This window comes from Desulfofalx alkaliphila DSM 12257 (genome assembly GCF_000711975.1).
Lineage (GTDB): Bacteria > Bacillota > Desulfotomaculia > Desulfotomaculales > Desulfohalotomaculaceae > Desulfofalx > Desulfofalx alkaliphila.
In genome coordinates this window covers 103,308-157,361 of the sequence record NZ_KL544001.1, presented here as the reverse complement: position 1 = coordinate 157,361, position 54,054 = coordinate 103,308, and the positions used below count along the sequence as shown (strand labels likewise).

General features: G+C 47.9%; 65 protein-coding genes and 1 pseudogene (1 of these 66 cut by a window edge). 9 read left to right on the top strand and 57 right to left on the bottom strand.

What is annotated here, in order from left to right; genetic code table 11:
• Positions 1-239 (bottom strand): annotated as a pseudogene (locus BR02_RS0114070) (ISLre2 family transposase); the annotation flags it as partial.
• Between the two features lie 132 nt (positions 240-371).
• Entirely contained in the window at positions 372-1,100 is a 729-nt protein-coding gene (locus tag BR02_RS0114065; RefSeq protein WP_157834990.1) for a hypothetical protein, read from the bottom strand.
• A gap of 171 nt (positions 1,101-1,271) precedes the next feature.
• On the opposite strand from BR02_RS0114065, the gene BR02_RS0114060 reads away from it, so the two are divergent.
• The gene (locus BR02_RS0114060; RefSeq protein ID WP_031518137.1) at positions 1,272-1,592 is read left to right on the top strand and encodes a nucleotide pyrophosphohydrolase; all 321 of its coding nucleotides are present in this window, start codon (positions 1,272-1,274) and stop codon (positions 1,590-1,592) included.
• 89 nt (positions 1,593-1,681) lie between these two features.
• Positions 1,682-3,031 (top strand): DUF1015 domain-containing protein, encoded by a 1,350-nt coding sequence (locus tag BR02_RS0114055; protein WP_031518135.1) that lies wholly within the window; start codon positions 1,682-1,684, stop codon positions 3,029-3,031.
• Positions 3,032-3,059: 28 nt separating this feature from the next.
• On the opposite strand, the gene fliY is transcribed toward BR02_RS0114055, so the two are convergent.
• The 33 genes from fliY to BR02_RS0113885 all read right to left on the bottom strand — a co-directional run bounded on the left by fliY (position 3,060) and on the right by BR02_RS0113885 (position 29,722).
• Positions 3,060-4,268: a flagellar motor switch phosphatase FliY gene (fliY, locus tag BR02_RS0114050; protein WP_031518133.1), complete on the bottom strand. Its 1,209-nt coding sequence runs from the start codon at positions 4,266-4,268 to the stop codon at positions 3,060-3,062.
• On the bottom strand, positions 4,258-5,256 hold the full coding sequence (fliM, locus tag BR02_RS0114045) for a flagellar motor switch protein FliM (protein WP_031518131.1): 999 nt from the start codon (positions 5,254-5,256) through the stop codon (positions 4,258-4,260). Before fliM ends, fliY begins: the two co-directional genes overlap by 11 nt.
• Positions 5,257-5,288: 32 nt before the next feature.
• Positions 5,289-5,654 (bottom strand): response regulator, encoded by a 366-nt coding sequence (locus BR02_RS0114040; RefSeq protein ID WP_031518129.1) that lies wholly within the window; start codon positions 5,652-5,654, stop codon positions 5,289-5,291.
• 13 nt (positions 5,655-5,667) lie between these two features.
• Positions 5,668-6,297 (bottom strand): chemotaxis protein CheC, encoded by a 630-nt coding sequence (locus tag BR02_RS0114035; RefSeq protein ID WP_031518126.1) that lies wholly within the window; start codon positions 6,295-6,297, stop codon positions 5,668-5,670.
• A gap of 26 nt (positions 6,298-6,323) precedes the next feature.
• Complete coding sequence (locus BR02_RS0114030; RefSeq protein WP_031518125.1) at positions 6,324-7,091, bottom strand: CheR family methyltransferase; 768 nt, start codon at positions 7,089-7,091, stop codon at positions 6,324-6,326.
• Between the two features lies 1 nt (position 7,092).
• Positions 7,093-7,593 (bottom strand): chemotaxis protein CheD, encoded by a 501-nt coding sequence (locus BR02_RS0114025; protein WP_031518123.1) that lies wholly within the window; start codon positions 7,591-7,593, stop codon positions 7,093-7,095.
• A gap of 30 nt (positions 7,594-7,623) precedes the next feature.
• Entirely contained in the window at positions 7,624-8,382 is a 759-nt protein-coding gene (gene flgG, locus BR02_RS0114020; protein ID WP_031518122.1) for a flagellar basal-body rod protein FlgG, read from the bottom strand.
• A 24-nt stretch (positions 8,383-8,406) separates the two neighbouring features.
• The gene (locus BR02_RS0114015; RefSeq protein ID WP_031518120.1) at positions 8,407-9,165 is read right to left on the bottom strand and encodes a flagellar hook-basal body protein; all 759 of its coding nucleotides are present in this window, start codon (positions 9,163-9,165) and stop codon (positions 8,407-8,409) included.
• Between the two features lie 4 nt (positions 9,166-9,169).
• A complete protein-coding gene (locus BR02_RS0114010) occupies positions 9,170-9,952 on the bottom strand; it encodes a sigma-70 family RNA polymerase sigma factor (protein WP_031518118.1) in 783 nt (260 codons plus the stop codon).
• A 15-nt stretch (positions 9,953-9,967) separates the two neighbouring features.
• Complete coding sequence (locus BR02_RS0114005) at positions 9,968-10,621, bottom strand: flagellar brake protein (protein WP_031518116.1); 654 nt, start codon at positions 10,619-10,621, stop codon at positions 9,968-9,970.
• Positions 10,622-10,643: 22 nt separating this feature from the next.
• A complete protein-coding gene (locus tag BR02_RS0114000; RefSeq protein WP_051688351.1) occupies positions 10,644-11,498 on the bottom strand; it encodes a MinD/ParA family protein in 855 nt (284 codons plus the stop codon).
• On the bottom strand, positions 11,479-12,711 hold the full coding sequence (gene flhF, locus BR02_RS0113995) for a flagellar biosynthesis GTPase FlhF (protein ID WP_031518112.1): 1,233 nt from the start codon (positions 12,709-12,711) through the stop codon (positions 11,479-11,481). The genes BR02_RS0114000 and flhF overlap by 20 nt, the downstream gene beginning before the upstream one ends.
• Positions 12,711-14,780: a flagellar biosynthesis protein FlhA gene (flhA, locus tag BR02_RS0113990; RefSeq protein ID WP_031518110.1), complete on the bottom strand. Its 2,070-nt coding sequence runs from the start codon at positions 14,778-14,780 to the stop codon at positions 12,711-12,713. The genes flhF and flhA overlap by 1 nt, the downstream gene beginning before the upstream one ends.
• Before the next feature lie 37 nt (positions 14,781-14,817).
• Positions 14,818-15,885, bottom strand: coding sequence for a flagellar biosynthesis protein FlhB (flhB, locus tag BR02_RS0113985; RefSeq protein ID WP_031518108.1), 1,068 nt, complete (start codon positions 15,883-15,885; stop codon positions 14,818-14,820).
• Positions 15,885-16,655: a flagellar biosynthetic protein FliR gene (gene fliR, locus BR02_RS0113980; RefSeq protein WP_238442481.1), complete on the bottom strand. Its 771-nt coding sequence runs from the start codon at positions 16,653-16,655 to the stop codon at positions 15,885-15,887. Before fliR ends, flhB begins: the two co-directional genes overlap by 1 nt.
• A gap of 13 nt (positions 16,656-16,668) precedes the next feature.
• Positions 16,669-16,938: a flagellar biosynthesis protein FliQ gene (gene fliQ / locus BR02_RS0113975; protein WP_031518104.1), complete on the bottom strand. Its 270-nt coding sequence runs from the start codon at positions 16,936-16,938 to the stop codon at positions 16,669-16,671.
• Between the two features lie 32 nt (positions 16,939-16,970).
• On the bottom strand, positions 16,971-17,690 hold the full coding sequence (gene fliP, locus BR02_RS0113970) for a flagellar type III secretion system pore protein FliP (protein ID WP_051688355.1): 720 nt from the start codon (positions 17,688-17,690) through the stop codon (positions 16,971-16,973).
• A 19-nt stretch (positions 17,691-17,709) separates the two neighbouring features.
• Positions 17,710-18,090 carry a FliO/MopB family protein gene (locus tag BR02_RS0113965; protein WP_051688350.1) on the bottom strand — a complete coding sequence of 127 codons (381 nt, stop codon included), beginning with the start codon at positions 18,088-18,090 and terminating at the stop codon, positions 17,710-17,712.
• Positions 18,091-18,110: 20 nt separating this feature from the next.
• The gene (gene fliN / locus BR02_RS14590; protein ID WP_051688349.1) at positions 18,111-18,380 is read right to left on the bottom strand and encodes a flagellar motor switch protein FliN; all 270 of its coding nucleotides are present in this window, start codon (positions 18,378-18,380) and stop codon (positions 18,111-18,113) included.
• Positions 18,381-18,507: 127 nt separating this feature from the next.
• Entirely contained in the window at positions 18,508-18,969 is a 462-nt protein-coding gene (locus BR02_RS0113950) for a flagellar basal body-associated FliL family protein (RefSeq protein ID WP_051688348.1), read from the bottom strand.
• 29 nt (positions 18,970-18,998) lie between these two features.
• On the bottom strand, positions 18,999-19,865 hold the full coding sequence (locus BR02_RS0113945) for a flagellar hook-basal body protein (RefSeq protein WP_031518095.1): 867 nt from the start codon (positions 19,863-19,865) through the stop codon (positions 18,999-19,001).
• 82 nt (positions 19,866-19,947) lie between these two features.
• Positions 19,948-20,340 (bottom strand): TIGR02530 family flagellar biosynthesis protein, encoded by a 393-nt coding sequence (locus BR02_RS0113940; protein ID WP_031518094.1) that lies wholly within the window; start codon positions 20,338-20,340, stop codon positions 19,948-19,950.
• Entirely contained in the window at positions 20,333-20,815 is a 483-nt protein-coding gene (locus BR02_RS0113935) for a flagellar hook capping FlgD N-terminal domain-containing protein (protein WP_031518092.1), read from the bottom strand. The genes BR02_RS0113940 and BR02_RS0113935 overlap by 8 nt, the downstream gene beginning before the upstream one ends.
• A gap of 25 nt (positions 20,816-20,840) precedes the next feature.
• Positions 20,841-22,166, bottom strand: a complete 1,326-nt coding sequence (locus BR02_RS0113930; RefSeq protein ID WP_031518090.1) for a flagellar hook-length control protein FliK — start codon at positions 22,164-22,166, stop codon at positions 20,841-20,843.
• A 40-nt stretch (positions 22,167-22,206) separates the two neighbouring features.
• The gene (fliJ, locus tag BR02_RS0113925) at positions 22,207-22,644 is read right to left on the bottom strand and encodes a flagellar export protein FliJ (protein WP_031518088.1); all 438 of its coding nucleotides are present in this window, start codon (positions 22,642-22,644) and stop codon (positions 22,207-22,209) included.
• Complete coding sequence (gene fliI, locus BR02_RS0113920; RefSeq protein WP_031518086.1) at positions 22,644-23,975, bottom strand: flagellar protein export ATPase FliI; 1,332 nt, start codon at positions 23,973-23,975, stop codon at positions 22,644-22,646. The genes fliJ and fliI overlap by 1 nt, the downstream gene beginning before the upstream one ends.
• Positions 23,976-23,998: 23 nt before the next feature.
• Positions 23,999-24,700, bottom strand: coding sequence for a FliH/SctL family protein (locus BR02_RS0113915; RefSeq protein ID WP_031518085.1), 702 nt, complete (start codon positions 24,698-24,700; stop codon positions 23,999-24,001).
• Positions 24,693-25,700: a flagellar motor switch protein FliG gene (fliG, locus tag BR02_RS0113910; RefSeq protein ID WP_031518084.1), complete on the bottom strand. Its 1,008-nt coding sequence runs from the start codon at positions 25,698-25,700 to the stop codon at positions 24,693-24,695. The genes BR02_RS0113915 and fliG overlap by 8 nt, the downstream gene beginning before the upstream one ends.
• Before the next feature lie 6 nt (positions 25,701-25,706).
• Complete coding sequence (gene fliF, locus BR02_RS0113905) at positions 25,707-27,230, bottom strand: flagellar basal-body MS-ring/collar protein FliF (RefSeq protein WP_031518082.1); 1,524 nt, start codon at positions 27,228-27,230, stop codon at positions 25,707-25,709.
• A gap of 31 nt (positions 27,231-27,261) precedes the next feature.
• Positions 27,262-27,558 carry a flagellar hook-basal body complex protein FliE gene (gene fliE / locus BR02_RS0113900; RefSeq protein ID WP_031518080.1) on the bottom strand — a complete coding sequence of 99 codons (297 nt, stop codon included), beginning with the start codon at positions 27,556-27,558 and terminating at the stop codon, positions 27,262-27,264.
• Between the two features lie 12 nt (positions 27,559-27,570).
• Positions 27,571-28,014: a flagellar basal body rod protein FlgC gene (flgC, locus tag BR02_RS0113895; RefSeq protein ID WP_031518078.1), complete on the bottom strand. Its 444-nt coding sequence runs from the start codon at positions 28,012-28,014 to the stop codon at positions 27,571-27,573.
• A gap of 7 nt (positions 28,015-28,021) precedes the next feature.
• Complete coding sequence (gene flgB / locus BR02_RS0113890; protein ID WP_238442480.1) at positions 28,022-28,429, bottom strand: flagellar basal body rod protein FlgB; 408 nt, start codon at positions 28,427-28,429, stop codon at positions 28,022-28,024.
• A 156-nt stretch (positions 28,430-28,585) separates the two neighbouring features.
• A complete protein-coding gene (locus BR02_RS0113885; protein WP_051688347.1) occupies positions 28,586-29,722 on the bottom strand; it encodes a DegT/DnrJ/EryC1/StrS family aminotransferase in 1,137 nt (378 codons plus the stop codon).
• A gap of 193 nt (positions 29,723-29,915) precedes the next feature.
• Here BR02_RS0113885 and BR02_RS14985 point away from each other — a divergent pair, with 193 nt between their 5' ends.
• Positions 29,916-31,136, top strand: coding sequence for a DUF2225 domain-containing protein (locus BR02_RS14985; protein ID WP_051688346.1), 1,221 nt, complete (start codon positions 29,916-29,918; stop codon positions 31,134-31,136).
• 23 nt (positions 31,137-31,159) lie between these two features.
• On the opposite strand, the gene BR02_RS0113875 is transcribed toward BR02_RS14985, so the two are convergent.
• From BR02_RS0113875 to BR02_RS0113775, 21 genes are all read right to left on the bottom strand, one after another.
• Complete coding sequence (locus BR02_RS0113875; RefSeq protein ID WP_031518070.1) at positions 31,160-32,596, bottom strand: RsiV family protein; 1,437 nt, start codon at positions 32,594-32,596, stop codon at positions 31,160-31,162.
• Positions 32,580-33,467 (bottom strand): PstS family phosphate ABC transporter substrate-binding protein, encoded by an 888-nt coding sequence (locus BR02_RS0113870; RefSeq protein WP_051688345.1) that lies wholly within the window; start codon positions 33,465-33,467, stop codon positions 32,580-32,582. Before BR02_RS0113870 ends, BR02_RS0113875 begins: the two co-directional genes overlap by 17 nt.
• Positions 33,468-33,517: 50 nt before the next feature.
• Entirely contained in the window at positions 33,518-33,892 is a 375-nt protein-coding gene (locus BR02_RS14980; protein WP_051688344.1) for a flagellar protein FlaG, read from the bottom strand.
• A 13-nt stretch (positions 33,893-33,905) separates the two neighbouring features.
• Complete coding sequence (gene flgN / locus BR02_RS0113860; RefSeq protein WP_031518064.1) at positions 33,906-34,379, bottom strand: flagellar export chaperone FlgN; 474 nt, start codon at positions 34,377-34,379, stop codon at positions 33,906-33,908.
• Complete coding sequence (gene fliS / locus BR02_RS0113855; protein ID WP_031518062.1) at positions 34,380-34,772, bottom strand: flagellar export chaperone FliS; 393 nt, start codon at positions 34,770-34,772, stop codon at positions 34,380-34,382.
• Positions 34,773-34,805: 33 nt separating this feature from the next.
• A complete protein-coding gene (gene fliD, locus BR02_RS0113850) occupies positions 34,806-36,365 on the bottom strand; it encodes a flagellar filament capping protein FliD (RefSeq protein WP_031518060.1) in 1,560 nt (519 codons plus the stop codon).
• A gap of 116 nt (positions 36,366-36,481) precedes the next feature.
• Complete coding sequence (locus BR02_RS0113845; RefSeq protein ID WP_031518058.1) at positions 36,482-36,889, bottom strand: nucleotidyltransferase domain-containing protein; 408 nt, start codon at positions 36,887-36,889, stop codon at positions 36,482-36,484.
• Positions 36,890-37,321, bottom strand: a complete 432-nt coding sequence (gene hepT / locus BR02_RS0113840; RefSeq protein WP_031518056.1) for a type VII toxin-antitoxin system HepT family RNase toxin — start codon at positions 37,319-37,321, stop codon at positions 36,890-36,892.
• Positions 37,322-37,981: 660 nt separating this feature from the next.
• Positions 37,982-39,136 carry a flagellin N-terminal helical domain-containing protein gene (locus tag BR02_RS0113835; protein ID WP_031518054.1) on the bottom strand — a complete coding sequence of 385 codons (1,155 nt, stop codon included), beginning with the start codon at positions 39,134-39,136 and terminating at the stop codon, positions 37,982-37,984.
• A gap of 140 nt (positions 39,137-39,276) precedes the next feature.
• Positions 39,277-39,483 carry a carbon storage regulator CsrA gene (gene csrA, locus BR02_RS0113830; protein ID WP_031518052.1) on the bottom strand — a complete coding sequence of 69 codons (207 nt, stop codon included), beginning with the start codon at positions 39,481-39,483 and terminating at the stop codon, positions 39,277-39,279.
• A gap of 3 nt (positions 39,484-39,486) precedes the next feature.
• Complete coding sequence (fliW, locus tag BR02_RS0113825; protein ID WP_238442479.1) at positions 39,487-39,924, bottom strand: flagellar assembly protein FliW; 438 nt, start codon at positions 39,922-39,924, stop codon at positions 39,487-39,489.
• Positions 39,925-40,062: 138 nt separating this feature from the next.
• Positions 40,063-40,425: a flagellar protein FlaG gene (locus BR02_RS0113820; protein ID WP_031518047.1), complete on the bottom strand. Its 363-nt coding sequence runs from the start codon at positions 40,423-40,425 to the stop codon at positions 40,063-40,065.
• Between the two features lie 57 nt (positions 40,426-40,482).
• Positions 40,483-41,463 (bottom strand): flagellar hook-associated protein FlgL, encoded by a 981-nt coding sequence (gene flgL / locus BR02_RS0113815; protein ID WP_031518045.1) that lies wholly within the window; start codon positions 41,461-41,463, stop codon positions 40,483-40,485.
• Positions 41,464-41,482: 19 nt separating this feature from the next.
• Positions 41,483-42,916 carry a flagellar hook-associated protein FlgK gene (gene flgK, locus BR02_RS0113810; RefSeq protein ID WP_031518044.1) on the bottom strand — a complete coding sequence of 478 codons (1,434 nt, stop codon included), beginning with the start codon at positions 42,914-42,916 and terminating at the stop codon, positions 41,483-41,485.
• 191 nt (positions 42,917-43,107) lie between these two features.
• Positions 43,108-43,599: a flagellar protein FlgN gene (locus BR02_RS0113805; RefSeq protein WP_031518043.1), complete on the bottom strand. Its 492-nt coding sequence runs from the start codon at positions 43,597-43,599 to the stop codon at positions 43,108-43,110.
• A gap of 11 nt (positions 43,600-43,610) precedes the next feature.
• Positions 43,611-43,895 (bottom strand): flagellar biosynthesis anti-sigma factor FlgM, encoded by a 285-nt coding sequence (gene flgM, locus BR02_RS0113800; protein WP_051688343.1) that lies wholly within the window; start codon positions 43,893-43,895, stop codon positions 43,611-43,613.
• Between the two features lie 204 nt (positions 43,896-44,099).
• Positions 44,100-45,170 carry a protein-glutamate methylesterase/protein-glutamine glutaminase gene (locus tag BR02_RS0113795; RefSeq protein WP_031518041.1) on the bottom strand — a complete coding sequence of 357 codons (1,071 nt, stop codon included), beginning with the start codon at positions 45,168-45,170 and terminating at the stop codon, positions 44,100-44,102.
• A complete protein-coding gene (locus tag BR02_RS0113790; RefSeq protein WP_031518039.1) occupies positions 45,160-47,241 on the bottom strand; it encodes a chemotaxis protein CheA in 2,082 nt (693 codons plus the stop codon). The genes BR02_RS0113795 and BR02_RS0113790 overlap by 11 nt, the downstream gene beginning before the upstream one ends.
• A gap of 16 nt (positions 47,242-47,257) precedes the next feature.
• Entirely contained in the window at positions 47,258-47,731 is a 474-nt protein-coding gene (locus BR02_RS0113785; RefSeq protein WP_031518037.1) for a chemotaxis protein CheW, read from the bottom strand.
• Positions 47,715-48,518 (bottom strand): OmpA/MotB family protein, encoded by an 804-nt coding sequence (locus tag BR02_RS0113780; protein WP_114638912.1) that lies wholly within the window; start codon positions 48,516-48,518, stop codon positions 47,715-47,717. The genes BR02_RS0113785 and BR02_RS0113780 overlap by 17 nt, the downstream gene beginning before the upstream one ends.
• A 2-nt stretch (positions 48,519-48,520) precedes the next feature.
• Positions 48,521-49,300, bottom strand: coding sequence for a flagellar motor protein (locus BR02_RS0113775; RefSeq protein ID WP_031518033.1), 780 nt, complete (start codon positions 49,298-49,300; stop codon positions 48,521-48,523).
• A 165-nt stretch (positions 49,301-49,465) separates the two neighbouring features.
• On the opposite strand from BR02_RS0113775, the gene BR02_RS0113770 reads away from it, so the two are divergent.
• From BR02_RS0113770 to BR02_RS0113760, 3 genes are all read left to right on the top strand, one after another.
• Positions 49,466-50,275 carry a 2-phosphosulfolactate phosphatase gene (locus BR02_RS0113770; protein ID WP_031518030.1) on the top strand — a complete coding sequence of 270 codons (810 nt, stop codon included), beginning with the start codon at positions 49,466-49,468 and terminating at the stop codon, positions 50,273-50,275.
• Between the two features lie 103 nt (positions 50,276-50,378).
• Entirely contained in the window at positions 50,379-50,678 is a 300-nt protein-coding gene (locus BR02_RS0113765; protein WP_051688342.1) for a hypothetical protein, read from the top strand.
• Between the two features lie 106 nt (positions 50,679-50,784).
• A complete protein-coding gene (locus BR02_RS0113760) occupies positions 50,785-51,630 on the top strand; it encodes a hypothetical protein (RefSeq protein ID WP_031518026.1) in 846 nt (281 codons plus the stop codon).
• 83 nt (positions 51,631-51,713) lie between these two features.
• On the opposite strand, the gene BR02_RS0113755 is transcribed toward BR02_RS0113760, so the two are convergent.
• Positions 51,714-52,382 carry a YczE/YyaS/YitT family protein gene (locus BR02_RS0113755; RefSeq protein WP_051688341.1) on the bottom strand — a complete coding sequence of 223 codons (669 nt, stop codon included), beginning with the start codon at positions 52,380-52,382 and terminating at the stop codon, positions 51,714-51,716.
• A 93-nt stretch (positions 52,383-52,475) separates the two neighbouring features.
• Between BR02_RS0113755 and BR02_RS0113750 the strand changes: the two genes are divergently transcribed.
• The 3 genes in view from BR02_RS0113750 to BR02_RS0113740 are tightly spaced (at most 17 nt apart) and all read left to right on the top strand, a layout consistent with a single transcriptional unit that may run on beyond the window.
• Positions 52,476-53,063, top strand: a complete 588-nt coding sequence (locus BR02_RS0113750; RefSeq protein WP_031518022.1) for a non-canonical purine NTP pyrophosphatase — start codon at positions 52,476-52,478, stop codon at positions 53,061-53,063.
• Positions 53,060-53,857 carry an SIR2 family protein gene (locus tag BR02_RS0113745; protein ID WP_051688340.1) on the top strand — a complete coding sequence of 266 codons (798 nt, stop codon included), beginning with the start codon at positions 53,060-53,062 and terminating at the stop codon, positions 53,855-53,857. The genes BR02_RS0113750 and BR02_RS0113745 overlap by 4 nt, the downstream gene beginning before the upstream one ends.
• A 17-nt stretch (positions 53,858-53,874) precedes the next feature.
• Positions 53,875-54,054: the 5' end (the start) of an HAD-IA family hydrolase gene (locus tag BR02_RS0113740; RefSeq protein ID WP_031518019.1), read on the top strand. Its footprint extends 444 nt past the window's final position; the window shows 180 of its 624 coding nt (coding positions 1-180); its start codon is at positions 53,875-53,877; its stop codon lies beyond the right edge, outside the window.

Below are 54,054 nucleotides of genomic sequence, written 5' to 3'. Positions count from 1 at the left end.
TCTCGTTTATCATTTTTTCTTTGTATTACCAGACCTTTGTTTTTACGGCCGGTTTTGTCTTCTACTATAGATTTATCAAGGGCTTCAAGATATGCACTCATCATATCCACAATAAAATTGTCCGTGTATTCTTTTAAGGTGGTTTCCATCTCTTCAATGGCCTTAATTCTATCTGAAGCAAAAAAATTTAATAATTGCTCAATGAATTTTTCGCATTTTTGTAGTAGAATAGTATTCACAAGAGACACTCCTTTGGTAATTTGGGTTTTGGTCGACTTTATTTTACCAAAAAGAGTGGTCTCTTGTTTCTTTTTTTCCTACAACAATTTTACACTATGTGGTCCCTTCTTTCCTTTTTTCTGCACCGGAGCCTAATCTCTTTTATCGTCAAGGGGGGGCTGAATTACTATTTCATGGTCATAGTCATACAGTCTTAAATCTAAATTCATTAATGCCCTGGGGTTGCCTGTGTGGCCGGCGTCAATTACTGCCCTTTTTATACGCTGATCCTTGGGGTCAATCCACAGCTTGTAATTGAAGGTGTTAAATTGGTTTTCTAAAAAAGGAATGTGCACATTGGGCTGTAATTCCAACACCTGCATTTCCTGGCCGTCCAATTCTTCCCGGCCTGCATAATTTAACACCGGCACATCTTTAAAATTAAAATTAGCCAGCGGGTTTAATTCAATTATAAAGGATTCTGCCTGGGCCAGCTGATTGCCCTGCAGGGTCAGCCATTGCTCTGTAAAGGGGTCCTTCATATAGGTGTTGTCATAATACTGCACAAACTCCACCGGAGAATTAATTAAAGAGCCCTTAATATGCACCTGCTCATTTCCTACCCTTTCACCCTGAACCTTACTGATGAGGTCTTTGTTTTCCCCCAACCGGCACTCAATATCAAAGCGGTAGCTCTTACTGTTCAGGGTATTATGTAAACTTTTGTTTAAAAGTTCATCGGCATTTACCTTCTCACTGCCTGCCTTAAAGACTGAAGCCGCCAGCCACAGCAGCAGCAAAGCCACCAAGACCAGCCCCACCGGCAGTACAAGTTTTCGATACCGGTAAGGAATATTAAAATTTAACTGCGGAATCCTCACACCCCATTCCCCCCATTTAAACAATTTAATTACAGACATGACCGGTTAATTAATATTACTAAGGGACCCCCCGCTTTATGACAAGTAAAGGCCCAATTGCAAAATATGCTAATCTTTGATATTTTATACATTATTACCAAGAGCATTGGATATATAGGGGGAAGGGCAAAGATGGAACTTAAAGATATGCAAAAAGAGGTACATAAATGGATTAGTCAATTTGAAGAGGGCTACTGGCACCCGCTTTCCATGATGGCCAGGATGTCAGAGGAGGTGGGTGAACTGGCAAGGGAGATCAATCACCGCTATGGTCAAAAACCCAAAAAGCCCACCGAAGAACCGGGGGATCTGGCCCTAGAGCTCGGTGACATTATGTTTATAGTTGCCTGTATGGCAAACAGCATGAACATAGATTTAGAAGACGCCTTTAAGCGCACCATGGAAAAATATTACAAAAGGGACCTCAACCGCTGGACAAGAATAAGTGACTAGCGGCTTGTCCACAAGCTGTACTTGTAACTTATGGGCAACTATACTAAAATGGAATATATTTCTCAAACAGCGAAAGGAGCGAAATAACATTGGCAACAATCGTGCCTATTAGGGGGCTGCGTTATAATTTGGATTTAGTAGGCGACATGTCCCAGGTGGTTACGCCGCCCTACGACGTAATTAGCCCGGCTGCCCAACAGCAGTATTACGACAAAAACCCCTATAACATCATCCGGTTAGAATACGGAAAAATCAATGCCACCGATACCGATACAGACAACCGTTACACCCGGGCGGCAAAAACCTTTAATGAATGGATAGAAAAAAAGGTGCTGCTGCAGGAAGAAAAACCGGCCCTGTACCGCTACCAGCAGCAATATGTGGTTAACGGAACAGAGAAAACACGTACCGGCTTTATCTGTGGAGTTAAAATTGAACCCTACGAAAAGGGAGTTGTTCTTCCCCACGAAGAAACACTGCCTAAACATAAGGCTGACCGCCTGGCGCTAATGAAAGCCTGCAAGGCCAACTTCAGCCCTATCTTTGGTCTTTATGCAGACCATTCCTTAACCATAGACAAGATAATCGAAGAGGCGGCAGGGAATGACCTTGACTTGGAGTTCACCGATGAAGAAGGCATCACCCACCGTTTAACCGTCATTAAGGATGAAGAGGCAATTAAAAAGGTGCAGGAGGCCATGGAAAAGCAGCGCATCTTTATTGCCGACGGGCACCATCGCTATGAAACTTCATTAAATTACCGCAATTACCGCAGGGAAGAAGAAGGTCTGACGGGCGAGCCCGGTGACCAGGCCTATGATTACGTCATGATGACCCTGGTCAATTTATATGACCCGGGACTGATAATCCTGCCCACCCACCGCTTGGTCAAAAATGTAGCAAACTTCAACTTGTCTAGGCTGCTTGAACAATTGAAGGAAGAGTTTGTCGTGGACCCTGTGCCGGTGAACCCGGACGGCAGTAATATTGCTGAGTTTTTAGACCAGGTTTACCGTAAGGGCGGTTTTGACAGGGGAATGGGAATTAACCACCGCCGGGCCTTTGGCCTGTATGCCGGGGGCAATACGGGCTATGTGGTCACTTTAGAAAGCGAAGCCGCCATGGACAGGCTGATGCCCAGGGAAAAATCCTTGGCCTGGCAGGGGCTCGACGTATCAGTTTTGCACACCGCAATTTTAGAAAGGCTTTTGGGAATTGGCAGTGAACAGCGGGCTAAGGAATCAAATCTAACCTACACCCAGGAAGAGGCCGGGGCATTGAAACTGGTAGACAGCGGCCAGTACCAATGTGTCTTTTTCATGAACCCCACCCTGGTGGAAGAAGTAACCGCTGTGGCGGTGGGCGGAGAAAAAATGCCCCAAAAGAGCACCTATTTTTATCCCAAATTAAATACCGGCTTAGTGATCAGAAAGCTGTAAAAGGCGCCCCATGGGGCGCCTTTCATAATTAGGTGGCCAATCTCTTTACCCTTTCCTCCGGGCTGATGATATTGGTTATTTTTACGCCGAAGTTTTCGTTTACCACCACAACTTCACCTTCGGCCACCAGTGTACCGTTGACTAAGATCTCCACCGGCTCGTCCGCAATTGATTCCAATTCCACCACTGAGCCCGGCCCAATATTTAACACTTCTTTAATGGGCCTTTTGGCTCGTCCTAATACAACCGAAACCTGCAGGGGAATATCTAATATTAAGTCAAGGTTGCGGGGGGCCGGTCCAACGGCGCCGTTGCCGTTTGAGGGCAGCCCGCCGCCAAAGGGCGTTGTGGTTGGCGCCGGTGCCGGTGTCGGTGTCGGCGCCGGCGGTGGCCCGGCATCTTTTTCAGCACTGAGCACCGCATCAATCATTTCTTGGCTCAGGGTATCATTCCCCCCTGTTTGTGCTGCCGGTGCCGGTTCCGGTGCAGGGGCCGGTTCAGGCTCCTCTTCAATCATGCTGGTTAAATCCTGCAGCAATAGCATGGCCTTTTCCCGGGCAGTCTCAACACCCATAATTTGCATCAGTTCGGTGTCCACTATCTTATCACCAATGGACATCTTAAAGGAAACTACCACCAAAGCATCATTGGTACCCACTTCCGGCAAAGCATCCTTGGTCTCTACTTCACCCGCATCCTCCAACACTACGGTGGTGGGAGGTGATATGTTTATCGGTTTACTGAACATCTGCGACAGGGCGGTGGAAGCTGTTCCAATCATCATATTCATGGCCTCTGATGCGGCACTGATTTCCATATCCCCCAATTGGACATGTTGAGGGGTTCCTTCCCCACCCATCATCAGATCGGCAACCACCAGGGCATCTTGCACCCTCATCACCAGAACATTAAAGCCATTTAACCCGTCAATAAAATCCACCTTAATTATCAAATAGGGTACGGAAAAACTGTCAAAAAGTTCCTGCTTAGTTGTTATCCTCACCTTGGGATGGGTAATATTTACCTTTTGACTCAATATTTCTGATAGGGTGGTGGAGGCAGAACCCATAGAAATATTGCCTACCTCACCCAGGGCATCCCTTTCATCAGGGTTTAGCAACTGTTCCGGTTCAGCGTTTACGGTGTCGGAGGTATCCCCGGACGGCTGCTGTTCTGTTTGCGGATTATTCATTAATAAGTCTATTTCTTCTTGATCTAACAATTTATTATTTGTCAAACTCCCACGCCTCCTCCGTCAGAGATAGTACTTGCACCGCCAACTTTTGTCCTATGGTTCCGGCTTGAACCTTAAATTTTAATTGGTCCTGCACAAATAAGTCCAAATCCTGCCCCTGTTGCCTGTCCAAGGTGAGCACATCCCCAATTTGAAGCCCTAAAAAGTCTTTAACGGTAATTTTTCCGTTGCCTACCATTACCCTCAACTCAACCTCTGATGTTCTAAGCCAGTGTTCCACAGCAATAACGTCTTCCTGTTCTTGCTCGTGGTATGTTTGGCTAATGTGGTTGACCGAGAATTTAGACAGCACAGGCTCTAGAAAATTATAGGGCAGGCAAAGGTTCAGTAAACCCCGGTTCTCGTCACCCACAATGGTGGAAAAGGTTATCACCATAACAATATCGCTGGGTGATAACAGTTGATGTAAATGCGGGTTGGTCTCCATAGAAGTCACACTTGGTTCACCGGGAATTATATCCTTCCAAATTACCCCCAATTGGGATAGTATTCTATCTATTAGCTTTCGGGCCACCGATAGTTCAATATCCGTTAAATCGCGCACCTTTGCGGGCATCTCACCGGTTCCGCCCAGTTGCAGATCTATCAGCGGCATTATAAAATGCGGACTGGTTTCCAACACTGCGCTTCCCTTATGAGAATCAAATTTAAAGACGGTTAACAGGGTGGGCGTTACCACCGAGCGGGTAAATTCCTCGTAAGTAAACTGTCCCACCGTGGCCACCTCAATGTCAATGTGCGAATGCAATAGACCCGAAAAGAAGTTTGTAATTAGGCGAGCAAAACTCTCATGCAAAACTTGGAAGGTGCGCAGGTGCTCTTTAGAGAACTTATTAGGCCGCCGAAAGTCGTAGTTTTTCAGCTTCAGTTGCTCTGAATCCTCTACTATTTGTTCAGCTGTTACTTCTCCTGAGACAATACTCTGCAGTAGAGAGTCTATTTCCGACTGCGAGAGTACATCCTTTCCCACTGAGCCTCACCCCTTTCATGCGGCGCCCCCCATTACCTGTTTAGCACCCTTTCTATTGCTTGAATAATACGATCCTGCTGAAAAGGCTTAACAATGAAATCCTTTGCCCCGGCTTGAATTGCTTCCATCACCATGGCCTGCTGGCCCATGGCACTGCACATAATGATATTGGCATTGGCATCTACCCCGCGGATGGCCTTAACCGCTTCAATGCCATCCATTTCCGGCATGGTGATGTCCATGGTCACCAGGTCGGGTTTGAGCTGTTTGTACAGCTCCAATGCCACATTGCCGTTTTCCGCCTCGCCAACCACTTCATAGCCTGCTTTAGTTACTATGTTCTTAATCATCATTCTCATAAAAGCAGCATCATCTACAATCAGTATTTTTTTGCTCATAACTTCCTCCCGACTATTTCAAAGTTAATCCTAGGGCCTGAAAAAGTGTATTTAAAGATTTATCCTCGGTGATAAGAAAGAAGTGCCCCTTAATATGCTCCTTTTCTTCAAATAAGACAGTTTCAATCATCAAAATGTGGTCTTCAATGTAGCCTCCGGCCACCAGCGAGGTGCTTACCACCGCACCCAGCATGTCATAGGCAAACATGGGCACCTGGGGCAACATTTTCATCTGGGTCATGGTGCCAATGGCACTTAAGAAAGACCCTGTTAACACATTGGAAATTTCCTTAACCACCGATTCACCCATTTCATCCAGGTCTTGGGTGGTTCCCTTATCCAAGCCCAGCAGCATATCCACCAAATACAGGGTGCTTGCCTGGTTAAAAACAAAAAGTATTTGTGACGGCACATCCCCCTCTACCCTAAGTGTTACACAGGCAGCAACTTCCTCCAGTCCCCCCACAACTTCCATTGCTTCTTCCATTGTTACAAACTTTGTCTTCGGCACTTCCATGTTTATTCTTTTATTTAACATCTCGGCCAGTGAGGTGGCAGCATTGCCTAGGCCAATATTACCAATTTCCCTCAACACGTCCAGGTGGGTATCTGTCAACTTACTATTATCAACGGTGTTTGCCATTACATCAACTCCTTTTTATTTAAACCTTAGATTTTTTTATAAAAACAAGGAGCGAGTTTCTTTAAGCCCAGTTCAGCATAATTAAAAATTGTTTCGCTACCGCCGATAAATAAATACCCATTGGTTTTTAATGATTTAATAAAATTTCTATTAACTCTTTCCTGGGCTTCCCGGGTAAAATAAATGGTAACATTGCGGCAAAGTATTAAGTCATAACCCTGGGGATAAGCGTCACTAAGCAGGTCATGCTGCCTATATTTTACCTTGTCTTTTATCTTTTGATTAATTAAATACTTACCGTTTTGTTTTGTAAAATACTTGTTCAGGCGCTCCTTGCTCACATTTTTTAATGTTTCGGCATTATACAGCCCCTCCTTGGCTTTAATTAAAATGCCTTGATCCAGGTCTGTGGCCTCGATAACATGCCTTTTACCGGGGCTTTGTTCATCCAGTATAATACCAACCGAGTAAGGTTCTGCACCTAGGGAACAGGCAGCGCTCCAAATTTTTAAGCTTCTGCCGTCCGCAAGCAATTCGGGAATAACCTTTTTTTCCAGTATCTCAAACATTTTAATATCGCGAAAGAACTCCGATACATTTATGGTCAGATAATCTAAAAATTTAAGGTATTCCTGCCTATCGGCGGACATCATTGTAAAAAACTCATGGTAGCCGGTTATCTTACGCCTATTTAACAGGTTGTCCAATCTGCGCCTTAACTGATTTTCTTTATAACTGTTTAGGTCCAAGCCAAAGGTTTTATGTACGCGGTTTTTAAACTGTACAAACTCCATATCATATCACCTTTAAAGGGGTGCCTATGGTACGTATGGTCACCTGACCGTTGTTTAAATCTATAATCATTGTGCGACCGCGGTTTCCTCCCAACTCTTCGGCTATCACCCTAATACCTAACTGTTTTAATATTTTTTTCGTCATTTCAGCATTTCTTTGTCCGATATTTAAAACAAACTTTCGGTCCAGACCGGAAAACATTTGCGCCCCCCCAGCCAGTTTAGCCTGCAACCGGCTTTTTAGGGCACCCTTGCGCTCTAAATCTCTAATCATCAGGGGTATACCCAAATCTGCATATTTTGTCGGTTTAGTAACATTCTTAAACTGGGTGCTGTCAGGCAGCATAATGTGCAGCAGCCCCCCCACCTTGGCCCTGGGATCATATAATGTCACGCCCACACAGGAGCCTAGACCCAAGGTGATAATCTTATTGGGGGAAGCAGATACCTTGTACTCTGCTATGCCAACCTGAATCTCCTTTATTAACTTTGCTGGCTCCATTAAAGACTCCCTTCAGTCACTGACTAGTTATTATTTTCGTATATTATTTGCTATACCCCACATCTCATCGGCGGTTCTTATTGACCGCGAATTTAAGGAATAGGCCCTTTGGGCCTCAATCATTTTTACCATCTCTTCCACAATATCCACATTTGATCTTTCCAAGTAGCCCTGTTTTATTTCCCCTGTATTATCGTTATATATTGCTCCGGCAGCTTCACCTGCCTGGTACATGTTTTCACCCCTGGGTATTAAACCGCCGGTGTTTTCAAATCTGTAAAGGGTAATTGTTCCCAAGGAGGTGGTTTTACCTTCTTCGTCGGTGGCAGTAACACTGCCGTCATCCCCTATATTAATCTCTTGGGTCCCTTGGGGAACAGTTAGTTGCGGCAGTTGGTATCCCGCCGGGTTTATAATCCTGCCGTCGGCAGTGAGCGAAAACTGGCCTGCCCTGGTGTAGAGGGTCTCTCCGTCCTTTACCAGCCGGAAAAAACCGTCACCGCTTATGGCTAAATCAAGGGGCCTGCCGGTGGGCTGTAATTCACCCTGGCTAAAGACCTTAGCCACCTGGGTGGGCCGCACGCCGCCCCCCACCTCCGGCACCTTTTCAGTGTCGGCCAGCACCGGTGTCCCCCTATGACCAAGTCTTTGGCGCACCAGTTCGGCAAATTCCACCTTTTCTTTTTTATAGCCGGTGGTATTTATGTTAGCGATGTTATTACCCAGGGCATCCATCTGCAGCTGTTGCGCGTAAAGGCCCGAACGGGCGGATTGTATTGTTTTTAACACTACACCTTCACCCCATTAATAAAATTACCTTAAACTACCTACCTGGTTTACTGCCTTACCCAACAGCTCATCATGGGTTTGTAGTAATCGCTGTCCCGCCTCGTAAGACCGCATCACTTCAATAAGGTTTGTCATCTCCTTCACCAGATCCACATTGGATCTTTCCACATAGCCTTGCCTGGTACCGGTATTGTCCGCAGCCAAGGCCTGGGCCTGTCCCTGGGCAAAGTAGTTATTGCCTACCTTCTGCAGCCGGTTGATGTCATCAAACTCCACTATTCGCAGTTGATATTGCTGACCGTCACCGGCGGTAAGGGTGCCTTTATCATCCACAGTAAACTCATCGTTGCCCACCAATACCGGTCCCCGCAGGCTTAGCACCCGGTCACCCTGGGAATTCACAAGGTAGCCCTCACTGTCTACGCCAAAGGAGCTGTCCCGGGTGTATAACTCCCGGCCGCCCTGGCCACCTGCCTCAACCACATAATAGCCCGGTCCCACCAGGGCAAGGTCTCTAAAATTGCCGGTGTTAACCAGCTGGCCCTGTTGGGCATTGATCTCCACCCTGGACACCACACTGCCCAAATTTGTGGTGCCCACAGGGTTAATTCCTTTAACGGTGGGGCTTTGGTGCCCTAAAAGCACCTCTCCAAAGGGTTTGCTTATCACTTGCTCTCCTTTGAAACCGCTGGTGCTGATATTGGCCAGGTTGTTGGTGGTAACATCCAGTCTGGCCTGCTGAACACCCATGCCGCTTAGCGCAGTGTATATTCCCCTAAACAAGGTATCACCGTCCTAAACTTAATTTATCCCTTAATTTTTGGCGCAAACTCTTAATGGCCTTGCTATGTAACTGGCACACCCTTGATTCAGAAACTTCCAGCACCACACCAATTTCCTTCAGGGTCAGCTTCTCTTGGTAATAGAGCGCCAGCAACAACTTTTCCCGCTTATTTAACTCCTCAATGGATTCCACCAATAGGCGTTTATCTTCTAATTCATCTATAATAATCAACGGATCCGGGCTGTCGGTGTCTTCAATCATGTCACCGCGGCGCACCACGCTGCCCTCACCGTTGCTGATTTCGTCATCTAAAGAGTACAGCTGTCCTATATTGGTTTCGCTCAACAGGCGCCTAACCTCAGCCGCTGACAGTCCGGTCAGTTCTGCCAGTGCCCTCTCGGTTACCGGTTGCCCCTCTTGCTCCAATTTTTCCCTGGCCCTTTTAATGGCCTGCTGCCTCTGCCATACGGTACGGGGCACCCAATTTTGCCGCCGCAGTTCGTCCAGCATGGCACCTCTAATGCGGTGGTAAGCAAAGGTTTCAAAGCCAACCCCCAGTGACATGTCGTATTTATCCACCGCCTCCATTAAACCAATTACTCCACAGCTTTCTAAATCTTCCTGCTGCATAAAAAAGGGTATCTTTATAGCCAACCTGCCGGCAATATTTTTCACCAGCGGTAAATATGCTGTTATTAGTTTATCCCGAATGCTGTTTAGTGCGGTTTCATTGCCACCTACACGGCGCAGCTTTGTGTATTCTTTCCATAATTTTTCCGGTTCCATGGCCTCACTTCCGTTTTACCGCTTACGAATTTGTTCCATCTGTTTTTCAAACACAAAACAGCAGATGGTATCTTCCAGTCGGCGGTTAATATCAACAAATTGCAAGCCCAGATGATACACATTAAGGTGTTCATCTGCCAGCTGGCAGCGAACCACCTTGGCCCGCTGGCAAACCTTTATCACTTCATTCCTTATGGGTAGCTGAAAAAATACCAAGAGCTGGGTATCAAGGGGCAAAGGCTTCCTTGCCGCCATTTTTAACCCCCCGGCACTTAGGTCCACCATAAAGGCCTTATACCACTCATCCGAAGACATTAACCGGTATTCCATATCGAAGGATAGGGGAATCCTTACAAAATTGCGTAATTGTACCCTCCTGATATGTTCCAGGTGGGGCTCCTTTATTTTATACATGCGAAGGGACCGGTTTTCCAGGCTGGTTCCCAGATATTCAGATTCAAAAGCAAAGGCTGCAGACAGATCCACATATTTAATTGTCAGCCTTTCATTGTGCATTAGCACCAGCGGTGTTTCACCCCTGTAGGGCACATTAATGAATATCACCCCGTTTTTAATGTTTTGGATGCTGGAGTAGTATTCAGTTCTTTCGACGCCATCGGTTCTGGTAACAGTTATTTTCTGTCCTATTTTGTATTTTGTTATTGTCATTGACAGCCTCCCGAATAATTTTCTAACTAAACAATCGGGTCAGACGGCCAAAAAAACTGCTTATGCCGCCGCTTTTTTTATGAAGATTTTCTTTTGTACCCGCCAGTCGGTCCGCCACAGCCTTTACAGCATTGCTGGGTTTGCTGTCCGGATAATACAGCACAAAGGGCCGTTGATCCTTCACCGCTTTCACCACGGTATCATCATTTGGCAGCCATCCAATATATTGCAAATTTAATTCAGGTAAAAAACGCTGGGCAGTTAATTGTAACTTGCGAAAAGTGGAGTCAGCCTCTTGCTCGTTTACTGCCTTGTTAATTAGCAAATTAATTTCCCTGTGTACCTTATAGCGGTATAGCACCTTAATCAGCCCATAGGCATCGGTTATTGAGGTGGGTTCCGGTGTAACAACAACCAATACATCCTGGGCAGCGGCCAGAAAGGCCAATACACTTTTATTTATTCCTGCACCGGTATCCACCAGTACAAAGTCGGCATCTAAATCAAAGCCGGTGAGCGACCGCTGCAAATGTTTGATAGCCTCTGAACTTAAATTTGCCAATTCAAGAAGGCCACACCCCCCTGATATTATCTTTACATTATTGGGGGCGTCGGTCAGCACCTGTTCCAGGGGCACGTCGTAATATAAAAAGTCGTAAACGGTGTGCCTGGGATTGAGCCCTAACAGCACCTCTGCGTTAGAAAGCCCCAGGTCTGCATCGAATATTACCACCTTAAACCCTGCAGAAGACAGTGCCATGGCCAAGTTTACAGTAATATTGGTTTTTCCCACCCCTCCTTTGCCGCTTGTAATGGCAATTACCCGCGAGTGCCTGTGTATTAAATTGTTTTCGGCTTTATAGATTGAGCTCCTCATATTGTTCATCAACACTCCTGAGAATAAGCTGTGCTAACATCTTGGGCTGTACCTGTTTAATATCGTCAGGAATGCTCTGGCCGTCAGTATAGTACTGCACCGGAATTCCGGTTTTTGACACTAGATTAAGCAGTGACCCTAGGGTTTCTGTTTCATCCACCTTAGTGAATATAAACCCGTTGTATTGGGCTATTTGAAAATCCTTTGCAATACGGTACAGGTCTCTGTTTTTAGTGGAAGCACTCATCACTAAAAATATATTTTTAGGGCCGTTGAGGGCCTCTAAAAACCCCTTTAACTCCAGCACCTGGCCGGTTCTTTTAGATGAACGGCCCACCGTGTCAATTAAAATGTAATCTTTATCTGCGTGTTTTTCCACCGCCTGCCTCAGCTCGGCCGGGGTCATCACCACCTCAACCGGCGCATCAATGGTACTTCCGATAACTTTAAGATAGTCATTGGCGCCATAGCGGTAAGTGTATACAGTAATCAGTGCCACCTTTTTCCCTTCCATCAACTTAAAGCCGGTGGCCAGTTTAGCCAGCGTTGTGGTTTTACCTACCCCCGGAGGGCCGATAAAAGCTAAATACTTGGCATCACCTATGCCCTTATAGGCCGGTTTTAGCAGTTGGGTTGCCTTGCCAATCAGTGCCATCTTGGTCAGGTCGTCCTTATCTCCGACGCCGTCTTTAAGGCTTTGCTCCAGCCCTGCAAGCAATTTTTTGGCTATTCCGTGATCTATATCGATGCCGGTGAGAGCTGTTAACCATCGTTGGGTAAAGTCTTTGCTGCCTACCTTATCCTTTTGTTCCAACTGCTGCTCCAACATAGCCAATAATCTCTCCTTTTCCTGTTGTTCCAGGTTATTTAAAATTTCCGCTTTGAACAAGGGTTTAAAATCCCTGGGCGGTGACGACCCGGCATCCCCGGCAGCCCCTTGGTCGGGCCTGTCTTGCTCCGGCCTCACCGGACTTGTGGCCGCCTCCGGAATCTCCGCTTGTTCAGGCTCCTTTAGCCTTTTCGGTTCCCTGGGCAGAGCATCTTTACTGTCATCGAGAACAGCCGTGACCTCCAGTCTTTTCTTAAAAAAGCCCATAATCCCTTGGCCGGGAACTTTCTGACTGCTAACAATAATGGCATCTGCTCCCAAATCCTCTTTAATCTTCTGCACAGCCTGGTGCATTTCATCAACCACATATTTTTTAATAATCATTAATCAGCATTCACCGTCCCCACTGCTTCAACATCCACTCCGGCAGCCACCTCATTTAAAGATATTAAGGCCAAGTTAGGCAAATAGCGTTCCACCAAGCGCCGCAGGGGTAGCCTTACCCTGGGCGAGCACAGGAGCACCGGGTTTTGGCCGGTCATGGCCGCCTTTTCCACTGACCTCTGCAGCTTTTCCAGCAGGGAATTGGCCTGGGACGGGTCCATCACCGGGTACTGGCCCAACTGGGTTTGCTGGATTGAATCGGCCACCATTTGTTCCAGCTTAGGATGCAGCGTAATAACCAGCAGTTTTTTGTCAGGTCCCGCATACATCTGGCTAATGGTCCGGGCCATGGCCTGGCGCACATGTTCCGTCAAATAGTCAGGGTCTTTGTTTAAGCGTGCCCCGTCGGCCAGCGCTTCTAATATGGTTACCAGGTCTTTGATGGGTATGTTTTCTTTTAACAGGTTCTGCATCACCTTCTGCACTTCTCCCAGGGTCATCAGGTCAGGCACCAGTTCCTCCACCACAGCCGGCGATCTTTCTTTTACCACTTCCAGCAGGTCCTTAACCTCTTGACGACCCAGCAATTCATGGGCATGGGTTTTAATTACTTCTGTTAAATGGGTAACCAACACTGTGCCGCAGTCCACAACGGTAAGCCCATTTAGCTCTACCCGTTCGCGCTCTGTTTCATCAACCCACCAGGCCGGTAAATTAAAGGTGGGCTCCCTTGTGGCTATGCCGTTTACCTCACTGTCCTGGCCCAGGGGATCCATGGCCAGGTAATGGCCGGGCATCAGTTCCCCTTCGGCCACCGGCAAGCCGCGGATTTTAATCACATATTTGTTGTGGTGCAGCTGCATATTATCCCTAATCCGGATCGGCCTTACCACCACACCCATCTCAATGGCACATTGACGGCGCACCGCCGCCAAGCGCTGCAGCAAGTCTCCCCCCTGCCCTTCATCGGTTAAGGAAATTAGGTTGTAGCCAATTTCCACCTCCAAGGGATCAACTTGAAAGTAATTAAATACATTCTCCGGCTGCCTTCTGTCTTCCTGCGTTTGGCGGGCCAACATTTCCTGCTCTTTTAGTATCTCCTGCTCCTTTTCTTTATTTAGCGCATAGGCACAATAGCCCAGGCCGGCGGAAAGGGCAAAGAACAAGAGGTTGGGCATGGCTGGCACCAGGGCCAGTACGAACAGAATACCCGCTGCCAGGGCCAGCACTTTTGGATAATTTAAAAACTGTTTGGATAGGTCCTTACCAAAACTGTCGTCGGACTTGGATCTGGTTACTAAAATACCGGTGGCAGTGGATATTAACAGGGCCGGTATCTGGTGTACCAGGCCGTCGCCAATGGACAGCATGGTGTAGGTGGTCACCGCCTCGTTTAATGGCATGCCGTGCTGGGCCATGCCGATGATAAAACCACCAATGACATTAATCACTATGATAATGATGCCGGCAATGGCATCGCCGCGGACGAATTTGCTGGCACCGTCCATGGCCCCAAAGAAGTCTGCCTCCCGCTGTATCTTCTCCCTTCTGGCCCGGGCCTCATCTTCAGTAATCAAACCGGAGTTAAGGTCCGCATCAATACTCATTTGCTTACCGGGCATGGCATCCAGGGTAAAACGGGCGGCAACTTCAGCAACCCGGCCGGCACCGCTGGTGATAACCACAAACTGGATGATGGTAATAATGACAAAGACCACCGCTCCCACCACATAGCTGTTGCCCACCACAAAGGTGCCAAAGGCATGGATAACCTGGCCTGCCGCAGCTTCACCCAAAATTAAGCGGGTGGAAGCTATGTTCAAGGCCAGCCGGTACAGGGTGGTCACCAAGAGCAAACTGGGAAATATGGAAAACTGCAGGGGCTCCGTTGTAAACATGGTGATCAGCAATATCACCATGCCCAAGGTAAGGCTGATTACCAGTAAAAAATCCAAGGCGTTTGCACCCAATGGTATGATAATCAGCAAGATAATGCCGATAACCAAGCCCGCTATAATAATGTCATTGTGTTTACGCAGGTTTTCACCGGCCTGCTCCATTAAAGACATACCCATGATCACATTCCCTTAAGCTGTGTAATTAAAATCAGAATTTATTGCGGTCCAAGCGGTAAACGGTGGCTAAAATCTCTGCCACTGCCTGGTAGAGCTCCGGCGGCACCTCCTGGCCTATCTCCACATGGTAGTATAAAAATTGGGCCACCTCTTTGTTTTCCTGCACCGGCACATCGTGCTCCAAGGCTATTTCTTTAATCTTCCTAGCCATGGCATCGGCACCCTTGGCCACCACCACCGGGGCATTTTGGTCGCCCTCAGGCTGATATTTCAAAGCCACCGCAAAATGTGTGGGGTTTGTCACCACCACAGTGGCCTCCGGAACTTCCTTTTGCACCGCATTCATCAACAGCTCCCGTTGCCTTCTCTTAATCCAGGACTTAATTTGCGGGTCGCCGTCGGTTTGCTTGTGCTCATCCTTAACCTCTTGCTTAGTCATGCGCATTTGCTTTTGAAAGGCATAGCGCTGGTAGATTAAATCAATAATGCCAATAACCAAATAGGTTAAGCCGCCCCAAAACAAAATCAGCAGCAGGGCCTCTATCATTTTATTAAACAGGTAGCCGGGGGGGCCGTAAAATAACTTTAACATCTGGGTGTACTGGCCCTTGGCCACCACAAATACCACACTGCCCACCAGGGTAATTTTCAATATGGACTTTGCCAGCTCAAAGAGGGTACGGCCGCTAAATATCTTTTTTACTCCCTCGATGGGGTTTAGTTTTGACACCTTTGGTTTAATGGCCTTGGGGGCAAACAAAAAACCAAACTGGGCAACATTGCTAAATGTTGCTATCACCACCAGCAGCAAATACAGGGGAGCCAATAAAACAAAAGTGCCATATACCGCACCGGTCAATATGTCTATTAGGCGCTCCGGGTTTGGGGGAGCGGAAATGTAATTAAAAAAGTAGTGGCTCAACTTTTCTTGGGCCTGCTGGCCAATTATCGCCCGGGCCAGAAAAAAATACAGCACCCCTGCCAAAAGACACATGGCAGCGTTAAAATCTGCACTCTTAGGCACCTGACCCTTCCGCCGGGCATCGGCCAGCTTCTTTGGCGTTGCCTTTTCTGTTTTTTCCTGCGCTGGGCGAGACATTAAGACAACCCTTTCACCAGTAATAGTAAATCCCTATGCATTTGATCAATGACGGTGGCAAAAACCGCACCGATTAAAGGTAATAAAATGGCAAGGGATACCAAACCGAACATCATTTTAAAGGGGAAACCCAACATAAAGACGTTCATTTGCGGGGCAGTTCTACCCATTATCCCTAGGGCCATGTCTGTCATTAACAGGGCCGCTATCACCGGAATGGCCACCTTCAGGGCCATGGTAACGGTGTCTGCAAACACCCGGATAACAAACAAAGTCACCCCGCCGCTCATTTCAGCCGCCGTAAGGGGCAAGGTTTGATAACTGTTGACCAGCCCCCAAATCAAGCCGTGGTGCCCATCCATGGTTAACATCACAGCCAAGGTGACATAAAACAAAAACCTGCCCAGCAGCGTGGTCATTTGCCCACTGCCAGGATCCATCATTTGCGACATGGCAAAACCAATTTGAAAGTCTATCATTTGCCCGGCAATGCGAAAGGCGTTAAATATAATTGTGCAAATAAGCCCCATGGCCAGGCCCACCGCTGCCTCGCTGAGTACCATCAGCCCAAAACCCAGCAGTCCGCCCGCAATGTCAACCTCCGTTGGGGAGACCGTGGGAAAAATAATCAGTGAAAGAACAAAGGCAAAACCGGCCTTCACCAAGGGGGGTATGCCTGGAATTATAAACAGGGGGCTGGCCACCAAAAAGCCGGTACAGCGGGTAAACACCAGCATAAAAACCGGCAGAACAGACAGGTCTGGCAACAAAGTGTTCCCACCTCTAACGCATAATGTTCGGTATCATGGAGTAAAGTTTCATGGTAAACCCGGTGGCCACAGTCATCAGCCAGCCGGCAAGAATAATCAAGGTAATAAAAACCGCCAATAACTTAGGCACAAAGGCCAAGGTTTGTTCTTGAATTTGCGTTGTGGCTTGAAAGATACCCACACATAAACCGACAAACATCGCCATCAACAGACCGGGGGCAGCCAGTATTACCACCATCATCAACGCTTCCCGAGCCACATAAATGGCCTCTGTTTGTGACATTATTTAACCTCCTCCTGCACAACTGCCAGGCGTCAAAATCTAAAACTCTCCACCAAAGATTTCACCACTAAATACCAGCCGTCCACCATCACAAAGAGGAGAATTTTAAAAGGCAGTGAAATCATAATGGGGGGCAGCATAAACATACCCATGGACATCAGGGTGCTGGCCACCACCATATCGATAACCAAAAAGGGCACAAATATTAAAAAGCCAATTAAAAAGGCGGTTTTTAATTCACTGATTATAAAGGCCGGCACCAGCACCGAAAGGGGTACATCGTCAATGTTATTGGGCCTCTCCATTGCTGAAAGGTTTACAAACAACTCCAAATCCTTTTCCCGGGTTTGCTTGCTCATAAAGTCTTTCAGGGGCTGTGCGGCCAGCTCTGCGGCCTGCTCCTGGTTAATTTCATTGGCCAAAAAGGGCTGCAAGGCCTGGTCGTTTATCTGGGTAAATACTGGCATCATAATAAAGACCGTTAAAAACAAGGCTAAGCCGATTATCACCTGGTTAGGGGGGTTGTGCTGTGTTCCCAAACCCTGCCTTAAAAAAGCCAGCACCACAATAATGCGCGTGAAGGACGTCAGCATCATCAAAAAGGCCGGGATCAAAGACAACAAAGTTAATAACAAGAGCAGTTTTACGGTGTCAACAACCTGCTCAGGATCGTCAGTTGGTTGAATGGTTAAATTAATCCCGGGCAGGGGTTGAGCCCCGGCATGGCTAGGCATCAATACCAATGCTGCCATTAAAATAATGAATAGTGCTTTAATTCTCACCGCCGCTATCTCCTCCGGTGCCTTTGCCAAATTTGCCCTTTAGGATCTGGCGAAAGTCTGGTATGTTCTCCACAAACCCGCCACTTTCATCTATTACCCCGGGCAGCGAGTCAAACTCCTTTAGCAGTTTTATCTCTGTTTCAGAATGTGAAAAAAGATAGTACCTGCCTCCCAGCTCAACCAAGCTGATCATCGCCTTTGCCCCCAGGGGAATTTGTTCCAGCACCCTCATGCGCCGGCCCCCGGGCCCCCGCTGCACCATGCCCCGCCGAGCCAAGCCGTACTTAATAACTAAGTAGGCCAAAAGTACTACCAAAGGCAGCGCTATTAAGGTCCTTATAAATGCAAATAAAATATCTTTATCATCCATATGATGTAATTTACCCTCTTTTATTTCTTACTACCAACGGCCTTGCCCGACCGGGTGATGCTGTTTAAGCGCACGGCAAAAAAGTCATTTAGAACCAGCACCTCGCCCCTGGCAAAGGGTTTATTGTTTAAATAAACATCGGCATTATCGCCGGCCGACTTGTTCAGCTCTATTACCGAACCCACTTCCAGGTTTAACAGTTCCTTAACTTTAATTTTAGCCTGCCCCAGTTCCACACATATTTCCATCATCACGTCTTCAAAGTGATTTAAGGTGGCTTTGATGGCCATGCCCTGCCCCGGGGGCTGGATGGGGGGGGAAGGCCACCGGCTTTATGGTGGGCCCCCCCTTTTCCCCTGTTTGATGCATTTTTTCCATAAAAGCTTGTATTTCTGCCTGTGTCATCATTGTTATCACCTACTGGGTGAGGTATTCGGTAAAGTAAACCCTGCTTAATTGGCCATTTTCCAGTAGTTGGTTAATGGTCTCCGTTACCTCTTGTTGAACATTTTCCACGCTTTCCGGGTGCTGAACATCGGCCAGCCTCTTTTGGCGCAGCAGTGTTATAACATTATGTTTTAAAATATGCTTTTTAGTGCTCAGCTCGTTGGATAATCCCTTTTCACTCTCCGGGTACTCCAGCACCGCCGTGAAGCGCAGGTAGTGTAAACCGCTGGGGTCAGCCAAATTTACAAGCATTTCACCCAATTCAAAGGTTGCCATCTTGGTTGGTCTGGACTCAGCATTGGCCATGGGATTCATAAACATAAAGTATCCCACTGCGGAACCGGCAATCAACATGTTTAGTGCCAACAGCGCTATAATAATATTTCTGGTGGAAAAACGCGATTTTTTTTGTTCATTGGATTCTTTAACCATTTACCTCACCCTTGTATTAATTTAATTGATTAACGCTTCAAGTTAATCAGTTCTTCCAAAATACTGTCTGATACCGTAATGGTCCTGGCGTTGGCTTGAAAACCACGCTGGGTGGTAATTATATTGACAAACTCATTTGAAAGGTCTACGTTTGACATTTCCAGATAGCCGGAGGCAATGGAGGTTTCGCCACTGGCTACGCCATAGACGGCATCACCGGATATACTGGCTGCCTCTGCAAAGAGGTTGTTGCCCACCTTATCAAGGCCTTCGTTGTTGGCAAAGGTGGCAATGGACAACTGAACGGAGTTACCTGCAACTCCATCGAAGGTAAGCGGCGCACCGTTTGTATAAGTCCCGGTTATTTGACCATCTGGGCTAATATTAATTGTCTCCACTGTTAACGGGTTACCGCTGCTGTCTTCAAGGTCTATTTGTATTGCCCTGGTTTGATTAGTACCTGCATCGGCCAGCACCTTATAACCGTTGGAATTTACCAAAAAGCCATCCTTATCAATAAAAAACACACCGTCCCGGGTAAAATTAACCCTTCTCTGGGTAGGATCAAAGGCTGCTCCGTCAGTAACAGTACCGTCATTGCTTACCACAAAAAACCCTTCACCCTGAATAGCCAAATCCAAGGTCCGCCCGGTGTTTTGCAGGGCCCCTTGGGTAAAGTCGGTGCTGATACCGGCAACGTTTACCCCGGTGCCCACAAAGGCAGCGTTTTTACTGTTGCCGCCGGAGCTGATTTTTTGGTAGAGCACATCCTCAAAGTTCGCCCTGGAGTTTTTAAAGGCGGTGGTATTAACGTTGGCAATGTTGTTGCCAATAACATCCATTCTGGTGCGGTGTGCCCCTAGGCCGGCAACACCTGAATACAATGAACGCAGCATATTCTTATTTGCCCTCCTTTTAGTAAACCGCTTCAGTCGGTCGGCGGTTTAGCAGCCTCCTTTCGGGCCGGCCGCTTATTTCTTATTTTATTATTACTGCACTGTCAATGTTGGTAAAAACATGGTCCTTTAGGCTTTGGCCGTCCATGGCCGTCACCACCGTTTTATTTTTCACGCTGGTTATCAAGGCTAAATCCCCGTAAATTAAGAGGGATTCCTTGGCGCCTTTGTTTTCGGCCTGCTTCACGGCCCTGTTTATTTTTGCCATATCTTCGGCACCCAGTATTATATTGCGCTCCAGCAATCTCCTTTCGGCATGGGCCGACAATTTTACCGCCTGCTGCCTGTTAGTCTCAGCCTGCAGTATTTCAGCAAAGGGGCGTCCCATTACCGGTGCCTTTGCAGTTTTTCGGGGTTGATTTTGCGGTGATGGTTTTATGGGCTGCGGTTGGGCAAGCCAATTAATTTTACTCACCCTCTTCTTCTCCCCCCTGCTCCGGCTCCCAGATTGGGGCCTCCACTGACCTTATTTTATTTATGTCATAGGCCCTTCCGGCTATCACCACTTGCACGCCCTGATCTGACATTAAAGCCTTTTCCACTATACCCCTTACCTCATTACCCCCATCCATCAGGGATACCTGATAGCCAATTAAGAGCGAACCCTGGTTTAACTGCTGCATATGGGCCAGTGAAGCCAGGTGGGCACCCATGTCAGCAATCTTCTCGCCCATGTCGGCAAACTGTGAGTTAAGGTTAGTCATCTGCTCCAGGGTGGTAAACTGGGCCATTTGGCTGATAAATTTATCAGAATCCATTGGTGACGTGGGATCCTGGTTTTTAAGCTGCTCAATCATAATCAGCAAGAAGGCATCCTTATCCAGTATTTGTTTGGGTTCCCTGGGTTTATCCTTCCAATAGAGGTCTGAATTGGTTGCCTTTACTTCCACCGGCACGCCTCCCTTCTCTTCTCAGTTAAATTAGTAAATTCAAGCCGTCGTCTATGCTTTGATTATGGTTCACATCCACTGCCCCTATTTTTTCAGAGGCTGCGAACCCATAGCCCTTGCCCGGCTGTGCCCCCCTGCCGCCATACCGGCCCTGTTTACCGGCCCAGCTGTCCGCTTGACCGTAAAAGACATTGGCTTCGTTGAGCTTAACCTGCTGGCTAAAAAGGGTTTCCCTTAACTGGGGCAGTGCATTTTCCAGCGCTTCTTTGCCGTGGGCAGTGGTGGCATAAAACTGGGCGTTGATCTCACCCCTGCTGTAGGTAAGGCGCACCGTCACCTCGCCCAGATGCTGGGGCTCCAGCTTCAAACGCACCGTTGTGCCGCTGGGCTGCTGCCTGGTGTACATTTCTTTCACAATTTCCAGCAAGCGTGATGTCATATTTTCTAAATTTAATGGGCTACCCGCCTTTGCCGGGCCGCCTGTGGTCGGGTTTTGCACTAGATTGGAAAAGTTTTGCCCCTCCGGGCCCTCTACCTTGATATTTTGCTGGGCCCCTTGATTGTTGGCAGGCATATTTGCTTCCTTAAACTGTGTGCCGGCAGCATTTTCCACCGGCCTTTGGCCAAAGCCCTTGCTCAATTGCTGGCTGACCGTTGCCGGCTTATCAAGTAATTCACCCTTTTCCTGCTGCCCGGCTACCGGCCTTAACACCTTCTGGTGACTGGGGTCGGCCTGGCTTTGCAGCATTAGGCCCTCTTCCTTAAAGAAACCTTGACCTTGTTTAACCTGGGAAAGCTCCCCGCCACTGTTTTCATTTTTCACCGCCGTCGGCAGCCTTTCTAAGTCCGGCAGCGCCTGTTCAAGATTTTGGGGCCTGTCCCCCGCCGGCAAGTCCTTAACTTGATTGGGCACCGCCGTTAAAAACCTTGCCCAGTGCCAGTCAGATTTATTCTGCAGCCGGTTGGTAAAGTCGTGCTCATTGGATTTCTGTACCATATTGGATTCCTGTACCGGGTGCTGCAGGGGGGAAGGTAAGTTATTGGCTTCTTCTTCCTTTATTTCTCCGGCATCTAAGCCTTTTTCTTCTAAGCCGTCTTTCGGATTAACACCTAATTTGTCTCCTAAATTATAGCCCGGAGCACCTTCTAAATCATCTTCTGGCTTGTCCTCTGAAATATCAGCCGGCTGAAGGGGCAGGCTTCCTAAAGGGTCCCCTTGGTGGCCGGAGTTCAAAACATCAAACAGTGCCGCCAAAAAGTCCCGGTTTTCTTCGGAAGATTGGGAAGATAATGTTTGGGAATTTGTTTTTACCAAATCCTGCTTTAATAAATTTCCCACCGTCGCTATCACCTTAAATTCACCTCCCTTCTGTAGTAATGGCCATAAGACATCACCGGTTGGTGTGATGTTTGCGGTAATACATACCGGTGCCCAGCTCATCTATTATCTTGGTTTCCAGCATGCGGGTGTAGTCCAGGTGTTCTTGTAGCTGCTTTTCCTTTAATTTTTCCAGCACCATCCGCTCCTGTCTGGCCACCCTGGAAACCTGCCGGGCCTCCTCCACCTTTTGTTGGGCCAAATGCACCTGATGGGTCTGCTGGACCATTTTCATCCTTAAATGATCCTGATATAAGATGCGGTGCAGTTCACCCACCGGATTGTTGGGTAACGGCTTTAGCGAATTATTCAGTGTGTTTTCAGTTTCTTTCAAGGCCTTTAGCCTTTCCCGGTAGAGGGTGTCAGCCCTACTCTGCTGCAGCAGGGCCTCCTTTTCCTTTTGGCAGCGCAGCTGCAGCACCGGTTCAAGGCGAAATTGGAATTTTTTCATCAGCTACCCCCCGCAACAATTTGGTTGAGACTCTCTATTGTTTCGCTGTACTGGCTGTACTCGTCGGGGCTTTGTTTTAAAAAATCAATGATCTGCCGGTTTTTTGAAATGGCCAGGTCAATTTTGGGGTTAGAACCGGACACATAGGCACCGATATTAATTAAGTCCTCCGATTCCCGGTAGGTGGCCAACAGATCCCTCACCTGGCCTGCATTCTCCATATGCAGCGGCTCTGCCAGGTCAGGCATAATGCGACTTACACTTTGTAAAACATCTATGGCCGGGTAGTGGTTTTTGGCGGCCAAGCGGCGGCTCAGCACAATGTGGCCGTCCAGTATCCCCCGCACCGCATCGGCTATGGGTTCATTCATGTCGTCACCGTCCACCAGCACGGTGTAAAAGGCAGTGATGGAGCCCTTTAAGCCCATGCCCGAACGCTCCAGCAGTTTAGGCAGCAGGGCAAAGACCGAAGGGGTATAGCCTCTGGTGGCCGGCGGTTCGCCCACCGCCAGGCCCACTTCCCGCTGGGCCATGGCAAAGCGGGTCACAGAATCCATTAACAGCATCACATCTTTGCCTTGGTCGCGGAAGTACTCGGCAATGGCAGTGGCCACAAAGGCACCCTTGAGGCGCACCAGGGCCGGCTGGTCAGAGGTGGCTGCCACCACCACAGATTTGGCGAGCCCTTCAGGCCCCAAATCTGTTTCGATGAAGTCAAGTACCTCCCGGCCCCGTTCGCCGATGAGCCCAATGACATTCACATCGGCACTGCCGTGCTTGGCAATCATACCCAGCAGGGTACTTTTGCCCACACCGCTGCCGGCAAAAATGCCAATGCGCTGGCCGCAGCCACAGGTAAGCAGGGCATCTATGGCCCGCACCCCCGTGGGCAGCACACTGCTTATGCGCTTTCTCTGCAGGGGGTTGGGGGGCAGGTTGTCCACCGGATAAAGTTCACCGAGGTCAGGGTCAAAGCTGCCGTCCTGGGGCAGCTCTATGGGTTGTCCCAGACCGTCCAAGACCTGTCCCAGCAGGTGGTCGCCCATGGGCAGGGTTAATGATTTACCGGTGGGCAGCACCGAACTGCCCGGGTAAATTCCCCGCAGCTCACCCAGCGGCATCAAGAGCGATTGATTTTCTTTAAAGCCCACCACCTCGGCATAGACCGGCTGTTCCTCACCGGGCACCAAAATTTCGCACACCTCACCGATACTGGCAGTAATGCCCAGCACCTCTATTGTCAAGCCCACCACCCGGGTAACTTGACCGTGCAATTTTATTGGTTCAGCCCTTTGCAGGCGTCGGCGGATGGGTTGTAAATCAATTACCATAGCCAACTGAGTATTTCACCGCCTTAGGTAGGATAGATAGCCTTTAACACCGACTGCCAGCGGGAGTCAGCGGTGGCATCCACTATTCCCTGCTCTGTGTTAACCAGGCATCCACCCGGTTTTATTTCGGCGTCGGCAATGATATTTAGTTTTGCTTCCTCGCCAAGCATTTGCTGCAACTGCTCTTTTGCAGCTAAATAAATATCTATTTCTTGGGGATTGACGTAAATTGTTATCTGCCGGCGATCCTTCACCAGCTTAATGGATTCCCGGGCAGTTTCCACAATAATTTCCCTTTCTAAACGCAGCTGGGTGGATATAAACTTTTCGGCAATGTCCACCGCCAAGGAGATAATTTCCTGCTCCATGGCTTCCAGGGTTTGGCGCCGCACCTCTTCGGCCTGCTCCAGCACCTGCCGGGCCTGCCGGCGGATCTCGTCGCCTTCGGCATAGGCCTTTTCCATGCCCTCCTGGTAGCCTTGCTGCTGGGCCTTATGCTTTAATTCTTCAGCCTCTGCCTTGGCCTTATCCACTATTGCTGCCCCCTGCCGCTCAGCGGCTTGGATAATCTGCTCAGCCTGGGCATTGGCCTCGGCCAAGAGCTCCCTGGCCTCATCCTCAGGGGTTGAGGTTTTTTTGCGCTTTTTTTCCATGGGCAGTTTTTGTTTCAAGGGCAGTACTATTGGGGTATCTGCCACTGTGGCACCCTTTATTATCCTAGACAATCAAGGTATCCTCCCCACCACGGGAAATGACGATTTCGCCACTTTCCTCCAGTCTTCGGATCACATTAACAATTTTCTGTTGGGCCTGTTCCACATCCCTTAAGCGCACCGGGCCCATGTAGTCAATTTCTTCTCTGAGCATTTCAGAAGCCCGCTTAGACATGTTCTTAAAGATTCGATTGTTAACATCTTGGTTGGCACCGCGCATGGCAAGGGCCAAATCCTTTGTATCCACTTCCCGCAGTACCTTTTGAATAGACACGTCATGCAGCTTGACAATGTCCTCGAAAATGAACATCATGCGGCGAACTTCTTCGGCCAAGTTTGGATCGTTTTTTTCCAGGTGCTCAAAGATACTTTTTTCAGTGGATCGGTCTACCCTGTTCAGTATATTTACTAAACTCTTTACGCCACCGGCCACAGCGTCTTCGGTGGCCACCACCGTTGACATCTTGCGCTCCAGCACCTTTTCCACTTCTTTTGCCACATCGGGGGAAGCCCGATCCAGCATTGCCACCCGGCGGGAAACATCGGCCTGGATGGGGGCATCCAACTCAGACAGCACTATGGCCGCCTGATCGGGCTTAAGGTGAGCCACAATAAAGGCCAGTGTTTGAGGATGTTCATCACGGATAAAACTGATTAACTGCTTGGGGTCGGCCTTGCGCAGGGCCTGGAAGGGCACCTGGCGCATACTCTGGCTAATTTTGTCCAATATTTCCACAGACTTAACCGGCCCCACCGTTTTTTCCAATAATTGTTTTGCATAATCCAAGCCGCCGCTTAAAACATAATTCCTGGCCCGCTGCAGGTTGAAAAATTCCTCCAGCACCACATTGGTATCCTCACTGGATATCCTGTCCATATCAGTTATGGCGGTGGTAATGCGTTCTATTTCTTCATCGTCAAAACCATGCTTTAACACCTTTGAAGATAAGTCGGCTCCCAAACTCATTAAAAGAACAGCTGCCTTTTGTTCACCTGTCATCTTTTGAGCCATAAGCTACTACTCCTTCAACCAAAGTTTTAATACCTGGGCCACCTCATCGGGATTCTTCTTGGCCAAATCCTTTGCCCTGGTTTTGGGATCAGGCACCAGCGGCTCCAGGGAAACTTCTTCTTCAGTGTCATCACCCACCGCCGCCACCGGCACAGGCATTTCCTCCTCCAACTGCTGCTGCCTTGCCCTGCGTCGGCGAATAAAATATGCTAGCAGAACCAATAAAAGTATTAAGATTGCCGCAGCAATGCCGATTATAGTATAGAGCGGAAGTTCTTCCGGCTCATCACCTTCGGCGGCAAAGGCATCCTGGGCAGAGGTGTCAAAGGGCATCGTTTGTACTATAATGTCGTCCCCCCGCGCAGGCTCAAAGCCAATGGCGGTGGACACTATTTGCTGAATGGCCTCTTGATCCACGGGGCCCACATTGCTGTCCACAATCACTGAGGTTGAGATCCGCCTGATGGCTCCCGGCGGCTGATCCACCACTATAACTTCTTGGCCGGTTTCGTAGTTGGTGATGGCGGATTCATGTTCGTACTCACCCTCACCGCCACCCACAATGGGGTAGTCGCTTCCCGGCATTTGCGAGGTGGTGCCCACCGGACTTCCGTAGCCGGTGTTGCTGCCGCTGGAACTTTCCGTTTGCTCACTGATTGGCTGACCGGGCAGCACCTCGGTGCGGGTGGTTTGAACCTTGCTGAAATCTAAATCCACCGTTACCATGGCCACCGTTTTTCCCGGCCCGTAAACCGGTGTTAAGAACTGTTTTAACCTCTGTTCTAAACGCTTTTCAAATTCTTCCCGCAGTTGTTGCTGCTGCTGAATAACACTGCCGGCCATCTGACTTGGATCTGAAGGCGTCTTGATAAAATCATTGAGCACATTGCCATTGGTGTCAATGATATGTAAATTCTCAGGTAAAAGGCCTTCCACACTGCCAATGAGCAAGTCGCTTATACCCTGTACCTGGGACGGCTGTAGTTTGGCCAGGGGTTTTAATTTTAGTACCACCGAGGCAGAGGCTGTACCCTCTTCCTCTATAAATACACTTTTGGTGGGCAGCACTAAATGTACCCGGGCCTGATCCACCGCCTCAAGGGAAACGATGGTGCGGCGCAACTCTTCCTGCAGAGCCCGCTGAAAAACAACCTGCTGCTCAAAGTCAGTTTGGGCCAGTTTTGTTTGATCAAACAACTCAAAACCCTGGCCGCCGCCCGGCAGTACACCGTCGCTGGCCAACTGCATGCGCAGCTCGTAAACGTCAGACTCCGGCACCAAAATGGTACGGCCTTGGTCAGCGGTTTTATATTTAACATTCATTGCTTTTAAGTTTTCCGTTATTTGTCCGGCTTCTTGTATTTCAAGGTCTGTGAAGAGGGGGGCATATTTTGGTTGCACTAAAAAAACAATAGAATAGAAAAGGCATACCACAATACCAAGACTTAACAGCACAGTTGCTATTTTCTGTGTTTGGGTAAAATTTAGCCACCGTTCCTTCGCCTTGGCCGGCAGGTCTCGCAGGTTCAAAAGTAACACTCCCCACTAAAAGGTTAGTTGTTTACAATGGCATGCGTGATACTTCTTGATAAGCTTCCAATAATTTATTGCGCACTTCCACTGCTAAATGCATTGCCACCTTTGCTTCAGTCATTGCTATGGTTACCTGGTGAACATCCTGTACCTCACCGGTAATAAACTTAAGTTTCATATCATCTGACTTTACCTGTATATCGTTTAAGTTATTGACAGCATCCTTAAGCAGGTCGCCAAAGGAAACGCCGCTTTCATTTTTATTTGCTGAGGCCTGTACCTGACCGCCTGCCATCAGCGGTTGCGACAATGGTTGTATCTTCATCTATGCTTCCTCCTAACCGCGCCCTATTTCCAGGGCTTTCATTGCCATTCCCTTGGCTGCATTTAAGGCTGTTACATTGGCCTCATAGGCCCTTGAGGCAGTGATCATATCCACCATCTCATTTAATACGTTAATATTGGGATAGGCCACATAGCCCTCTTCGTCAGCATAGGGATGGTCGGGTTCATAAACAAGGCGGGGCGGATTGGGGTCTTGAACAATACCCGCCACCTTTACCCCTGCACCCTTATAACCCACAGGGATGTTATTTTTATTCATCACCCTTTGCAGCTGCTGGGCAAACAGGGGCACCTGCCGCCGGTAGGGCGCCAAGTTAGGGTCATCGGTGCGGCCGGCGGTGTTAATGTTGGCTAGGTTGTTGGAAATAACATCAAGGCGCAGCCTTTCGGCCGACATACCTGAAGCACTGATCGCAAAAGAATCAAACAATGCCATTATCTATCTACCTCCTGGAACTGGATATTATATGACTGACTAGCGAATAATAGCCGTCTAAGGCCTGGGTAGATGTCTGATATTTCATCTGGTTTGCCGCCAAATTCACCATTTCCTCATCTATGTTAACGTTATTGCCATCGGGCTGGGAGGCTGTGTTAGTCACCTGCACTGTTTTTGCCTCCGCCTGTGCCGGGTGCTTCACCCCGCCCAGGTGCAGAGGGTGGGAGGTGCGCAGGGCAAGCCGCCGTCTGCCTAAGGCTGTTTTAAACTGCTCTTCAAAGGATACATGAGATTTTTTAAAGCCCGGTGTATTTACATTAGCCACATTGTCAGCAATAACCCGCTGCCTGAGCATACCCACATCCAGGTCTTTTTTAAGTGCCATCACTGTCGGATTGTTGACAAAAAACAAGCTAACACCCCCTTTGGTTGTGACAAAAAATTTATAAATTTCCTAATCTTATAAATTTCCTAATGACCCACGTTTATTATTCAACAATAAAAGTTTATTACCCTGCATAAAAATGTAAGAATTTGATAAAAGCTAAAAAAATTTGTCAAGATAAAATTAAAAGGCAGTTAAAATGCCCTTTGTCTTCGCAATAATATTCGACACTTCTTCATCGGAGATGGTTTGATTGATGGGTAGCAGTATAACCCTTTGGTAAAATTCTTCAGCCTTGGGGGCCCGGCTGCCCTCCAGCGTACACACATCGGGGTGTCCCGCCCACAGGTAATAGGGGTGTAAAAAGACCGGGTAGTGCTTTACCTGCACCTCTATACCCTGCATCTTCAATTGCACAAAGAGCCGCGGGCGGTTAGCAATCAATTTTTCTTCCTTTAGCAGCAGGGGGTAAAAACCCCAGGCAGATTTAACGCCGGGCACTTCCTCCGGCACCTCCACCTCTTCCATTGAGCCAAAGGCTTCGTTATATCTTTTGGCTATTTCCTCCCGTCTGGCCACCGTCTCGTCTAACCGCTCCAACTGGGATAAGCCCAAAACAGCCTGTAAATCGGTAATGCGGTAAGGGTAGCCCAGGTCTTGCATTTCATTGTGCCAGGGGCCTTCATCCTTGCTCAAAAGGTGTTTTTCCCTCACAAAGCCCTCATCCCTAAACATCCGCAGCCATTGGGCCAACTCATCACTGTTGGTGGTGATCATGCCGCCCTCGCCGGTATAAATCTGGTTGCCCGGGCCAAAGTCAAAGACCACCATATCACCCAGCCCGGCCACCGACTGTTGATGATAGCTGGCCCCAATGCTGTGGGTGGCATCAACTATCACCGGCACATCCTTATCTTTTAATTCATCCAGCACCGGCTGTAAATCACAGGGTTGTCCGCCGTAGTGATGCAAGATTATCGCCTTGGTGCCGGAGTTAATTCTAGCCAGCACATCCTTAGGATCCACGTTGCCGGTTGCGGCATCCACATCGGCAAAGATATTCACCGCTCCCTGATAAAAAACAGCATTGGGGCCAGCCACCGGTGCCAAGGGGGGCACAATTACCTCTTCCTTGGGGCCCACTGCGGCAGCCAAAAGCGCTATGTGCATGCCCCCTGCTCCGCTGGAAACAGCCACTGCATTTTTAACCCCCATATGCCGGGCAAAGGCCTCCTCAAAAATTTTCACTTGCTCTCCCATATGTATTTTACCGCCATCAAGCAGCATTAATAGAGATTCTTTGTCTTTTTGGGTAAACACTTGATTTCACCTTCCTCGATTCTACATAATAACACATTCTACTAGAACAAAACAGTATTTCGCTATTTGTATCAATGTTTTTTTACAAAATCTAATTAAATTGGCACTTTAGTCTATAGGTTTGAATCATAGCGTCCGATATATATATTATTAGGATATTTTTCGACAATATTTAACAGTTGAGGAGTATGATATGGAAACCAATGTACGCATGCAAATTTTAAAACGGTCAAGGCTGTTTAAGGATTTTCCTGAATTTACACTGAAAACCATTGCTGACTACACCGACCTATTGAGTTTTCCGCAACAAAGGGAGGTTTTTAGGGAAGGTGATAAATCCGAACACCTATATATAATTGCCATGGGCAGCGTAACTATACTTAAACAGCACCGGGATAAGGAAGTGGAATTGGAAGTTTTAGAGGCCGGAGATTTCTTCGGTGAGTTAAATTTATTTAACGGTGCCGGCAGCCAGCCGGTGACCGCCAGGGCCCATGACAAAACAATACTCTTTACCATACCCATCGATGTTTTTATGGTCTTGGACCAGCAAAACAACAACGTGGCCTATAACTTCATGAAGATAATGGCTGAACACCTCAGACATTTATACCTCAAGCTAGCTGAATTAATTGTCAGTCAGCCGGCAGACTTAGAAGAGGATACACCGGATTTGATAAATATCCCCGCAGATCTTATCAGCGGTGACTTTGCCTTTACTGAACAGCAGGCGGCCGAAATGGCTAAAATGCTTTACGACCATAAACAAGAGTGCCCCCTGTGCGAGCACAGGTTCACCACCCCCCGGGTCTTGTCCAGGTATATTAACATTGAGAAAACAGACAGCGATTTTTGCAATCACTACATCGGCATCAACCCGCTCTACTACGAGGTTATTGTCTGCCCCAAGTGCAATTATGCCTACCTTGAAGATGCCAATGAGGCGCTCAACCCAGTGGCCCAGGGGGAAGTTGAGAAATTGCTGGCTGCCCTGCCCAAAAAAGATTTTTGCACGGTGCGCGACCTCAACATGGCCAAAGAATGCTATCTGCGGGCCATAAAATGCCAGACTGCCTGCGGCAGTAAAAAATCGGTGCTGGCCCGACTTCACCTGCGCCTGGCCTGGCTGTACCGCTATCAAGAGGACCCTGCCCAGGAACAGCAGCACCTAAAACCGGCTTTGGAAAACTACCAGGAAGCTTTCTCCCGCGAATCCTTTGACAGTAAAAATGAACTGCAAATGATGTATGTAATCGGTGAACTATATAACCGGCTGGGGGACCCCAAAAACTCAATTCAGTGGTTTAGCCGCCTGGTAATGCATCCGCAGCACCACACCTACCCGGCAATAGTTAACAAGGCCCGGGATCAGTGGCAGGATATACGCGAAAAAATGAAAAAGGAAACAAAATAGGCGGATAGGGTTATCCGCCTTTACTAATCCACGAATGCTTTTAAATTATCATAGCCAATCTCCCCATAAGAAATATGGAAGCTAAGGGGATGCTTACTGTTAAAAGACCACTCATAGGGTTTGGTAATAAAAGAAATACCTGTCTCATCCAGTTTAAAGGTCCAGTCCTCCGGTAAAACTTCAATGTCAAGGTCCCGGGCTGGACCATATTCTTTAAGGACCCCCTGGACAGTGTCATTGATTAAACCATGGTAATCATAGCCATCTACAAACAAGTCTTTTATCTCCAGTGGCTTGCCGGCTTCAGTATAAGTACAATAGGTTTCCTCCCACAGGCTTTCATTGGCATCGGTAATGATATGCAGGTAACTGCTAATGTTTACATAGGGCCCAATACGGTGGACATAAATATTTTGCTCCACAAGGGATACAGCCAAGCCCCGCTCTGAAAAGGCCGCCCTTCCTCCCCTGTCAAGCCGCAAGGCATCCACTGGCTCATTAAATCCTTCCGGCAAATCTTTGGGGCGGGCCAGGTATATGATCCACTCTGCACCGTTCTCCCGGTAAGAATCCCTTTCAGAGCTGAAATTTCTGTAATTGTCCTCTAAAAACCGTTTGGTGACATGCTCATTAACAAAAATAGACCGGTCCTTATCATAAAAACGTTCGGTAATGGCCATATATCCGTCGGGGCCATAAAAGGGCACCGCCACCTCAATATAAGAAAAACCCACATCAAACTCAGGGTTATTATAATCAATGACAATTCTAAGGCCGTCATAGGCCAGGTAAAACTTTTGATCCCGGCCAATACCCTTAAATGGGGCCGCCAAAGCAAAGTCGCTGTAAATATCAGAGGCAGTGTTTCTGCGCTTAATCTCATCGGCTATGGCTTCATTGGCAATCCCGAGGCCGTCTGCATCATCGGTAAATACATCGGTTATTGAAAAAGTTTCACCGGTATTAAGATCGAAATTTAAGCTTTCAAGGGCAAGGAAATGATCCGGCCCAGGGTTGGGGTTGTCGTAGGTCACCATCACATAAGCCATGACAGAAAGGACATTGTTGCAGTTAAATTGCGGCATTACCCATATTACACCGTCAAGCACTTCCCTGCTCCCTTGGAGGGCAGACTCCGCCCCCCGATAGGGCAGCAGCTTCTCCCCTGTGGCATAGGGAACCATCTTCTTAAAGAGGGACTCAATAGCCCCGTTGACCTTATCCTCCACCCCTTGATCGCGCAAACCGCTGATTTGAAAATAAGTCCAGCTCTGGTTTTCATCCTCAGATACCCTTATATCAATAATTTCAAGGGGGTTTTCCACAACATGGTGGACCTCCACAGGGGCATAAATTGCCTTTCTCCCCTGGTCAGGCTTCTCCCCTCCGGCACCGCAGCCCACCAGAAAAATTAAGGCCAGTAAAAGGGTGCTTACCAATTGACTACTTGATCTTAACATAACCGGTCTCCTCGGCCAGCCTTTGCCCCTCTTCCGACAATATCCAGGCAATCACTTGCCTTGCCGGGCTCCCCTCCGGTTCATCGTCCCTTATAACGGCATAATAGGCGGTTGTAACAGGGTAGTCCCCGGTGCGGATGGTTTCCCGGTCGGGATAAACCCCGTTAATTTCTAATAACTTGACATTTTCATTGCCCCACATGTCCACAACAAAATAGTAGTAGGAATAACCCAGGGCATGGGGACCGTTTTCATAGGCGGCAACCGCATCGATCAGGCCTCCCATATCGGCCACTATTCTTTCAGTTGGAGCTTCCATGGGGGTAAGCCCCTGCAGCACCAAGTCCAAAAAACCCGTTTGGCTGCCGGAATTAACCGGCCGCTGGTAAGCCACAATGGGCAGGTCGGGGCCCCCCACCTGGGACCAGTTGGTTATATCCCCGGTGTAAATACGCCTGATTTCATCCAGGCTTAAGCCCTGAACCGGATTATGGGCATGGGTTAAGAATACAAAGGCTTCGCTGACAATGGGTATGAGCTCCAAGCCAACTCCCTTTTCTTCAGCCAGAGCCAGTTCTTCTTCCGAAGGGCCGGTCACAAAAATAAGATCTGCCTCTTTATTGATCAGGTTGACATAGGCCTGATGGGTTTTATTATGCAGGATATGTGGCCTAACTTCTTCCGGGCTAAGTGCCGTAAGCCTTGCGGCAACGGCCTCAGACAGAGGAATGGTAACCGTGGAACCGTCTACCTTGGGGTAGTTATCCAAGGTAAAGCTGGGTTCCTGGCTTGTTTTTTGACATCCGCTAAGTAAAGCGGCAAATAACATGATAATAAGAGCGGCAGTTGTTATAATAACACGCCTCTTCATGGTATCCCCCCCACCGTCAGAAAAATAAAAGAAAGTGACTGCACTCCCTTTTACACAATTTCATCCACCATTATACCAACCATGTCTTTAAAATGAGCCACCATGTCCAGGAGCCATTCCGGCGGTATCTCCCTTATCACCTCATCGGTGTCCTTGTTGATAACCGAGACCATCCACTGGCCGCTCTCTTCGTGAAGCTGAAAGCTTAATCCTCTGTTATATATAAGCATGGTTTCATTGGCCTGTTCAACAGCCTTTTCCAAAACATCCCGGCTGAAATGCTCCCGTTCATTTGTTCTTTCTCTCTCTTGTTCCTTTTCAAAATAGGCCTTTTCCCAACGATTGTCGGCGCCGGCTTGGCTATGTACCCGATTATCTAACCGATGGGTTTGCACCAAGGGGTCTAAACTTTGTACCTTCATCATACTCACTTCCCCACTATTTCTTCTTATCTATAAAGTAACCGTCATGCTGGGCACCCTTTTTCCTGTAGGCTGCCATTCCGGCCTTGCTTGCCTGCATATTCTGCATCTTTTGCTTCAGCTCATTCATCCTCTGCTTGGCCAGCCGGCCGGCCTGGTCGGTAAGTTCTTTGGCCTTTAAGGCCATTTGGCCAATGTTGCTCTGCACAGCCTCGATGGCACTTGCCCTTTGGGGGTGCAGCTTTTTCAACCCCGGCCAGTCACCCACCCCGGCCTGGTCTTTAATCATTTGCTGCAGCCTTTGCATCTGCCGGTCCAACTGGTCTATTTTTTCAATATACTGCTGTCTGACATTTAAAAGCCGGTTAAATTCTTCCCAGTCTTCTATGTTGCCGGCCATTTTATTGCTCAGCTGCAGTATTTCTGCCATTAACTTTTCCTTCTGCTTGATCAGTTCCAGAAGTTTTGCCAATAAACTTTGTACCGTCATTTAAGTGCCCACAGCCCGGCTTATTTTTACCTGTTTTAAGGCTTCCGCCCAGGTGTTGCGCAATTCTTCCAGCATACCCTGTACCTCTTCTAATATTGCCATATCCTTTTTTACGTTGGCATCTACCAGCCGGCGATTGATGTAGTCATAGAGGCTTAAGAGGTTTTTAGATATTTCATATTCCTGGTTCAATGAGACCATCAGCTCGGTGATAATGTCCTGTACCCGCTGAATATAGTAGTTGGTCTGCTCGATGTTTTTTGCTTCCAACTGAACCATGGCCTGTTTATTAAACTTTAGGGCTCCGTTGTAGAGCATCAGGGTCAGCTGGCCCGGATCAGCACTGTTTACTGCATTTTGCTGGTACTGGGCATAAGGATTTGGTGCCTGCATTTATTTATACCTCCCATCTAATAAGACATTTCACTAAAATAACATTCCGCCGCCAAATTGCTGCATCAGCCACATGCTCTGCTCATTCAATTGGGCAACCACTTTTTCCATGGCGGTAAACTGCCGCCAATAGCGATCTTCTATTCTGGCTAGGCGCTCTTCCCAGCGGTTGATGTCATCTTCCACCCGGCGGATGGCCTCACTCATAAAACTTTGGTCTGCCAAATTATCGGCACTGCCCGCCCTTTCCCTTATCATTTCAATGCCGCGGTCAAGCTCGGCAGACAGCCGGCGGGCAATACCCATTTCTTCGGTGCTTTGACCGTCTTTGCGGAACAGCTCCATTACCCCGTCCGGATCCTTCTGAATAGCTTCCCGCAGTTTGTCTTCATTAATTACCAGGGTGGCTGACATATAGTTGGCGGTGGTGGTAATGCCAATGGCCGACAAGCGGTCGTAACCTTCGTTACCGGTCACATCACTAACCACTCCGCCCACAGTGCTGCGCAGTTTTGTTAAGATGCTAGACAGCATGGGATCCCGGCGCAGCATACCGCTTCTGGCCTTTTCTTCCCACTGTTCAATTTCCTTATCGGTCAACTGCTCCCGCATGGTATCGGTAAGGGGCGGGTAATCGGCATAGCGCTGTTCCAGTAGCTTAGCATTTAAGCCTTCCACTGTTTCATTGTACTTATTGATAAAATTAACAATGTTTTCAAACATCGCTTCGGTATCCCTGGCCACCGTCACGGTGGTTTCGCCGGTACCCCGCAGGTTTAAGGACATGCCCAGAATATTGATGTTGTTATTGGCAAAGGAATACTCCACGCCTTCACCGGAGCCCATCTGCATAATAATCTTAGCGTCTTGACCTTTAACGCCGCCTTCACTATACAGGGCTTCTGTAAGATTAAGCTTTTTAAGGAAACTGTTTTCTTCCACACCTTCTCCAAAAACTTCTCCGGTGTTATCAGTAATCTTAATCTGCTGACTTTCACCGGTGGCCACCGACTGAATAAAAATCCTGTCCAGGGTCTCGTCGTAATGGGCCCGTATGCCAAAACTTTTGCCGTCTGCATCCCGCAAATTATTTATTTTATTAACAATGGTATGAATGTTATCGGCATTCACATTCACATCAATTTCCGCCGTTCTGGCAGCTTCTCCGCTGCCAAGGGTAATATTGAGTTTAAAGTTTTCTTCATAACCAAAGAAATCTGCTATTTTAGCCGTAGTGTTACCCTGCAGGCCAATGGCCTCACTGCTCTGGGCAGAGGCGGTGGCGGCCAGCTGTTTAACGCTGATATTATAGGTACCTTCTAAAGAGTTTGCCCCACCCTTGGCGGTGAGTACGGTGTCGTTAGTTGAAGAAGCCCGGTAGCTGCTGTAGGTGCGCTCTAGACGCATGTCAAAGGAAAGATCGCGCAGCACCCGCAGCTTATTGTTAACCCCTCTAATTTCCTCCCGCTGCCATTCAAGCACCTGCTTTTTCTGCAGCAGCGAATCAACCTTCATCCGCTCAGCCCGCATTAAATCTGTAACTATTTGATGGGTGTCTAAACCAGAGGCAATACCGCCAAAACGCATATACATAATTTATTCCGCCCTTCTATCAAAGGAAATACTCTTATATTACCTATCGGCAAACGGGGGCAAATCTTTAGATGCAGCAATAAAAAACTACCTGCATTTTACAGGTAGCAAATAAGTTAGGTGCCTGTCACCAGATCTTTTAAATAAGCCTTTACATGGGGCTGAAAATCAAAATACAGCTGCCAGGTTTTCTCTAGAAAATTGTATCGACAAAGTTCATCCCGGCAGTAAACCAGCAGCCCGGATGTAGCATGATAGGCAAAGCCAGTAAAAACATTGTTTAAAATCTTAACATCTACAGGTTTACGAAAGATCTTTTCCAATTCCAATGACAAGTCAATTTCTAAATCATATGTCTTTTTAGTATCAACGAAATCTTCGTCAATATAAATAGCTACATCTAAGTCGTTATAACTATCCACATCATGTAATATAGAACCGTGCAAGTAAGCAAAAACTACCCTTGTGTCATCTTTAAAAAAACGCTCCAGTTCAGCCTTAATTATATTAATCTCTTGTTTCATTTAATACCCCTTCTCCACCAGTTTGTTCACCAATGAAAGAAAAGTTGTTAAATTGTTTAAATTTCCAGACTTAATAATATCATATACTATTTCATCATCAATATTACCATACCTATGCACCAACAAGTTTCGGAACTTTGCCATCTTAGACAAACTTTCTGCCAATTGCTCATCAATTAAACCTTCATCCCGCAAAATAACATAACAATCACTATAGCTTACAGGAGCACGCCTTGCCAGCCGGGCCACCAGATGATTACATATATTTTGTGCGGCTTCTATGGCTACAATAAGCTGATACTTGGCAGCAGAAACCACCGTTTCGTCAGCCAAAAAATTACCTAACGTTAAGCTGCCGTATTGCTCTAATATATTTTTAGCCTTAACAATATCTGCAGATTTGTGTTGCAACATATTGATATTTATTTTCATGCAAAATTCCACCCTCAAATAAGTAAATTTATCAATTACTTCATTATCAATACGTTCTTGGCCTTTGGCACCCCATACTTATTTTAACAAGTATTCCCTAGCTAACCAAGTACCATTTCTCAAATCCTTCAGATAAATTAATAAGTTAGGTGCCTGGCATCGCAAAAGCACCAGGCACCAATATTTGCAACATGGGACAATTCATTATATAACTACCCAAACCTTATTAATCCAAAACCATTTGATAAGAAAATTTCATTCTCTGTATCTTTATTTGGCTTATTTTGTGTACCCATAACTAAAGAAGCCAAAATTAGTGGTTTCTCTTCGATAAGGTCTTCGCCAACTTATAAATATTAACCGTTTGATAAATTAATACTTTGCAATCTCACCTTTACCTGATGATTAATAATACTTCGCTCATTCTGGCTCATAAACAGGTATAGCTTTATACCTGACCTCAACATAAATTTCTTAGCAACCTTATAACAAGTAACTTTTACCACTGTCAAATATATATTGCCGATTATTACCACGTTTCCCTAACTAACCAATTATTTTTCATTTTTCATCAAAATCCTTTTATAACTAATAAGTTAGTTGTCAGCAATAATAAACGACCCCGGGCTTGCGCCCGGGGTTACATTACTATGAAAGATATTATCCAAGCAACTGCAGTACAGATTGAGGTGCCATATTAGCTTGAGCCAACATAGCGGTTGCAGCCTGCTGGAGAATGTTGTTCTTGGTGAATGCCATAATCTCTTCAGCCATGTCGAGATCACGGATCCGAGACTCAGCAGCTTGGAGGTTCTCTGCAGAGGTGCCGAGGTTAGCAATGGTGTGCTCTAGGCGGTTCTGCATAGCACCGAGCTTGGAGCGTTCAGCGGAAACGGTTTCGAGAGCATCGTTGATTGTCGTAATTGCGGCATCAGCGGCAGTTTGTGAAGATACGTTGATTCCAACGCTCTTACTGGCATCCTCATCAATCTCAAAAGTTAGAGTAGTACTACTAACGGTTTCTGCTTCTGCCTCCCCATCAAAATCGTCGGCTACAACAAGTTGGAAACCAGCCTCTCCAGCTACACTCTCTAGAGCAGCTTTTACGTCGGCCAGAGTAGCATCGGAAGCGCTAGCGCTATCTTTTGTGTTTAAAGTAACGGTGATTTTCCCACTAGCTTCATCTATCTCAGCAAACGTTCCTTTCCCGTCTTCAGTATTTAATACAACCTCAAATTCGAATCCTTCACCGGTTCTGTTCAAAAACTGCAGACCATCAATACCGCTATCTACAGTATAAGCCTCTCCCTGTACTTTCAGTGCATCAGCATCCATTGCATTGATAGCCAAATCAACGTTCTGCCCTTTATTAGCACCAATATGGAATTTAGCTTTGAATTCCCCACCTAAAAGATTCTGGGTGTTAAACTCAGTTGTATCAGCAATTCGTGTGATTTCAGCTGCAAGCTGATCGATTTCTTTTTGGATCTCGCCACGATCAACTTCGGTGTTGGTGTCAGTAGCTGACTGGGTCGCTAGCTCCCGCATTCTTTGCAGAATAGCATGGGTCTCATTGAGTGCACCTTCGGCAGTTTGAATCAAGCTGATACCGTCTTGGGCATTTCTTTGTGCCTGTTTCAAACCACGAATTTGCCCTCTCATTTTTTCAGAGATTGCTAAACCTGCTGCGTCATCCCCGGCACGGTTGATTCTGAAGCCCGAAGAGAGTTTCTCCATAGACTTCGATGCGTTGGTTTGGTTCATACCCAACTGCCTGTGGGCATTTAAGGCCATAATGTTGTTGTTAATTCTCATTGTTTTACCTCCTTGGTTTGTATACTGGCAGCATCCCTTCTGCCAAAAAGCAATTCCTCATCCGGCCGGTATGAAGAAATCTTTGCTTAATAAATATATCGTTAATTGGTCACAAAACTTTAGTGCTAAAACTACAAATTTTATTTCTTCTTAAAAATATTTTGATTTACTAGGGCCTTTAAGTTCTCCTTTTGAATGGAATGATAGATTTCTGAACGGTAAATATCCACATCCGCAGGGGCCTCTATGCCTAGGCGCACTTGGTCATTTTGCACATCTACCACCACTACTTTAATGTTATTGCCGATATGTATGGACTCGCCTTTTTTTCTGGATAGTATCAGCATGGCTTATTCCTCCCCCTGGCTTTCGGCGGCCGGCAGCGGTTGACGAAGGGAGTAGCCTTCACCCTGCAGTACAACTTGGCGGGCCAGCCCTTTTGCGGTGTTGATAACCACCGGTGCCAATAGGTTAACGGTGGCATTTTTTAACCCCCGGGCGGCGTTAACAATACAGAACACCGCCAGATCCTGGGGCGCCTTTATTTCCAGTTTATTTTTCTCCTCCGGGGGCAGGTCAAATTCATAGTCAGGAAAGACAGGGAAGGGGTTAATTAAGATGAAGCATATTTCTTTTTCTGTGGTGGACTGGAGCAAGTAGAAGGGGGAGTTTTCTTCCACCGCCAGCAGTTGGAATTCTTTAAGTTCTTCGGGCAGGCCGGGCAGGCCGGATTTGAAGGTTATTTTGTTTGGCATGATGTAATCAGCTCGCTTTCTATTTGGGCTCAATGAATCGAGCCCCTACATAAAAATTACAACCTATGGGGGGGCGGAAGGGCGGGGCGCCCTTCCCTACATTTCTGCATCTTATTTATAAGTTGATAATACATGATTTTGGATAAAAACAAAACCGCAGTTCTTTGCGGTTTAGGCGTAGTCATCGAATTTTTTACCTGCGGTGTGTTCTGTTTCAAAGGAAAACTTGACGGCTTCTTCCGGTTCCAGGTCTTGGCTTTCACCGGTCTTTTTGTTTTTTACCCTTACCTTTTGCCTGCCCTCTTTATCCCTCACCAGTTTAAAGATTAAGGGGTAGTTAAACATTTGGGCAGCCTGATTTAACCGGGCCAGCGCTTTAAAGAGCTGGTCGGCATTAATTGGCTTTTGCGCCAGGCTGGGGTTTTGCATCCGCTGCTGGTCTAATCCTTTATTGGCCCTGGCAGGGTCAAGCTGGCGTATGGTAAGACCCTCGTGGGCCAGTTTTGACTGTAGACCGCCGGCACCTATTTTCATGGAAGATCTCTCCTATTGGGCCCGATGAATTTGGGCCCCAAAGGGTTAAAATTACTTTTATCTTAAGAAGTCGAGCAGACTGGTCTGCATGATGTTGGCGCCCACCGCAAGAGAAGCATTGTAGGATAACTGGTATTGGCTGTATTCGATGGATAGCCGGGCCATGTCTGCCGCTTCAACATTATCCAAACTCTGGGCAAGGTTAACATCTTGATCCATCAACTGTATTTTTAAGGATTCAAAGTGCTGGAAACGGGCGCCCACCGCCACACGGTGGCGAAGTATATGGTCGCTTACCTGCTGCAGTTCACCGATACTGTCTTGCAAACCATCGGAATCATCGGCATTCAACCGATCCCGCAGTGCAAATAGAACCTCAAATATCCCATCTCCCTTGGGGTCGGCATCAGGATCATAGACAACATAGCTGCCGTCATCTTCGTCAAAGTCAATAGCTTCACCAAAGACGCCCACAGGGCCATCTGGATCACTGGGGTCGTAGGTAATACCCGGTGCATCAATGCGGTAGCTGGTAGCTGCAGCCACTTCCCGCTTTATTTGGTCGGTATTACCAAGGTAAATAATCTTATCCCCTTCCCGTTTAAAGGGGGGGTAGTCGTTTTTTGTACCGGCATAAATATATTTGCCGCCCACTGTGGAGTTGGCCAGGTCTACCACCTGGTCTATTAATTTATCTATTTGTTCCGCAATTACTTGCCGCTGTTCGGCATTATATGTGTCGTTGGCCGCCTGAATGGTATACTCGTTGGCCTTTGCCAAAACATCAACTATGGTCCCCATGGAGGTGTCGCCCATTTCAAGGTAACTTAATCCGTCGTCTATGTTCCTTTTGTACTGCTCGTTATAGGACATGGTGGACTTAATTTTCATAAACTCGCTCATCACTTTGGGGTCATCGCTGAGGCGCAGTATTCTTTTTCCGGTGGCCAGCTGTTCTTGACTGCGGGCCAGCTTGCCCAGGTTGCCCTGAATGCCCCTTAGCACCTGGTTGGCAAAGTATGTGTTAGTTATTCTCATTTTTTTATACTCCCCCATTCTAGAACAAGCGGTTAATAATTACATCCAACATACCGTCTAGGGTGTTTATCATGCGGGCCGAGGCCTGAAAACCGTATTGGTACTGGAGCATTAAAGTTAATTCTTCGTCCACCGCCACACCGGATACCGAATCCCTTAGGGCGGTGATTTGTTTGGTGATGGCCGCCTGGTTGCCGGCCATGCTGTCGGCACTGTCTACACTGGCACCTACTTTGGTAATAAGTAGGCCGTAATGCTGTTCAAGGGTACTATCATCAATTAACTTCTCATCCCTTAGGGCCGCTATATCCCCGGCCATTGTTCCGTCAATTAAGGCCGGTGTGTCTATCAGACGGTCGTCAACTTTAAAGTTACCGTCTTTCAATTCTCCGGTGAAAAATGGTATGTCAAGGGCAGAATCAGGATCAGATTTTCCTACTTCACCTATGTTGTCGGCCATGGCCGTAGCCAGCTTGTCAAGCATATCTTTATACTCAATTAAGTTTTGCCTGGCCTTTTCTAAACCTAAGAGAGACCCGCCGGTGTTGGCGTCATTACAATTGGCTGTTAGATTAATAACATCATCACTGCCATAACGCAAAACTATTTCGTCACTGACGTTGCCATCAACATCAACTACTTGTCTTGCTTCTAAGTTAAATAGCTCGAGAGAATCATTTAAATCTATATTCTGACCGTGAAATTCAAGTTTTGATATACCGCCCAGGTTAACGCCCACCGTTTCAAAATCTACCTTTACCGGGCCAAACTGGCTCAGTTCTTCTAAAATTTGGTCCCGTTTGTCCAGCAGGTCGTTGGGCTGTTGGCCAACTCGGATTACTTTCTTGATAGATGTATCCAGATCTTTCAGTTGTTTTAACAATTCATTAACTCTATTTACCTGGTCTGCCAGTGCACCGTTTACTGTTGGACCATTAATATCAGCTATGCTTTTCTCCACGTCGTCCAGCTGTTTGTAGGTGGATGATATCATGGTGGCCAATTCGCTGCCCAGTTCCACCACCACCGCTTTGGCGCCGGAATCTTGTGGGTTGTTGTTTAGGTTCATCCAGGCTTTGAAAAATTCAGTAATGCGATCGCCTATGCCTTCAACTGCAGGTTCGGCAAAGGCTGCCTCAGCCCGCTGGAGAAAGCTAATTTGGTCTTCCCAGTAGTGGTTTGCCGTCACCGACTGGCGCACGCTGTTATCTAAATATTCATCCCTCACCCGGCGGATGCTGTCTATACCTACCCCGGTGCCCAGTTGGCCGGGGGTTACGCTGCTGTTGATGCCCGGTACGGCATAGGGCGAGGTGGCATTCATCATCACCTGCTGCCGGGAGTAACCGGGGGTGCTGGCGTTAGCCAGGTTGTGGCCGGTGATATTTAGTGCCTTTTGATGTACCTGTAAGCCCCTGCGGGCGGTTTCTATACCAAAAAATGTGCCTGCCATTTGTTTCACCACTTTCGTTTGTTGCAGTCAGCGGAACGGCACAGGGGCCGTTTCCTACAGTTAGGGTTACGTTGGGTTTGCTGAATGAACGCAGCGGTACGGTCACAGACCGTTCCCTACAAAAACCAGGCAACCCAAGTACCCGTGTATTTTGGGTTTGATGAATCAAACCCCTACGAGCATTTATCTTCCTAAACTGTTTTGTTTAGCATTTCCAGCTTGTTTTCTTCTTTGGTTACTTTGCCGCCGGAGTGGTAGGTTGGGCCGCTGCCTGGGTTAAGTATTTTTAGCAGGGCGGTGTTTACTTGCAGTGCCCTGTTGGTGAGCACCTTGTTAAATTGGTTCAGTTCTTGTAGTTGGTCAAAGTGCTCTTTTATTTCCTGCTGCAGTTCTTTTAGTTCTTTTTGTACCGCCGCCGGTGCGTGGGGCAACATTTGGCTGATGGTTGCCCCCGGTTTTAGCCCCAGTGTTTTTTCCAGTTTCACTTGGACTTCTTCCCGTTTGGGGTCCAGTTGGGCCATCTGCATGGTGTGTTTGGTCAGCTGTTTTATAGCTTCGTTTAGCCCCGGCAGGTCGTTTTGGCGCAGGGCGGTGTTTTGCTCTTGGGTTGAGGCCAGTATTTCTTTGGCCACATCCCGCTGTTGTTTTAGTATTTTAGTTAGTTCAAAAAAAAGAGGCTCCATTGGATCACTCCTTAGACTAATTCATCCAGGCGCCTTTCATTTATCATTTCCTCTGCGATCTTTTCGGCAGAGGGTTGGTAAGTTCCCTTTTTAATGCTTTCTTTTAGGGTTTGTATCTTTTCTTCCCTTATTTGGGGCAGTTTTTTCAGTTCTGCATTGTATTTGCTGGTTTCCCGGGCGGTTTGGGATATTTCGAGGCTATCGCCCTGGATTGTTGTTTTTTGGTTTTTGTTGATGTTGTTCTTTTTGGCTTGGTTTGAGTATATGTTTATTTGGTTTATTGGGGTGATTTTCATTGTTCACCCACCTCCGGTTCGATTTTCAAGTGGTGTAATGTTTGTGTTCAGGGTTCGATGAATCGAACCCAGCGGAACGGTCACAGACCGTTCCCTACAATAGGGCTGCGTTTGCATTGGGGTTTGATAAATAAACCCCTACGGAAAACCATCAATGTAGCACAATACCACTTATTATTATATTCGACTGACCGGCTGTGAACTTTATAGCAAATCGAGAATTTCTTGGGCGATTTTGTTCAATGGGGATATTTTTTCGGCTGCACCCAGGTCTATGGCTGCCTTGGGCATGCCGTACACCACGCAGCTGGCCTCGTCTTGGGCTATGGTGCGGCCGCCCAGCTTTCTTATTTCCAGCATTCCTTGGGCGCCGTCCCGGCCCATGCCGGTGAGTAATACGCCCAAGAGGTTGCCCTTGTATATTTTGGTGGCTGCAGTCATAACTTGATCCACCGAGGGGCGGAAGGTGGCCGGGGGAATGGGTTGGTTGCATTTTTCCAGTTTAACGGTAACTTTGCCGCCGCTTTTTATAAAGTGGGTCTCGCAGCCCGCCGGGGCCACTATTACCCTGCCCGGGCGCACCTCGTCCCCGGTGTGGCCGTGGATTACTTCCACCGCACTTTTGCGGTTTAAGTGTTCGGACAGGGATTTAGAAAAACCCACCGGGATATGCTGTACCACCACCACACCCACAGGCAGGTTGGCCGGCAGCCGGGGGATGATGTTTTGCAATGCCGCCGGGCCACCGGTGGAGCAGCCAATTACCACCAGCTCTATTTTGCCCGCTGCCGTTCTGGGCCAGTCCTTAGCCCTGAACCCGGGGGCCGGGGCCGGCGCCGGGGGCTTTGGCGGGGCGGCGGGGCGGGCCGCCACCTTGCCCAGTGAAACACCGGCGGCCACCCTTATTTTTGCCTTTAGGTCCGCTATCATGGGGCCCAGCTGCCCGGGCTTCATGGGTTTGCCCACAAAGTCCACTGCCCCCAAGGCCAGTGCCTCCATGGTGGCCCTGGCCCCTGCGGTGGTGTATGCACTGAGCATAATTACCGGCACCGGGCATTCTCTCATTACCCGGCGCAGGGTGGCAATGCCGTCCAGCTTGGGCATTTCCACATCCATGGTCACCACCTGGGGCTTTAGTTTTTTAATCATTTCAATGGCTTCCAGGCCGTCTGCCGCCTGGCCAATCACCTGAATATCCTTTTCTTCTTCCAGCATGCGGGTGACCAGCCGCCTAATGAGCAGCGAGTCATCCACCACCAGTACCTTAACCGGCATATTGCACATCCTCTACTATGCCCGCTTCTTTAACAATGCCCCGGGCATCGACAATAAGGGCCACCTGGCCGTCGCCTAAAATGGTGGCCCCCGACAGGCCTACCACGTCGCCCAGGTATTCACCCAAGGACTTGATGACAATTTCCTGTTCGCCCAGCAATCTGTCCACCACCACTGCCACCCGCCTTTCTGCGGAGGCAACGATGACCACATAGAGCTTGTCGGCTTCGCTGCTGCCCATGCCAAAGAACTCAGATAGGCGCAGCAGGGGCAATATGCGTTCCCGCACCACAATCACTTCGTTGTTGCCAATGCGGCGAATTTCGTCGGCGTTGATGCGCAGCGTCTCCTGCACATTGGAAAGGGGGAAGGCGTAAACCTGATCATCTAAGCTGACCATCAGGGAACGGATGATGGCCAGGGTCAGGGGCAGGCTGATGGTAAACTTACTGCCTTCACCCAGTTTGGTATCCAAATCCACCATGCCGTTAATTTGCTCTATGGCAGTGCGCACCACATCCATGCCCACACCGCGGCCCGAGAGGTCGCTCACCGAAGAAGCGGTGGAGAAGCCCGGTCTGAAGATTAAATCCAGCACTTCGCGGTCGCTGAGGCGGGCAGCCCCTTCCCGGTCGTATAATCCCAAGTCCACTGCCCTTTGCCGGATTTTATTTACATCAATACCTTTGCCGTCGTCTTCAATGGTAATAACGATATGGCTTTCATGGTAAGAGGCCTTTAGCTCCAACCTGCCGGCCCTGGGCTTGCCTTTCCTTATCCGCTCTTCCGGGGTCTCTATGCCATGATCGATGGCATTTCTAATGAGGTGAATTAAGGGGTCACCTATCATTTCAATTACGTTGCGGTCAAGTTCAGTTTCTTTGCCCTCCACAATAAAATCTATTTCTTTGCCCAGCTTTTGGGCGGTATCCCTCACCATCCGCGGGAAGCGGTTAAAGATTTGAGATACCGGTAGCATGCGGGCCTTCATAATTTGCTCCTGCAGGTCAGAGGTAACCTGGCCAAGGTGGTTTGCTATTTCATTTATGGATTCCGCCAGTTCGTCGGAGCGGTACTGGCTTTCAAATATTTCCGCAAAGCGGCTTAACCTGGTGCGGTCTATCACCAGTTCGCCCACCAGGTTCATCAAAGTATCCAGCTTTTGCACATCCACCCGCACCGTTTTAACCACCCTGGCACTGCCCCGCTCTTTGGTCGGGGCGGTTTTTTCTTCAGCGGTTTCTGCCTTGCCCTCTTGGCCTGACGGGGCCGGGCCGGCCTCCTTTTGGCCTTCGGCGGTTTGCAGGGCTGCTATTAGTTTTAACTCTACCATATGCACTTCAGCAATGCTCATCAGGGTGTTGTAAATTTGGCCCTGGTCTTCTCTGGTGAGAAGTATCACTTCAAAGGCGCGGTCAAAGCGGCCCTCTTGCAGATCCTCTGCCGCGGGAACACTTCTGATAATTTCACCCATTTGCTGCAGCGTTTCGAAAATCAAAAAGGCCCGTACATTTTTCATTTGGCAGGATTCATCCAGTACCAGGGCCACCTGAAAGGCCCAATAGCCCTTTAGCTCCGCTTCTCTAATTACCGATTCAACCACATCATCCAAGGGCACCCAGCTATGCCGGTATTCGCCATCGGCCGGCACCGGGGCCTCCGGTGCCTGGGACTCCGGTTTTGGGGTGTCGCAGTGTCCACCCAGGCAGCCCGATACCTTGGCCACCACCTCGCTAACGTCCACCGTTACACCGTCGCCGGTTATTTCATCCTTTAGCATGCGCAGGGCATCTGATGCTTCGAAAAGAATATTAATCATTTCTGAATCCACCGTTACCTGGCCTTGGCGGATTTTATCAAAAAGGTTTTCTATTTCATGGGTGAGCGAGGCCATTTTTTCATAGCCCATCACCCCAGAGGATCCCTTAATGGTGTGTGCAGCCCGGAAAATTTCCTGCAGCACCTCTTGGTTTTCGGGCTCTCTTTCAAGCACCAGCAGGTTGTCATTGATAATTTGCAGTTTTTCTTCCAGTTCATCCAAAAAGACACCAATCTCAATGTCAGAAAACACAGGCGCTACCTCCCGATTATTGGTTAATTACTTCTTCCAGTTGCTGCTGCTCCTTTTCAAACAAAATACGGCTGTGTTCCAGCAGTATTACCAGCCGTTCTTCCAATAGGGCAACACCCCGCAGGTAGGCTGCGTCGACCCCACCCAGCATGGGCGGTGGGGGTTCAATGGAACTTGCCGGTACGCGCAGCACCTCCTGCACCGAATCAACTATCATGCCAAAAATTTGATTGCTGACCTGAACAATGATGATGCGGCTTTGGCTTGTTCTTTCGCCGCTCACCAGCCCAAAGCGTTTGCCCAGGTCAATTATTGGTACAATGCCGCCTCGCAAATTAATTATGCCCTCTAAAAAATCGGGGGCGTTGGGTATTTCAGTTATCTCTTCCATGCGGATAATCTCCCGCACCGATGTAATGTCTATGCCGTAGGTTTGGTTGTGTAGTTGAAAGACTACAATTTGCTCTTCTTCTCTACCTTGGCTGCTCATTTTGCATCACCCCTTCGTCTATTTTGATTATCTGACCCGGTTCGATATTTTCAAACTTAAACCTCAGTACCACTATATCCACCCGCCGGTTAAAGCGGCGGTTTTCTTCAACGTCATTGGGCCTGCGGGGCCGGTATTCCCCATAGCCGCTGGCTGAAAGGCGCTCCGGTGCAATATTGTTCAGTTCAATTAACTCCCGCACCACCCGGCTGGCCCGTTGGCCGGACAGTTCCCAGTTGGAGGGAAAGACCGCTGTGTTGATGGGCAGGTTGTCGGTGTGGCCTTCCACCCGAATATAGTTGTTGACCTGGGTTAATATATTGCCCACCTTGCCGATAATTTCTGATGCCTCCGGCGACAGCTGGGCTGACCCTAAAGGAAATAATACCACATCTTGGAAGCTTACCACAATGCCCCGCTCTTCAAGTTCCACTGTCACGCTGTCTTGCAGGCCGGCCTCTGCCAGGTAGGCTTCTATTTGTTCCTTTACCTCCAGCAGGCTTTGGGTTTCTAACCTTTCTAACTCGTTAATGTCGGTGGCAGGGTCAAGCTGGTCAAAGGTGCCGGGTGTTAAGCCCGGACCGGCATCATACAGTATAGCCCCCTTGCCGCCCATGGCCTTGTTAAGGGACTGGGCTATGGCCTCAAAACGCTTGGCATCAACCTGGCTCATGGTGTACATAACAATGAAAAATATCATTAGCAGTGTAATCATATCCGCATAGGTGATTAGCCAGCGGGCACTGTTATCAGCTTTTGGTTTAGGACGACGGTTTCTAATACTCATATTTATTCTTCCTCTTCATCAGCACGGCGCTGGAGATTTGAATGCCTTAAAAAGGCATTTAATCTTTCACGAATAAGCATCGGGTTATATCCGGCTTGTAATGAAAGCACACCTTCTATTTGCAGCTCCTTTAATACTAGCTCCTGTTTACTTAAATTTTGCAGCCGGTGGGCCACCGGGAAGAAAAATATGTTTGCCGCGGCAACACCGTACAAGCAAGCCGCAAAGGCCATGGCAATGGCCGGCCCCAAGGAATCGGGGTCGCTTATGCTGCCCAGCACGTGTACCAGGCCCATCACTGTGCCGATAATACCCAGGGTGGGTGAATAGCCGCCGGCACTTTCAAATATGCTGGCGCCCACCTCATGACGTTCGTGGGCAGAATACATCTCGGTTTCTAAAATGTTGCGCACCATTTCAGGGTCGGTGCCATCCACCACCAATTGCATTGCTTTGCGCAAAAAGGGATCATCTATTTGATCTAACTGGTTGTCTATATATAAGAGGCCCTCTCGCCTGGCCTTATCTGATAATTCCACTATTTGATCTATGGCCTCATGGTATGGCGGTATCTTTTTTACCAGTACCATCTTAAGGAGATTGGGAATGTTCTTTACTTCGTTAAAGCTATAGGCAACAATGGTTGCCCCAAAGGTTCCGCCAAATACAATTATCGCCGCAGAAGGGGCAATAAGTGCACTTATGCTCCCTCCTTCCAGGGTAAAACCAATTATTAGCGAAAAAAATGCTAACAGTAAACCAAACGGCACAATAAAGTTCATAAGATTACATCGTACCCCCCTACTTTTTTGCTATACTGCAACTAAATAAGAAAATACGACTTTACTTAGAGAAAGTCCTGCCTTGTTTTGTCAAAGTTTAGAAACTTAACCAGAAATTATTGGCAGGGTGCCATAAATAATAGGGGTATGTAATATAATACAAGTATGAGGATATCTCTTGTTTCAACCCGAGCGGGGTTAAAGGACTTACAACAAAGCTATCAGACGGCGGTGGTGCTGGATATTTTGCGGGCCACCACCACCATTACCACCGCCCTTGCCAACGGCTGCCGGGGGGTAATTGCCGTGGCAGAGGTGGAGGAAGCCCGGGCCTTGGCCGCCGCCAAGGGCAAGGTGCTGCTGGGGGGCGAGCGGGGGGCGGTAAGGCTGCCGGGCTTTCACCTGGGCAACTCCCCCCTGGAGTATACTGCGGATAAGGTGGGCGGAAAAACGGTGGTCCTGACCACCACCAACGGCACCGGCACAATTGAGCTGGCTGTGCAGAGGGCAGCCCATGTTTTAATGGGCAGCCTTTTAAACGTCAGGGCGGTGGCCCAAGAGTTGGCGGCCTTTAAGGGCCATATTTTGCTAGCCTGTGCCGGTACCCGGGGCAAGTTTTCCCTGGAAGATACACTGGCAGCAGGGTGGATAATTAAGGAGTTATTAGAAATAAAGGGGGTAAAGGAATACAGGGGCAGGTCACTGGCCCCCAGGCGCCGGTTAACAAACAGTGTATACCAAGAAGAAACACCGCTTGATAGTAATTGCCAAGATTTAATAATACTTGATGACATGGCCGTGGCAGCCTATCGTCTAGCTATCTATTACAATGATAACACTTTAGATGCACTTTATGATTCCCTGCACGGCCAAAAACTGGTTCAACTTGGCATGACCGATGATTTAATTTATTGTTCACAACTAAATACATATTCACTTGTACCTAAGTATAAAGATGGTGTTATTGTGACATAACCTGTCATTAATCGGCAGGTTATTTTTATTAAAATATATGTTTGACTAAAAGTAAATTTATGGTTATAATTTTGAAAAACTGCCAGGATAAGGGGGCCTTTTAATGTCTAACATGGAATGGTATAGCCCGCGCAACTCCTATAATGCAATGATTAGCAAAAACCATATAACCCTGGGTGAATTAGCAGTTGATAAATTAAACAGTGAGTATGCCATCCTTGGTTATGATAAAGCAAATAAGATCATTGCCATTAAAGGAGTTAATAAGGGTGAAGGTTTTAAAATTACCCGCCGCAAAATCAATGCTAAAAATTTTTTAAATCATTTTGGTATCACTGTTAAGGGAACCTATCCGGTGGAGTACAATGAAGAAGAAAATACAATGATAATCAGGCTGGAGTAAGACTTACATGCTTTAATAGTTAGGGTGGGTTATTGCGCTTGGCCGCTTAACCTGCCCTTTTTGTGTTATAATGTCTTTTGTGACTAAATTGTTTGGGGGTATTACAATGCGCACTTGGTACATAGAGGATGCCGGCGGCGGATGCAGGGCTTTCTCTGAGGTACTGGTGCTGGTGAGTGAAGAACCGCAGGAGGTTTACTCCGTAAAGCTTCCTTTAACCTGGAACGAGGATATTGGCATGTCTGAAATGGCCTGCCGGTTGATGATAGGGCTGATGAAAAAAGCTGGGGTAAGCAAGTCAGACCGGGTGCTGGTATGTTCAGGGAATATTTTTCACACGCTGCATCAGTGGTTAGAAAAGGAAGGCTACAACTGGGAAACTGCCAAGATGGACGGCATTGCCCACCACTCTGCCGAAGAGGCCTTTTATAAACAGCTGGTGGAAGCCGGCGTGCCTGCAAATTTCAAGTTAGAAGACCGGGATTACCGCACCTTTTACCGGCAGGTTGAGAAGTGGGTTAAAAGCCAGCCGGATCCGGCCCGCTACTGGAAGGACAGGGAGGCCAGAATGGCACCGGCCAAAACCCGCTACCGTTTAAGAAATACCTTTGCCCGGCCGCGAAAATGCCATAAATGCAAGGGGAAAATTTTGCCCTACTCACCCATGGTGGAGTATCGTTTGCGCCATAAGGGCAAGAAAACGCGCCATTATTTTCACCCGGCCTGCTCACCCATGGAACCCTATAAGGGCAAGTTAGATTACGCCACAGTGAAGGTTGACGGGCAAGAGGTAGAGGGTATAATTCTACCCTGCAAAGAGGAAAGCCCCTGCCCGGTATGCGGCCGACCAATTAAAGCCGGGGAAAGGGCCTTTTACGGCTACCTGGGAGATATTTTGGTCTTTGGCCATTTGCCCTGCCTTTTGGGAAGAAAGGGCAGTTTGCAATATTAAAGATGAAAAAACTACCTGTCAGGCCTTTGGCAACCGACGGGTAGTTTCTTTATACTTTCCTTTCGACTGTCTTTTTCCTTTTTCTAGCCCCTTTCAATGCCGTAGACCTCTTTGATAAGATATCTTTCCTTAAAGACCGAAAACCTCTCGCTCTGGGCTATCTTTCTAAACAGGCTGAGGAAAAATTCCGTTACCCAGCCTATTGTCACCGAGAAAAAAATTGTGCCCACACCAAAGTGGCCCCCCAGTAAAAAGCCCACCACAACCACCGTCACTTCCATTGCGGTGCGCACCGCTCCAATGCGCAGGCCGGTGATGCGGTGCAGGGCCAGCATCAGGCTGTCTCTGGGCCCGGCACCCAGTTTTGCACTGATGTAAACCCCGGTGGCAAAGCCGCAGGCCAGTGTGCCGGCCACCATATAGAGGATGCGAAAGGCCAGGTGCTGGGGCACCGGCAGCAAATGGCCCTGCATAATAATATCCACAAAGATGCCAATGAGTACCATGTTTAACAGGGTGCCTGTATAGGGTTTTTCGCCCAAGAGCCAACTAATGAGCACCAGCAAAACACCAAGGCCAATCATAACTTGGCCAAAGGTAAAGGGCAGGTAGTTAGTTAAACCCAAATGCAGTACATCCCAGGGGGTTGGGCCCAACCAGGCCTGCACCAAAAGTACAATACCCAGCGACAGAACTAATAGACCCAGTACAAACCAAGCGTACTGGAGCACATAAAACAAAGGCTTTTTCAACTCTATTCCTCCAATTTTCAACCGCTAAGGTTAATTGTATGTTATATTAAATTTAAAGTAAAGTACGCAGTAAACATTCATAGGAGGGTGCCTATGGGTTACAAAGCATTTTATGTCAGCCGCCCACTGCGATTTGTCAGTAAAAATAAAGAAAAAAATTATGAATACAGCAAACTGCTGAGCCCGGTGGAATTTACCCCCGTTTGGTTTGATACTGCCGAGCCCCTGGGCGACAATCACCGGGATATTGTGCAGGCTAAAACCCTTCATGCCTTTGATGAAAAGCGTGCCCCCCTCTTTGTGGATCAAACCGGCCTCTATGTGGACGCCTGGCAGGGGCTGCCCGGCGGCCTTACCGATACATTTTGGGAAAAATTAAAGCTTACCGGCTTTATTAAGTTGATGGAAAACGAAAAGAACCGCAGCGCTGTGGCCATCACCACCATTGGCTACTGCGACGGCAAAAAAATTTATCTCTTTGAGGGAAGATTAAAGGGCACCATTGCACCGGAACCCCGGGGTGAAAACGGCAGCCAGTGGGACCCGGTCTTTATTCCCCAGGGGCACAGCCGCACCTTTGGAGAAATGAGCCCCGATGAAAAGTTAGCCATCTCAATGCGCCGCACCGCAGCGGCAGAATTTAAAAGCTTTCTTCTTTCCCAAGGGAGGTCAAGATCTTGAGAGTATTGGACGAACTGGCCCAAGAGATAAAAGAAAAGCGCATTATTCCCTTTGTGGGGGCGGGAATTTCCCGCAACCTGGGGCTGCCGGGCTGGGAAAGCCTAATTTATAAGGTGGCCGAAGACCTGGATTACCACCCCCAAGTGCTCTTAATGCACGGGGATTTTTTGCAAATTGCCGAGTACCACATACTTAAATATGGCAGCAAAAACCGCATTGCCAAAATAATTGACCGCAACCTTAGAGACACCGGTTACGACATTTCTTCTTCAAAGGCCCACGAATACTTAGTTAAGCTAAATTTCCCCACCATTTATACCACTAATTTTGACGAAACCCTGGAAGAGGCTTTTAAGTATCACCGGTACCCCTACTGCCGTATAGCCACACTGGACGACATCCTCTGCGCCCAAGAAAACGTCACACAAATAGTTAAATTTCACGGCAGTTTAGACCATGACGAAACCCTTGTGATCAGCGAGTCTGATTATCATAACAGGTTGGATATGAACGGGCCCATCGATATTAAACTGCGGTCTGACTTGTTGGGCAAAACTGTGCTCTTTTTAGGTTACAGTTTTAGGGATTTAAACGTGCGCTATATGTGGAGCAAGTTGTTTAAAATAATGAAGTCCAGTTGTAAGGCATATATGGTAACCATGAAACCCAACCCGGTTTTTGAGGAAATATACGGTAAGAAGGGTATGCGAATAATATGTTTAAACTCTGATAATCACGAGACAGACTTTGTGAACTTTATGAAGGAACTCTATGAGCGGGTAAATAATTTATAGTTAGGTGGTTTTTTACTATGGAATACAATACTGTTCTGTTTGACTTGGACGGAACACTGATTGACTCACTGCCCTTAATTAAACGCACCTATAAAAGGGTGTTTGAGCAAATGAATATTCCCTGGGGCCAAGGGGACGTGATGCAGTGGGTGGGCCGGGCCTTAAGGGATATTGGCATTCACTTTGCCGGGGCCGAC

What these genes read in the sequence shown, in the direction of transcription:
- BR02_RS0114060 (WP_031518137.1), top strand. Translation starts at nt 1,272, where the DNA reads ATGGAACTTAAAGATATGCAAAAAGAGGTACATAAATGGATTAGTCAA.
- BR02_RS0114040 (WP_031518129.1), bottom strand. Translation starts at nt 5,654, where the DNA reads ATGAGCAAAAAAATACTGATTGTAGATGATGCTGCTTTTATGAGAATG.
- BR02_RS0114035 (WP_031518126.1), bottom strand. Translation starts at nt 6,297, where the DNA reads ATGGCAAACACCGTTGATAATAGTAAGTTGACAGATACCCACCTGGAC.
- BR02_RS0114030 (WP_031518125.1), bottom strand. Translation starts at nt 7,091, where the DNA reads ATGGAGTTTGTACAGTTTAAAAACCGCGTACATAAAACCTTTGGCTTG.
- BR02_RS0114025 (WP_031518123.1), bottom strand. Translation starts at nt 7,593, where the DNA reads ATGGAGCCAGCAAAGTTAATAAAGGAGATTCAGGTTGGCATAGCAGAG.
- BR02_RS0114010 (WP_031518118.1), bottom strand. Translation starts at nt 9,952, where the DNA reads ATGGAACCGGAAAAATTATGGAAAGAATACACAAAGCTGCGCCGTGTA.
- BR02_RS0114005 (WP_031518116.1), bottom strand. Translation starts at nt 10,621, where the DNA reads ATGACAATAACAAAATACAAAATAGGACAGAAAATAACTGTTACCAGA.
- BR02_RS0114000 (WP_051688351.1), bottom strand. Translation starts at nt 11,498, where the DNA reads ATGAGGAGCTCAATCTATAAAGCCGAAAACAATTTAATACACAGGCAC.
- flhF (WP_031518112.1), bottom strand. Translation starts at nt 12,711, where the DNA reads ATGATTATTAAAAAATATGTGGTTGATGAAATGCACCAGGCTGTGCAG.
- flhA (WP_031518110.1), bottom strand. Translation starts at nt 14,780, where the DNA reads ATGTCTTTAATGGAGCAGGCCGGTGAAAACCTGCGTAAACACAATGAC.
- flhB (WP_031518108.1), bottom strand. Translation starts at nt 15,885, where the DNA reads ATGTCTCGCCCAGCGCAGGAAAAAACAGAAAAGGCAACGCCAAAGAAG.
- fliQ (WP_031518104.1), bottom strand. Translation starts at nt 16,938, where the DNA reads ATGTCACAAACAGAGGCCATTTATGTGGCTCGGGAAGCGTTGATGATG.
- fliP (WP_051688355.1), bottom strand. Translation starts at nt 17,690, where the DNA reads ATGGCAGCATTGGTATTGATGCCTAGCCATGCCGGGGCTCAACCCCTG.
- BR02_RS0113965 (WP_051688350.1), bottom strand. Translation starts at nt 18,090, where the DNA reads ATGGATGATAAAGATATTTTATTTGCATTTATAAGGACCTTAATAGCG.
- fliN (WP_051688349.1), bottom strand. Translation starts at nt 18,380, where the DNA reads ATGGCCATCAAAGCCACCTTAAATCACTTTGAAGACGTGATGATGGAA.
- BR02_RS0113950 (WP_051688348.1), bottom strand. Translation starts at nt 18,969, where the DNA reads ATGGTTAAAGAATCCAATGAACAAAAAAAATCGCGTTTTTCCACCAGA.
- BR02_RS0113945 (WP_031518095.1), bottom strand. Translation starts at nt 19,865, where the DNA reads ATGCTGCGTTCATTGTATTCAGGTGTTGCCGGCCTAGGGGCACACCGC.
- fliJ (WP_031518088.1), bottom strand. Translation starts at nt 22,644, where the DNA reads ATGAAAAAATTCCAATTTCGCCTTGAACCGGTGCTGCAGCTGCGCTGC.
- fliI (WP_031518086.1), bottom strand. Translation starts at nt 23,975, where the DNA reads ATGGTAATTGATTTACAACCCATCCGCCGACGCCTGCAAAGGGCTGAA.
- fliG (WP_031518084.1), bottom strand. Translation starts at nt 25,700, where the DNA reads ATGGCTCAAAAGATGACAGGTGAACAAAAGGCAGCTGTTCTTTTAATG.
- fliE (WP_031518080.1), bottom strand. Translation starts at nt 27,558, where the DNA reads ATGAAGATACAACCATTGTCGCAACCGCTGATGGCAGGCGGTCAGGTA.
- flgC (WP_031518078.1), bottom strand. Translation starts at nt 28,014, where the DNA reads ATGGCATTGTTTGATTCTTTTGCGATCAGTGCTTCAGGTATGTCGGCC.
- BR02_RS14985 (WP_051688346.1), top strand. Translation starts at nt 29,916, where the DNA reads ATGGAAACCAATGTACGCATGCAAATTTTAAAACGGTCAAGGCTGTTT.
- BR02_RS0113875 (WP_031518070.1), bottom strand. Translation starts at nt 32,596, where the DNA reads ATGTTAAGATCAAGTAGTCAATTGGTAAGCACCCTTTTACTGGCCTTA.
- BR02_RS0113870 (WP_051688345.1), bottom strand. Translation starts at nt 33,467, where the DNA reads ATGAAGAGGCGTGTTATTATAACAACTGCCGCTCTTATTATCATGTTA.
- BR02_RS14980 (WP_051688344.1), bottom strand. Translation starts at nt 33,892, where the DNA reads ATGATGAAGGTACAAAGTTTAGACCCCTTGGTGCAAACCCATCGGTTA.
- flgN (WP_031518064.1), bottom strand. Translation starts at nt 34,379, where the DNA reads ATGACGGTACAAAGTTTATTGGCAAAACTTCTGGAACTGATCAAGCAG.
- fliS (WP_031518062.1), bottom strand. Translation starts at nt 34,772, where the DNA reads ATGCAGGCACCAAATCCTTATGCCCAGTACCAGCAAAATGCAGTAAAC.
- fliD (WP_031518060.1), bottom strand. Translation starts at nt 36,365, where the DNA reads ATGTATATGCGTTTTGGCGGTATTGCCTCTGGTTTAGACACCCATCAA.
- BR02_RS0113845 (WP_031518058.1), bottom strand. Translation starts at nt 36,889, where the DNA reads ATGAAACAAGAGATTAATATAATTAAGGCTGAACTGGAGCGTTTTTTT.
- hepT (WP_031518056.1), bottom strand. Translation starts at nt 37,321, where the DNA reads ATGAAAATAAATATCAATATGTTGCAACACAAATCTGCAGATATTGTT.
- BR02_RS0113835 (WP_031518054.1), bottom strand. Translation starts at nt 39,136, where the DNA reads ATGAGAATTAACAACAACATTATGGCCTTAAATGCCCACAGGCAGTTG.
- csrA (WP_031518052.1), bottom strand. Translation starts at nt 39,483, where the DNA reads ATGCTGATACTATCCAGAAAAAAAGGCGAGTCCATACATATCGGCAAT.
- BR02_RS0113820 (WP_031518047.1), bottom strand. Translation starts at nt 40,425, where the DNA reads ATGAAAATAGGTGCCGGCGGTCTACAGTCAAAACTGGCCCACGAGGGT.
- flgL (WP_031518045.1), bottom strand. Translation starts at nt 41,463, where the DNA reads ATGAGAATAACTAACACATACTTTGCCAACCAGGTGCTAAGGGGCATT.
- flgK (WP_031518044.1), bottom strand. Translation starts at nt 42,916, where the DNA reads ATGGCAGGCACATTTTTTGGTATAGAAACCGCCCGCAGGGGCTTACAG.
- BR02_RS0113805 (WP_031518043.1), bottom strand. Translation starts at nt 43,599, where the DNA reads ATGGAGCCTCTTTTTTTTGAACTAACTAAAATACTAAAACAACAGCGG.
- flgM (WP_051688343.1), bottom strand. Translation starts at nt 43,895, where the DNA reads ATGAAAATCACCCCAATAAACCAAATAAACATATACTCAAACCAAGCC.
- BR02_RS0113795 (WP_031518041.1), bottom strand. Translation starts at nt 45,170, where the DNA reads ATGCCGGTTAAGGTACTGGTGGTGGATGACTCGCTGCTCATTAGGCGG.
- BR02_RS0113785 (WP_031518037.1), bottom strand. Translation starts at nt 47,731, where the DNA reads ATGAGCAGCCAAGGTAGAGAAGAAGAGCAAATTGTAGTCTTTCAACTA.
- BR02_RS0113780 (WP_114638912.1), bottom strand. Translation starts at nt 48,518, where the DNA reads ATGAGTATTAGAAACCGTCGTCCTAAACCAAAAGCTGATAACAGTGCC.
- BR02_RS0113775 (WP_031518033.1), bottom strand. Translation starts at nt 49,300, where the DNA reads ATGAACTTTATTGTGCCGTTTGGTTTACTGTTAGCATTTTTTTCGCTA.
- BR02_RS0113770 (WP_031518030.1), top strand. Translation starts at nt 49,466, where the DNA reads ATGAGGATATCTCTTGTTTCAACCCGAGCGGGGTTAAAGGACTTACAA.
- BR02_RS0113765 (WP_051688342.1), top strand. Translation starts at nt 50,379, where the DNA reads ATGTCTAACATGGAATGGTATAGCCCGCGCAACTCCTATAATGCAATG.
- BR02_RS0113760 (WP_031518026.1), top strand. Translation starts at nt 50,785, where the DNA reads ATGCGCACTTGGTACATAGAGGATGCCGGCGGCGGATGCAGGGCTTTC.
- BR02_RS0113750 (WP_031518022.1), top strand. Translation starts at nt 52,476, where the DNA reads ATGGGTTACAAAGCATTTTATGTCAGCCGCCCACTGCGATTTGTCAGT.